The organism is Uliginosibacterium sp. sgz301328 (assembly GCF_041807905.1).
Classification (GTDB): Bacteria; Pseudomonadota; Gammaproteobacteria; order Burkholderiales; family Rhodocyclaceae; genus JBGVSA01.
Map to the genome: position 1 here is coordinate 1 of NZ_JBGVSA010000005.1, position 57,671 is coordinate 57,671.

48 protein-coding genes, 2 tRNA genes and 1 riboswitch (1 of these 51 running past the window's edge) are annotated in these 57,671 nt (G+C 64.8%); of the genes, 22 read left to right on the plus strand and 28 right to left on the minus strand.

What is annotated here, in order from left to right; genetic code table 11:
• On the plus strand, nt 1–509 hold a 509-nt coding region (locus tag ACDA63_RS05080; RefSeq protein WP_373662109.1), incomplete at its 5' end, for a hypothetical protein.
• A 522-nt stretch (nt 510–1,031) separates the two neighbouring features.
• On the opposite strand, the gene guaD is transcribed toward ACDA63_RS05080, so the two are convergent.
• The 6 genes from guaD to ACDA63_RS05110 form a co-directional block, all read right to left on the minus strand.
• Nucleotides 1,032–2,372: a guanine deaminase gene (gene guaD / locus ACDA63_RS05085; protein ID WP_373662110.1), complete on the minus strand. Its 1,341-nt coding sequence runs from the start codon at nt 2,370–2,372 to the stop codon at nt 1,032–1,034.
• A 201-nt stretch (nt 2,373–2,573) separates the two neighbouring features.
• Nucleotides 2,574–2,912 carry a copper-binding protein gene (locus ACDA63_RS05090; protein WP_373662111.1) on the minus strand — a complete coding sequence of 113 codons (339 nt, stop codon included), beginning with the start codon at nt 2,910–2,912 and terminating at the stop codon, nt 2,574–2,576.
• Nucleotides 2,909–6,067 carry an efflux RND transporter permease subunit gene (locus ACDA63_RS05095; RefSeq protein WP_373662112.1) on the minus strand — a complete coding sequence of 1,053 codons (3,159 nt, stop codon included), beginning with the start codon at nt 6,065–6,067 and terminating at the stop codon, nt 2,909–2,911. Before ACDA63_RS05095 ends, ACDA63_RS05090 begins: the two co-directional genes overlap by 4 nt.
• Entirely contained in the window at nt 6,064–7,527 is a 1,464-nt protein-coding gene (locus tag ACDA63_RS05100; RefSeq protein ID WP_373662113.1) for an efflux RND transporter periplasmic adaptor subunit, read from the minus strand. Before ACDA63_RS05100 ends, ACDA63_RS05095 begins: the two co-directional genes overlap by 4 nt.
• Nucleotides 7,527–8,738 carry a TolC family protein gene (locus ACDA63_RS05105; RefSeq protein ID WP_373662114.1) on the minus strand — a complete coding sequence of 404 codons (1,212 nt, stop codon included), beginning with the start codon at nt 8,736–8,738 and terminating at the stop codon, nt 7,527–7,529. Before ACDA63_RS05105 ends, ACDA63_RS05100 begins: the two co-directional genes overlap by 1 nt.
• 106 nt (nt 8,739–8,844) lie before the next feature.
• Nucleotides 8,845–9,255 carry a hypothetical protein gene (locus ACDA63_RS05110; protein ID WP_373662115.1) on the minus strand — a complete coding sequence of 137 codons (411 nt, stop codon included), beginning with the start codon at nt 9,253–9,255 and terminating at the stop codon, nt 8,845–8,847.
• A 317-nt stretch (nt 9,256–9,572) separates the two neighbouring features.
• Here ACDA63_RS05110 and ACDA63_RS05115 point away from each other — a divergent pair, with 317 nt between their 5' ends.
• A complete protein-coding gene (locus ACDA63_RS05115; protein WP_373662116.1) occupies nt 9,573–10,214 on the plus strand; it encodes an RpiB/LacA/LacB family sugar-phosphate isomerase in 642 nt (213 codons plus the stop codon).
• 70 nt (nt 10,215–10,284) lie between these two features.
• Here ACDA63_RS05115 and ACDA63_RS05120 read toward each other — a convergent pair whose 3' ends face one another.
• The 3 genes from ACDA63_RS05120 to ACDA63_RS05130 form a co-directional block, all read right to left on the minus strand.
• Nucleotides 10,285–10,758, minus strand: coding sequence for a nucleoside deaminase (locus tag ACDA63_RS05120; RefSeq protein ID WP_373662117.1), 474 nt, complete (start codon nt 10,756–10,758; stop codon nt 10,285–10,287).
• 77 nt (nt 10,759–10,835) lie between these two features.
• Nucleotides 10,836–11,717, minus strand: a complete 882-nt coding sequence (locus ACDA63_RS05125) for a LysR substrate-binding domain-containing protein (protein ID WP_373662118.1) — start codon at nt 11,715–11,717, stop codon at nt 10,836–10,838.
• 87 nt (nt 11,718–11,804) lie between these two features.
• Entirely contained in the window at nt 11,805–14,072 is a 2,268-nt protein-coding gene (locus ACDA63_RS05130; RefSeq protein ID WP_373662119.1) for a glycoside hydrolase family 3 N-terminal domain-containing protein, read from the minus strand.
• 781 nt (nt 14,073–14,853) lie between these two features.
• Between ACDA63_RS05130 and ACDA63_RS05135 the strand changes: the two genes are divergently transcribed.
• The 6 genes from ACDA63_RS05135 to ACDA63_RS05160 all read left to right on the plus strand — a co-directional run bounded on the left by ACDA63_RS05135 (nt 14,854) and on the right by ACDA63_RS05160 (nt 21,656).
• A complete protein-coding gene (locus tag ACDA63_RS05135) occupies nt 14,854–17,580 on the plus strand; it encodes an InlB B-repeat-containing protein (RefSeq protein ID WP_373662120.1) in 2,727 nt (908 codons plus the stop codon).
• 287 nt (nt 17,581–17,867) lie between these two features.
• Nucleotides 17,868–19,373: a lipopolysaccharide biosynthesis protein gene (locus tag ACDA63_RS05140; protein ID WP_373662121.1), complete on the plus strand. Its 1,506-nt coding sequence runs from the start codon at nt 17,868–17,870 to the stop codon at nt 19,371–19,373.
• Entirely contained in the window at nt 19,370–20,296 is a 927-nt protein-coding gene (locus ACDA63_RS05145) for a glycosyltransferase family 2 protein (protein ID WP_373662122.1), read from the plus strand. Before ACDA63_RS05140 ends, ACDA63_RS05145 begins: the two co-directional genes overlap by 4 nt.
• Before the next feature lie 2 nt (nt 20,297–20,298).
• Entirely contained in the window at nt 20,299–21,225 is a 927-nt protein-coding gene (locus ACDA63_RS05150) for a glycosyltransferase family 2 protein (RefSeq protein WP_373662123.1), read from the plus strand.
• A gap of 205 nt (nt 21,226–21,430) precedes the next feature.
• A tRNA-Lys gene (locus ACDA63_RS05155) sits at nt 21,431–21,506 on the plus strand.
• 74 nt (nt 21,507–21,580) lie between these two features.
• Nucleotides 21,581–21,656: transfer RNA gene (locus ACDA63_RS05160), tRNA-Lys, on the plus strand.
• 337 nt (nt 21,657–21,993) lie between these two features.
• Here the strand turns inward: ACDA63_RS05160 and metF are convergent.
• Nucleotides 21,994–22,833, minus strand: a complete 840-nt coding sequence (gene metF / locus ACDA63_RS05165; RefSeq protein ID WP_373662124.1) for a methylenetetrahydrofolate reductase [NAD(P)H] — start codon at nt 22,831–22,833, stop codon at nt 21,994–21,996.
• 48 nt (nt 22,834–22,881) lie between these two features.
• On the minus strand, nt 22,882–24,291 hold the full coding sequence (ahcY, locus tag ACDA63_RS05170; RefSeq protein WP_373662125.1) for an adenosylhomocysteinase: 1,410 nt from the start codon (nt 24,289–24,291) through the stop codon (nt 22,882–22,884).
• A 76-nt stretch (nt 24,292–24,367) separates the two neighbouring features.
• Nucleotides 24,368–24,453: riboswitch (S-adenosyl-L-homocysteine riboswitch) on the minus strand.
• A gap of 129 nt (nt 24,454–24,582) precedes the next feature.
• Here ahcY and ACDA63_RS05175 point away from each other — a divergent pair.
• Nucleotides 24,583–26,235 (plus strand): isovaleryl-CoA dehydrogenase, encoded by a 1,653-nt coding sequence (locus tag ACDA63_RS05175; protein ID WP_373662126.1) that lies wholly within the window; start codon nt 24,583–24,585, stop codon nt 26,233–26,235.
• A 70-nt stretch (nt 26,236–26,305) separates the two neighbouring features.
• Here the strand turns inward: ACDA63_RS05175 and metK are convergent, their stop codons facing one another.
• Complete coding sequence (gene metK / locus ACDA63_RS05180) at nt 26,306–27,472, minus strand: methionine adenosyltransferase (protein WP_373662127.1); 1,167 nt, start codon at nt 27,470–27,472, stop codon at nt 26,306–26,308.
• Nucleotides 27,473–27,719: 247 nt separating this feature from the next.
• On the opposite strand from metK, the gene ACDA63_RS05185 reads away from it, so the two are divergent.
• The 3 genes from ACDA63_RS05185 to ACDA63_RS05195 all read left to right on the plus strand — a co-directional run bounded on the left by ACDA63_RS05185 (nt 27,720) and on the right by ACDA63_RS05195 (nt 29,952).
• Nucleotides 27,720–28,583: a lysophospholipid acyltransferase family protein gene (locus ACDA63_RS05185; RefSeq protein WP_373662128.1), complete on the plus strand. Its 864-nt coding sequence runs from the start codon at nt 27,720–27,722 to the stop codon at nt 28,581–28,583.
• A complete protein-coding gene (locus ACDA63_RS05190) occupies nt 28,580–29,455 on the plus strand; it encodes a lysophospholipid acyltransferase family protein (protein WP_373662129.1) in 876 nt (291 codons plus the stop codon). Before ACDA63_RS05185 ends, ACDA63_RS05190 begins: the two co-directional genes overlap by 4 nt.
• Nucleotides 29,456–29,535: 80 nt before the next feature.
• Nucleotides 29,536–29,952 (plus strand): CoA-binding protein, encoded by a 417-nt coding sequence (locus tag ACDA63_RS05195; RefSeq protein ID WP_373662130.1) that lies wholly within the window; start codon nt 29,536–29,538, stop codon nt 29,950–29,952.
• Between the two features lie 5 nt (nt 29,953–29,957).
• On the opposite strand, the gene xerC is transcribed toward ACDA63_RS05195, so the two are convergent.
• From xerC to ACDA63_RS05215, 4 genes are read right to left on the minus strand one after another with little or no spacing between them, the layout of a single operon-like run.
• Nucleotides 29,958–30,878 carry a tyrosine recombinase XerC gene (xerC, locus tag ACDA63_RS05200; protein ID WP_373662131.1) on the minus strand — a complete coding sequence of 307 codons (921 nt, stop codon included), beginning with the start codon at nt 30,876–30,878 and terminating at the stop codon, nt 29,958–29,960.
• A 5-nt stretch (nt 30,879–30,883) separates the two neighbouring features.
• A complete protein-coding gene (locus tag ACDA63_RS05205; RefSeq protein ID WP_373662132.1) occupies nt 30,884–31,552 on the minus strand; it encodes a DUF484 family protein in 669 nt (222 codons plus the stop codon).
• 3 nt (nt 31,553–31,555) lie between these two features.
• Entirely contained in the window at nt 31,556–32,386 is an 831-nt protein-coding gene (gene dapF / locus ACDA63_RS05210) for a diaminopimelate epimerase (RefSeq protein WP_373662133.1), read from the minus strand.
• Between the two features lie 46 nt (nt 32,387–32,432).
• Nucleotides 32,433–32,948, minus strand: coding sequence for a hypothetical protein (locus tag ACDA63_RS05215; RefSeq protein ID WP_373662134.1), 516 nt, complete (start codon nt 32,946–32,948; stop codon nt 32,433–32,435).
• A 158-nt stretch (nt 32,949–33,106) separates the two neighbouring features.
• Between ACDA63_RS05215 and ACDA63_RS05220 the strand changes: the two genes are divergently transcribed.
• Nucleotides 33,107–34,294 carry a class I SAM-dependent rRNA methyltransferase gene (locus tag ACDA63_RS05220; protein ID WP_373662135.1) on the plus strand — a complete coding sequence of 396 codons (1,188 nt, stop codon included), beginning with the start codon at nt 33,107–33,109 and terminating at the stop codon, nt 34,292–34,294.
• A 73-nt stretch (nt 34,295–34,367) separates the two neighbouring features.
• Here ACDA63_RS05220 and aspS read toward each other — a convergent pair whose 3' ends face one another.
• The 7 genes from aspS to ACDA63_RS05255 all read right to left on the minus strand — a co-directional run bounded on the left by aspS (nt 34,368) and on the right by ACDA63_RS05255 (nt 42,313).
• Nucleotides 34,368–36,155 carry an aspartate--tRNA ligase gene (aspS, locus tag ACDA63_RS05225; protein WP_373662136.1) on the minus strand — a complete coding sequence of 596 codons (1,788 nt, stop codon included), beginning with the start codon at nt 36,153–36,155 and terminating at the stop codon, nt 34,368–34,370.
• Nucleotides 36,156–36,395: 240 nt separating this feature from the next.
• Entirely contained in the window at nt 36,396–37,022 is a 627-nt protein-coding gene (locus tag ACDA63_RS05230) for a DUF502 domain-containing protein (RefSeq protein WP_373662137.1), read from the minus strand.
• A gap of 112 nt (nt 37,023–37,134) precedes the next feature.
• Nucleotides 37,135–37,395: an FmdB family zinc ribbon protein gene (locus tag ACDA63_RS05235; protein WP_373662138.1), complete on the minus strand. Its 261-nt coding sequence runs from the start codon at nt 37,393–37,395 to the stop codon at nt 37,135–37,137.
• Between the two features lie 147 nt (nt 37,396–37,542).
• The gene (locus ACDA63_RS05240) at nt 37,543–38,391 is read right to left on the minus strand and encodes an A24 family peptidase (protein WP_373662139.1); all 849 of its coding nucleotides are present in this window, start codon (nt 38,389–38,391) and stop codon (nt 37,543–37,545) included.
• 73 nt (nt 38,392–38,464) lie between these two features.
• Complete coding sequence (locus ACDA63_RS05245; protein WP_373662141.1) at nt 38,465–39,697, minus strand: type II secretion system F family protein; 1,233 nt, start codon at nt 39,695–39,697, stop codon at nt 38,465–38,467.
• Between the two features lie 17 nt (nt 39,698–39,714).
• Nucleotides 39,715–41,430, minus strand: coding sequence for a type IV-A pilus assembly ATPase PilB (gene pilB, locus ACDA63_RS05250; RefSeq protein WP_373662142.1), 1,716 nt, complete (start codon nt 41,428–41,430; stop codon nt 39,715–39,717).
• Nucleotides 41,431–41,809: 379 nt separating this feature from the next.
• A complete protein-coding gene (locus ACDA63_RS05255) occupies nt 41,810–42,313 on the minus strand; it encodes an adenylyltransferase/cytidyltransferase family protein (protein WP_373662143.1) in 504 nt (167 codons plus the stop codon).
• A gap of 389 nt (nt 42,314–42,702) precedes the next feature.
• Between ACDA63_RS05255 and ACDA63_RS05260 the strand changes: the two genes are divergently transcribed.
• The gene (locus ACDA63_RS05260) at nt 42,703–43,353 is read left to right on the plus strand and encodes a response regulator transcription factor (protein ID WP_373662144.1); all 651 of its coding nucleotides are present in this window, start codon (nt 42,703–42,705) and stop codon (nt 43,351–43,353) included.
• A complete protein-coding gene (locus tag ACDA63_RS05265; protein ID WP_373662145.1) occupies nt 43,346–44,257 on the plus strand; it encodes a sensor histidine kinase in 912 nt (303 codons plus the stop codon). The genes ACDA63_RS05260 and ACDA63_RS05265 overlap by 8 nt, the downstream gene beginning before the upstream one ends.
• A 10-nt stretch (nt 44,258–44,267) precedes the next feature.
• On the opposite strand, the gene ACDA63_RS05270 is transcribed toward ACDA63_RS05265, so the two are convergent.
• The 5 genes from ACDA63_RS05270 to ACDA63_RS05290 form a co-directional block, all read right to left on the minus strand.
• Nucleotides 44,268–45,059, minus strand: a complete 792-nt coding sequence (locus tag ACDA63_RS05270) for a PEP-CTERM/exosortase system-associated acyltransferase (RefSeq protein WP_373662146.1) — start codon at nt 45,057–45,059, stop codon at nt 44,268–44,270.
• A gap of 67 nt (nt 45,060–45,126) precedes the next feature.
• Nucleotides 45,127–46,338: an ABC transporter permease gene (locus ACDA63_RS05275; RefSeq protein WP_373662148.1), complete on the minus strand. Its 1,212-nt coding sequence runs from the start codon at nt 46,336–46,338 to the stop codon at nt 45,127–45,129.
• Nucleotides 46,335–47,561: an ABC transporter permease gene (locus tag ACDA63_RS05280; RefSeq protein ID WP_373662149.1), complete on the minus strand. Its 1,227-nt coding sequence runs from the start codon at nt 47,559–47,561 to the stop codon at nt 46,335–46,337. The genes ACDA63_RS05275 and ACDA63_RS05280 overlap by 4 nt, the downstream gene beginning before the upstream one ends.
• Nucleotides 47,558–49,207: an FAD-binding oxidoreductase gene (locus ACDA63_RS05285; RefSeq protein ID WP_373662150.1), complete on the minus strand. Its 1,650-nt coding sequence runs from the start codon at nt 49,205–49,207 to the stop codon at nt 47,558–47,560. Before ACDA63_RS05285 ends, ACDA63_RS05280 begins: the two co-directional genes overlap by 4 nt.
• 75 nt (nt 49,208–49,282) lie before the next feature.
• Complete coding sequence (locus tag ACDA63_RS05290; protein WP_373662151.1) at nt 49,283–50,251, minus strand: EDSAP-1 family PEP-CTERM protein; 969 nt, start codon at nt 50,249–50,251, stop codon at nt 49,283–49,285.
• 392 nt (nt 50,252–50,643) lie between these two features.
• On the opposite strand from ACDA63_RS05290, the gene ACDA63_RS05295 reads away from it, so the two are divergent.
• The 7 genes from ACDA63_RS05295 to ACDA63_RS05325 form a co-directional block, all read left to right on the plus strand.
• Complete coding sequence (locus ACDA63_RS05295) at nt 50,644–51,222, plus strand: XrtA/PEP-CTERM system exopolysaccharide export protein (protein WP_373662152.1); 579 nt, start codon at nt 50,644–50,646, stop codon at nt 51,220–51,222.
• A 100-nt stretch (nt 51,223–51,322) separates the two neighbouring features.
• Nucleotides 51,323–52,861, plus strand: a complete 1,539-nt coding sequence (locus tag ACDA63_RS05300) for an XrtA system polysaccharide chain length determinant (protein ID WP_373662153.1) — start codon at nt 51,323–51,325, stop codon at nt 52,859–52,861.
• A 14-nt stretch (nt 52,862–52,875) separates the two neighbouring features.
• Nucleotides 52,876–53,820: an XrtA-associated tyrosine autokinase gene (locus ACDA63_RS05305; protein WP_373662154.1), complete on the plus strand. Its 945-nt coding sequence runs from the start codon at nt 52,876–52,878 to the stop codon at nt 53,818–53,820.
• Nucleotides 53,821–53,824: 4 nt separating this feature from the next.
• Entirely contained in the window at nt 53,825–55,363 is a 1,539-nt protein-coding gene (locus ACDA63_RS05310) for a TIGR03016 family PEP-CTERM system-associated outer membrane protein (protein ID WP_373662155.1), read from the plus strand.
• Nucleotides 55,364–55,377: 14 nt separating this feature from the next.
• The gene (locus ACDA63_RS05315; RefSeq protein ID WP_373662156.1) at nt 55,378–56,472 is read left to right on the plus strand and encodes an XrtA/PEP-CTERM system-associated ATPase; all 1,095 of its coding nucleotides are present in this window, start codon (nt 55,378–55,380) and stop codon (nt 56,470–56,472) included.
• A 113-nt stretch (nt 56,473–56,585) separates the two neighbouring features.
• Entirely contained in the window at nt 56,586–57,425 is an 840-nt protein-coding gene (locus tag ACDA63_RS05320) for an XrtA system polysaccharide deacetylase (protein ID WP_373662157.1), read from the plus strand.
• 11 nt (nt 57,426–57,436) lie between these two features.
• Nucleotides 57,437–57,671, plus strand: the 5' end (the start) of a protein-coding gene (locus ACDA63_RS05325) for a FemAB family XrtA/PEP-CTERM system-associated protein (protein WP_373662158.1). It continues 812 nt past the right edge of the window; only the first 235 of its 1,047 coding nucleotides appear in the window; the start codon lies at nt 57,437–57,439; the stop codon falls past the right edge of the window.

Sequence of the window (57,671 nt, forward strand, 5' to 3'; positions counted from 1 at the left end):
GGAGTTCGCCCCGGCGGGCGAGTCACTTTCTTGTTTTCGACAAGAAAGTAACCAAAGAAGCGACCCCACAGCGTCGTTGGCCTGCGGCCGATCCCCTGCGCTGCGCGGTCGAGAAGGCGGCTGCGGAACTCGTCGCTACGCTCCTCAAACAGTCCTCGCCGACGGCTACGCCGCGACCTTCTCGCCCTGTGCTGCTCGGCGACGCTGAATGGGGTGCCCACATCACGCAGCATGGTTGTTCAGACGAACAGCAAAAGCCCCTGTTTCTGAATGCTTGTGTTTCCGCTGGCGCTCTCGCCAATCAAACGTCGTTGCTGATCGAACGACGCCAGTCGTTTCGGAACGGCGGATGTCGCTTCGCTTTTCCGGCCTACGCACTACCCGCGACATCTGAAACTTCGCTGCGCGTGTTGCATGCGCTTTGCGGTACACGCACAACACGTCACGCGCAATGTAGAGGCCTTTGTTCCACGCATATCGAGGTGTTTGCTATGGCCGGCCCCTTTTGAGCCGCCGAGCAACGCAGGCAAGTCAGGTTGCCCGCGTAGCGGGTCGGCGAGGACTGTCTGAGGAGCGTTAGCGACGAGTTCCGCAGCCGCCTGACTTGACGAGTAGCGCAGGGGACCAGCCGCAGGCTGGCGGCGATGTAGGGGTCGCTTTCTTGGTGACTTCTTTGTCGATAACAAAGAAGTTACTCGCCCGCCGGGGCGAACTCCCGGCCAACGCACCCAAGCAGTCGTAATCACGGTTGATAGATGAAAGCCCAAGCAAGAAAGGGCAGTCCTTCCCTTGTCGCATCACGACCGACATTTGCCCGTAGGGACGAACTCCCGGCCGTCGAGCATCAGCAGTCGAGACTACCGTTGTCAGACCGAAACCCTCGCAGGAATGTAGTTGTCCAGCAGGCCAGCAAGGTGCCGCATTTTTCGCGGGAAAAGAACTCCGCCCAACGTGATCAAGCAATCGAGACCAAGCTCGAACAATCCTCAAGCAAGAAAGGGCTTCTTACTCAACCACCCGCACCCCACGCATTACGCGGCGTACGAGAACTTATCGCCCGTCATCTCGCGGTCATACACCCGCTCCCCCGCAACATACGTCGCCCGCACCGCACGGTCGTCGCCAAGAATCATCATCACGAACAACTGCTCGACGATGTCCTGGACGACGCCGCTGCGGAATGCCATGAGCGGCGTGGCCCTTTTGTCGAGCACCACGAGGTCTGCCTCGAATCCCTTGGCGACGGTGCCGATCCGGTCGTCCAGGTACAGCGCCTCCGCGCTGCCGCGCGTGGCGAGGTAGAAGGCCTGGATGGCGTTGAGTCTGGTCGCGTTCATCTGCGCGACCTTGTAGGCCTCGTTCAGCGTCTGCAATTGACTGAAACTGGTGCCGGCGCCGACGTCCGTGCCCAGGCCCACGCGCACCGGCCGCACCGGTTTCTTGGCGTCGAAAATGCGGAACAGGCCGCTGCCGAGAAAGAGGTTCGAAGTCGGACAGTGCGCCAGCGCGGCGCCCGTCTGATGGCAGGTGCAGAAATCGTCTTCGGTCAGATGCACGCCGTGCCCGTATACAGAGCGCGGGCGAACGATGCCGACGTTGGCGTATACGTCGAGGTAGCTCTTGCGATCGGGGAACAGTTCCTTCACCCAGGCGATTTCCGCCAGGTTCTCGCACAGGTGGGTCTGCACGAAAACGTCGTCATGCTCGCGCACCAGCGTGCCGCAGGCATCCAGTTGCGCCTGCGTGCTTGTCGGGGCGAAGCGCGGCGTGACGCAGTAGTGCTGACGACCCTTGCCGTGCCAGCGCGCGATGAGCGCCTTGCTCTCGTCGTAGCCGCGCTGGGCCGTGTCGAGTAGCGCGTCGGGCGCGTTGCGGTCCATGAGCACCTTGCCGGCGATCATGCGCGTATTGAAGCGATTCGATTCCTCGAAGAACGCGTCGACCGATTGCGGATGCACGGTGCAGTAGACGACCGCCGTCGTCGTGCCCGCGCGCAGCAGTTCGCGCAGGAACACACCGGCGACCTTGTCGGCGTGGCCTTTGTCGATGAACTTCTGTTCGGCGACGAAGGTGTATTTGTGCAGCCATTCCAGCAGTTGCTCGCCAAAGGCGGCGATCATTTCCGTCTGCGGGTAGTGGATGTGCGTGTCGATGAAGCCGGCCGAGATGATCGAGTCCGGATAGTGTTCGGGCGTGACGCCCGCCGGCAGTCGCTTGCTGACTTCCGATGCGGGGCCGAGGTCCGTGATCGCGCCATTGTCGATGACGACGATCGCGTCGGGGATGTAGACAAGGCAGTCCTCGGGCTTGCTGAGAAACGGGTCGCCCTTGAACGTGACGACGTCTGCGCGCAGCGCCTTGCTGTGGGCCATGGTGCATTCCTTTGCGGGAGTCCGGAGAGCGGGCGTGGGCCCGCATCGAGCGGCAGAACGACCAGCCTCGCAAGGCTGCGTGGTGAAGCGCGCCCGTGACGACGCGCATCGGATCTGCTGCGTATTCTGCCATCGGCAGGGGGCCGTCCGGCAAGCCCCCTTTTTGTGATAGTGCCGACGGAGGAATGCGCGGCGCGGGCGTCAGCGCTTGACGATGGACGTAATCACGCCTTCGCTGCCATTCATGCGCAACTGGAAGCTGACGTTGTCACCGACCTTCAGGTCCTTCGGCAGCACACCGGGCAACACGTTGAAGGGCATCGTCATGCCCGGCCAGTCGAGACTGGAGATCGGGCCGTGCGCGAGCGTCACGCGATTGTTCGCGGCATCGATGTTGCGGACCACGCCCTGGCCCTGGTGCACCTGCGCCGCTGGGGCCGGCGCGCCGTGGCCGGCGTGCGGGTCCGCCGCGGAGGCGGGCAGGGTGGTACCCAATAGGGCGACAGCGAACAGGGGGACGATTGCGTTGCGGTAGTTCATGCGGATTCTCCTTGGTTGATCCATGAAGTGGCGTGCCGACGCGGGCGGCGCATCAGCAGGTAAGCAGCGGGAATGACGAACATCGAAAGCAGCGGCGCGGTGATCATGCCGCCCACCATGGGCGCGGCGATGCGGCTCATGACTTCCGAGCCCGCACCGCTGCCCCACATGATCGGCAGGAGGCCGACGAGGATCGTCGCGACCGTCATGACCTTGGGGCGCACGCGTTGCACGGCACCTTCGCGCAGTGCATCGAGCACCATTGCAAGCGTGGGCGCCTGACCTTGCGGTGTGCGTGCTTCGAGCGCGTGCTTGAGGTATAGCAGCATGATCACGCCGAACTCGGCGGAGACCCCGCCCAGCGCGATGAAGCCCACGCCGGTGGCGACCGACATGTGGTAGCCGAGCAGGTACAGGAACCACACGCCGCCGATCAGCGCGAAGGGCAATGTGGCCATGATCAGCAGCGCTTCATCGAAGCGGCGGAAGGTCAGGTACAACAGCACGAAGATGATCAGCAGCATCGCCGGCACGACGAGCTTGAGGCGCGCATTGGCGCGCTCCAGGTACTCGAACTGGCCGGAGTAGCCGACGCTCACGCCGGCGGGCAGCACGACGTGCTCGCCGATGGCGGCCTGCAGGTCGTGGACGACGGCGGTGAGATCGCGCTCGCGCACATCGATGTAGATCCACGAGGCCAGTCGACCGTTTTCGCTCTTGAGCATCGGCGGCCCGTCGGCGATGTCGACCTTCGCCACCGTGCCGAGCGTGATCAACGCGCCGGCAGGTGTCACCACCGGCAACTCGCGCAATCGCTGCACCGAGTCGCGCAGTTCGCGCGGATAGCGCAGGTTGATCGGATAGCGGGCGGTGCCCTCGACGGTCTCTCCGATGTTCTCGCCGCCAATCAGGCGCGTGACGACGTTCTGCACGTCGGCCACGTTGAGCCCGTAGCGGCCGGCGGCTTCGCGGTCGATGATCACGTCCAGATAGCGCCCGCCTGTGAGCCGTTCCGCCAGGGCGGACGACACGCCGGGCACGCGCTTCGCCGCATGCTCGATGTCGAGCGCGGCGCGTTCGATGGCCGCCAGATCGCTTCCCGATACCTTGATGCCGATCGGGCTCTTGATGCCGGTGGCCAGCATGTCGATGCGATTGCGGATCGGCGGTACCCAGATGTTGGCGAGCCCCGGCACCTGCACCACGCGGTCGAGTTCTTCCACCAGTTTTTCCGGCGTCATGCCGCGGCGCCATTGGTCGCGTGGTTTGAACTGGATGGTGGTCTCGAACATCTCCATCGGCGCGTTGTCGGTCGCGCTGTCGGCGCGGCCGGCCTTGCCGAAGACGGTGGCGACTTCGGGCACCGTCTTGATCAGGCGGTCAGTCTGCTGGAGCAATTCTGCCGCTTTCGCGGCGGACAGCCCGGGTAAGGCCGATGGCATGTAGAGCAGGTCGCCTTCGTCCATCTTCGGCAGGAACTCGCCGCCCAGATGCAAGGTGGGCCAGATCGAGGTCGCCAGCGCGACAGCCGCGATCGCGAGTGTTGTGCGTGGACGCCGCAGCACCCATTCCAGCAGAGGGCGATAGGCGGCGATCAGGATGCGGCTCAGCGGATTGCGCGACTCGGGCGGGATGCGCCCGCGAATCCACAAGCCCATCAGAACGGGTACCAGCGTGACCGACAAGCCTGCGGCCGCTGCCATGGCGTAGGTCTTGGTGAACGCCAGCGGACCGAAGAGGCGCCCCTCCTGCGCTTCGAGCGTGAAGATGGGCACGAACGATAGCGTGATGATGAGCAGGCTGAAGAACAGCGCCGGGCCGACTTCCGCCGCCGCCTCGCCTATGACGCGCCAGCGCTCGTCACCCGTGAGTTCGCCGCCCGGATGCGCGTGTTGCCATGCCTCGATGCGCTTGTGGGCGTTCTCGATCATCACCACGGCCGCGTCGACCATGGCACCGATGGCAATGGCGATACCGCCCAGTGACATGATGTTCGCATTCACGCCCTGGTATCGCATGATGATGAACGCGCACAGTACGCCGAGCGGCAGCGAGATGATCGCGACCAAGGCGCTGCGCAGGTGCCACAGGAAGACCAGGCACACCACGGCCACGACGATGAACTCTTCGAGCAACTTGTGGCTGAGATTCTCCACGGCATGATCGATGAGCTGGCTGCGATCGTAAGTGGTGACGACTTCTACGCCTGTCGGCAGGCTGTGCTTGAGTGACTCGAGCTTTGCCTTGACCGCTTCGATGGTTTCGCGTGCGTTCTTGCCTGAACGCAGGATCACCACGCCGCCGACCACTTCGCCCTGACCGTCCAGTTCCGCGATGCCGCGACGCATCTCCGGCCCGGTCTGCACGCGCGCCACATCGCCCAGTCGCACGACGGTGCCGCGTTCGGTCCGCAGGGGAATCGCACGGAAGTCGTCGAGCGACTTCAAGTAGCCCGTGGCGCGCACCATGTACTCGGCCTCGGCCAGTTCCACGACGGAACCGCCGGCCTCCTGGTTGGCCTTCTGTACGGCGTCCGCCACCATGTCGGCGCTGATGCCGTAGGCGGCCAGACGTGCAGGGTCGAGCACGATCTGATACTGCTTGACCATGCCGCCGATGGCGGCCACTTCGGCGACGTTGGGCAGCGTCTTGAGTTCGTACTTGAGGAACCAGTCCTGCAGGCTGCGCAGATCGGCGAGGCTGCGCTGCCCGGTCTTGTCGACCAGCGCGTACTCGTAGATCCAGCCTACGCCGGTGGCGTCCGGTCCGAGTGATGGACGTGCGCTTTGTGGCAGACGCCCCTGTACCTGGTTCAGGTACTCGAGCACGCGCGAACGGGCCCAATACAAATCCGTGTGGTCGTCGAACAGCACGTATACGTAGGAGTCGCCAAAGAACGAATACCCGCGCACGGTCTTCACGCCCGGCACCGACAGCATGGTGGTGGTCAGCGGATAGGTGACCTGGTCTTCGACGATGCGCGGAGCCTGTCCGGGGTAGGGCGTGCGGATGATGACCTGCACGTCGGACAGATCGGGCAGGGCGTCGACCGGCATCGTGCGGGCCGCCCATAGCCCCCATGCCGTCAGCATGAATGCGGCGAGCAGCACCATGAAGCGGTTGCCGATCGACCAGTGGATGAGGCGGGCAATCATCGTGTGCCTCCATCTTTGGTGATGTCGGTCACGACGGCGCCGTTCTCGTCGTTGCGGAAGGTAAAGCGCACTGTGTCGCCGGGTTTGATGCGCGCGGCCAGCGCCGAGTCGCTCAACCCAAATGGCATGGTCATGGCAGGCCATTGCAGCGCGGGCACCGGTTCGTGTTCCAGCGTAACGCTGTGACCGTCGATCGCTTTGACCACGCCGCGCGCCGTTGCCACTTGCGCTGTCGCAGCAGGCGCCGATGCCGATGCCATGCGTGCCAGCACGCCTCGCAGGCTGGCTTCCGAATCGATCATGAACTGGCCCGACACCACCACGCGCTGGCCTTCGGCGAGGCCCTCGAGGATTTCGCTCTGGCCGTCGCGCTCGCGTCCGACGCGGACTTCGGCTGGCGCGAATTTGCCAGCGTCCTCGGCGACGATCACGACGTGGCGCGTACCGGTGGCGATGACGGCGTCGCTCGGCACCAGCAACGCAGCCTGCGGTGCATTGCCGGCAAGTTCGATGCGTGCATACATGCCTGGACGCAGTGCACCATTGCGATTGGGAATCTGGGCGCGCACGCGCACCGTGCGCGTCGTGGCGTTGAGTTCCGGCACCACCGATTCGATGCGCCCTGCGATGGCGTCGTCGGGCGCTGCGGCCACGCGCACGCGCACAGGCGTTCCGGGCTTGAGCGCGCTGGATTGCGTTTCCGGCACGTCGGCCTCGATCCATACGGACGACAGACCGTTGATGCGCGCCAGCGTCTGGCCGGCGCCGACGATCATGCCTTCGCGCACGGACCATTCGGCCAGCATACCGCCGCGCGGCGCGGAGACGGTGAGTACGGCCTGCGGCGTGCCGGAGCGTTCCAGCGTGGCGATCTGCGTGTTCGTCATGCCCAGTTGCAGCAGGCGCGATCGTGCCGCGGCGGCCAGTTCGGGGTCACTGCGTACGGCGAGGAATTCGCGTTGCGCGGCGAGCCATTCCGGCACGCGGATGTCGGCGATCGGCGCGCCCGCAGCAATGACGTCCCCCACTGCGCGAGCGTAGGCGCGCTCGACGATCCCGCCGGTACGCGCCTGCACGATGGCGACATCGCGGTCGTTGAAGACAACTGTGCCGGTGACATCGAGCGCGCTGGCAAGCTGGCCGCGCGTGACGGTGGCGAATTTGACCCCCGTGTTCTGCGCCAGCGTGGGGTCGATGCGCACGGCGGCCGTTTCGGCGGCTTCGTCCGCGTAGCGCGGCACGAGGTCCATGTCCATGAAAGGCGATTTGCCCGGTTTGTCGAAGTGCTGGTCGGGCTTCATCGGGTCGTACCAGTAGAGCACGGCGCGTGATGAGGCCGCAGCCGCAGCGTCGGCATGCGAAGCGTGTGAAGTTGCGAGACGCGCGTTGAGCATCCAGCCGGCGCCCGCGCCGACGACGAGCGCGGCAGCCACGGCCGCGCAGAGAGTGGTCTTGTTCATCAGCGTTCTCCGGTCAGGAAGTACAGGCGCGTGTTGGCCGCGGCCAGCCGGCTTTCGATATCGATGCGGCGCAGTTGGGCGGCCAGCCGCGCGCGGCGTGCTTCGATCACTGCGGTGGTGTCGCCGCGGGCCCCCGCGACTGAGGCCAGCGCAAGCTGGATCTGGCGATCGATGAGCGGCAGCGTGTCGTTGTCGATGCGGTCGAGCTGGCGCTGCAGCGCGTCGCGTTCGGCGTGCAGCGCGGCGTATTCGCTGCGGGCCTCCGCCAGTCGCGCATCGCGCTCGGCCTGGCTGCGATCGATCTCGGCCTGCGCGGCGGCGATGCGCGGCTCCTGGCGCGTGTTCTGGAAGATGGGCAGATCGACGCTGAACTTGACCATCGCCATGCCCTTGTCCATGGCGTCCACACCGAGACCCAGCTCCACGCCCCAATTGGGATGCGTGGCGGCACGTGCGAGTGCCAGTTCGGCCGATGCGGCTTCGTGCTGGAGCGAGGCGGTACGGATGTCGGGCTGCTGTTCGAGTGCGGAGTCATCCACTTGCGGACGGCTGACCCAGCCCGGCAATTCGCCGTCGGCGGTGTTCGCCGACGTGCCGATCCAGCGGGCCAGACGCGCGACGGCCTGTGCGCGCTGGGCCCGCAGATCGTCGTGGGCATCCTGCAGATCGAGCGCATCGGTACGCGCACCGAAGGCCGTGGCGGGGCTTGCGCCGCCAGCGATGCTGGCAAGGTCGCGCTGGCGCCATTGCTGGTTGAGCGCGTCCTGCGCGTCGAGGACCGCTGCGCGCCGGTCGACGTAATACAGGCCCAGCCACGCGAGCGCGGCTTCGCGCCGCACGTTGAGGCGAGCAAAGCGTTCGCGCGCCTGCGCCGTGCGCACCTCCGTTTCGGCGAGCCGTTGTTCGGCTTCGCGCCGTGCGCTGCTGGGCAGCTCCTGCATGATGCTGACGACGCGCTTGGCGCCGCCCGGACGGAAGCGGTCCGGGCCGCTGGTGGGCAGGTCGTCCACCCAGGCGGACAGTTTCGGGTCCGGCAGGGCGCCGGCCGAAACGCTGAGCGATTGCGCCGCACGGCTGGCGGCCGTGGCGGCAAGGATGTCGGGCGCACGCTCGGACGCAGCCTGCATGGCTTGGTCCAGGCTCATTGCGTGCGCCGACAGGCTGGCAGCGCCATACAGGCAGGCCGCCAGGCCGAGTCGAAATGGGGACATGAGTCTCTCCGCTCGATACGTTCAGGAATGAGCGGCGCTGGCGCGACATGCCAGGGGCATGCCTTGCGCGCGCGGCGGCGCTCGTGACGGACGTCAGCGGAGAGGGCTAATTACGGAAAACCTGGTACTGCAATCGCAGCGGCGGCGATGCAGCGATGAGCGTGGGCGGCTCGGGACGGGCAACGGGGGCGGTTTCGGCGATGGCGTCGAACAACGCGGGAGCCACGAACAGCGCGAACAGCACCGGAGGCGGCAGATTGGGCACGCGCGCGTCGGAGGACTGCGAGTCGCGCTCGCAGTGCACCTTGCAGGCCACCGGCTGTTCCTTCTGCGTCATTTCGCAGTCGGTCATGCCTGCCATCGCGCCATGTCCCATGCTGGCGGCCATCGGCGTCGGCGTGGGCGAATGTCCGGCGGCGTTCTCGACGCAGGCGTAGGCGGCCGTCACCAACTGGCTGAACACCAGCATGAGGGCGAGAAACCACGCCAGACGAGGGACGCGCAGAGGGCGAAACATGTCGGCGAGTATAAGGAAATAAGTGACACAAGGTGTCGCGAATGCTGAGGGTGCTAGCTTGAGATGGATCAATAACGCCCGGCAACGCACGTCCAGGCGTGCTCTATGCCATCGATTTCCCTTCGTAGTGAGCCCGCGCCACGCAATGTTGCGGCGTAACGCTTTGCGTTTAATCCGGCCACGGTTTACCCTTACGGATTGCCATGCGCTCGCAGGAAGCCGTCTCTCGGCTCCCGCCAGGTCTCCCGGACAGTGGGCGCGCAGTGTTTTTCGCAACTGACGCCTCGCGTCACCTTCAAGAAATAAAGGGAACTCTCATGAAGATCGCTCTCATCAACGAGAACAGCCAGGCTGCCAAGAACGAAGTCATCTTCAACGCGCTCAAGACGGTTGCCGAGCCCCTGGGCCACACCGTGTTCAACTACGGCATGTATTCGGCCGACGACAAGGCGCAGCTCACCTACGTGATGAACGGCCTGCTGGCTGGCATCCTGCTGAACTCCAAGGCTGCCGACTTCGTCGTCACCGGCTGCGGCACGGGCATGGGCGCCATGCTGGCCTGCAACGCGATGCCGGGCGTGTTCTGCGGCCTGGTGATCGATCCGACCGACGCTTTCCTGTTCGGCCAGATCAACGACGGCAACGCCATCTCGATGCCCTACGCCAAGGGTTTCGGCTGGGCTGCTGAACTGAACCTGCAAGACGTCTACCGCAAGCTGTTCGACGGCGAGCGTGGTCTGGGCTACCCGAAGGAGCGCGCTGCCATCATGGCGAAGAACCGCGGCATCCTGAAGGAAGTGAAGGCCGCTGCAAACAAGGACATGCTGACCGTTCTGAAGAGCGTCGATCCGACGCTGGTGAAGGCTGCTGTGGCTGGCGAGAAGTTCCAGGAGTACTTCTTCGCCAACAGCCAGGACGCAGAAATGTCGGCCTACCTGAAGCAAGTGCTGGCTGCCTGATTTCCGGCCCAGCCTCGCTCAAAAAAGACCCGCCTCATGGCGGGTTTTTTTTCGCCCACCGTCGCGTCGATCATGCGGAAGGCGTCTGGCGATGCTTCCATTCGGCATAAAGATCCGTGCTGTCTTCCAGTCGGGCGGGGACGTGCCGCATCTTGAGCGACTGCTCGGCGAGCGGTCTTGCCAGCTCGGTGTAGATCGCCGCCGTCGATAGTCCATACGGCGCACCGTCTTCGTTGCTGTAGGCGTAGGCGATATCGCTGACGCCCGCCATGCGCATCGCTGCAAGACACATGGGGCAGGGATGGCCGCTGGCGTAGACGCGGCAACCTGCCAGACTGGGCGATCCGATCTTCTTGCTCGCCGCACGGATTGCGTTTAGTTCGGCATGCGAGGTTGGATCGCACGTTGCGAGAATCTGATTCACTCCGGTGGCGATGATCTCGTCGTCCTTCACGACCACTGCGCCGAAGGGACGGCCGCCGTGGGCGCTGTTGTCGCGCGCCAGGCGGATGGCCTCGCGCAGGAAGTGTTCGTCGGTTTTCATCCGCGTGTCCTTGGTATTGAGGTGGGGGAGGATGCCACGCGCAGCCGCAGGGCGCGATATGCCCTGACACTTTGCCGTCAGTCGCGTCGCTCGCGATGCTCCCGTACCGCCTGCAGCAGATCGGCCAGCATCGGATGCGTTTCGTTGCGGCGATAGGCGCAGTGCGTGAGAAACGACAGATCGTCGTCGTGCTCGATTGGCCGGTACACGACGTTCGGGAGTTGCATGTCGACGGTTGTGGCGGGGACGAGCGTTGCGCCATATCCGCCCGACACCATCAGCACGGCGGTGATGATGTCCCACGTGCGATGACGCACGTTGGGCACGAAACCGTGCTGCTGACACAGCAGCGAGAGCCGCTCGATCGACTTGTTGGCGACTTCGATGAACGTCGTGTCGGCGAGGTCGCGAAGGGCGATGCGTTCGCACTGTGCGAGCGGATCGTCGCGATGCACCGCCAGCATGCCGGGTTCGCGGTCGACGAGTTCGACGGCGATGTCGGGCGACTCGGACAGGTAACGATCGAAGAAGACGAGAATGCGTCCCTCGCGCAGCGCCTCCGTCAGCAACGCCTTCGGCTCGCTCTGCAGGACGAGTTCCACGTGCGGATGGCGTGCTGAGAGGCGCTCCAGCACGCGCGGCACGACGCTCACCATCGCGGTGCCGTGTACGCCGACATCGATGCGATCGAACTGGTCTGCCGCGACCCGGCGGGCCTGGCGCGTTGCGATTTCGATCTGGGCCCGGATGGCGCGTGCGTGCTCGAGCAGCGATCGGCCCGCTGCGGTCAGTTCGACGCCCCACGTCGTCCGCTGCAGCAATTGCACGCCGACGCTTTCTTCCAGCGCCTGGATGTGGCGCGTCAGCGAGGGCTGCGTCATGTTGAGCAGGGTGGCTGCGCGGCTGATCCGGCCTTCTTCGGCCACGACGATGAAGTAGGTGAGTTGTCGGATGTCCATGGATGTCCGGTTCTTGTTGAGGTGGGCCCGCATGAATGAAAACGGGCCGCAGTTTTCGCTGCGGCCCGTTGCGCTGTGCGCCGACGATCAGTACGTCAGACCGTAGCCGAACGGGTACAGCGTGTCCTTTTCAGGATAGCCGGGGACGTCCGGTTCGTTGTCGATGACCGCCTGCAGGTTGTTGGCCAGTGCGAACGGCATCTTGCCTTGCGGCTTGAACTTGCCGCTGAGCACTTCCATCAGCGCCGTGTCGCTCACACCGAAGGTGGCGACGATGGCGCCGGCGTTCTTCGCGCCGCTGGCGTCGTCCAGCACGTACGGTGCGCGGAAGTACACGCTCAGCACAACCTTCTTCGCATCGCCGATTTCGGCCATCACTGCCTTGATATCGGCCAGCGAGGGCGTCATCGTGCGTGACTTCGCCTGGGCGATGGTCGTCAGCGAGAGCATGTTGTTCTCCCACGGCAGCGCGCCGCCGAAGAGCAACCCGGTGTCCGCACAGGTCGGATTGATCTGCGGGAAGAGCACGCACGGGTCTTCGCTGCCCCAGGTCTTGCCGGTGAGCGGATTGAGGTAGGCGGGGTTGGCGCCCGTCGCCGCATCCTTGCTCGAGTACGCCGAACCCGCGTCCTTGATCAACACGCGGATGACGGCATAGTCGGCGCCGGCCGCGCTCTTGCGCGTTTCACCCTTGGTGGCGTCGTAGTTGCCGTCGATGGCGGTGTAGCCGTATTTCTCGACATCCGCCTTGCCCATGCCGATGGTGTAGACCGTGGCGCCGCTCTTCATCGGCAGGGTGCGCGTGCCGCTGCCCATGTCCTGGTTCTGCAGCAGGACGACAGACTTCTTCTGCATTTCCAGACCCTTGGCGCGGTGGTCGTCCGAACCAATCACGCCGGCTGCGCGGGTGGCGTCGATGTACGGGTTCTCGAACAGGCCGAGTCTGAACTGTTCGAGCAGCAGGCGCCTGACGGCTTCATCCACACGGGCCTGCGTGATCAGGCCGGCCTTTACCAGATCGGTGATGGTCTTGTTGGTGTGATAGCCCGACAGCGTATCGGTGCCGCCGTTGACGGCGGCCGCGACGCGTTCGGGAATGGTCTTGTCTTCCAGCCCCCATGCGCGCGCGTCGATGATGCCGGTGTCCGAATTCACGTAGCCCTTGAATCCGAGCTTGCCGCGCAGCAGATCGGTGACGATCTGCTTGGAGAACGCCATGCCGACCTGGTCGTACTTGACGCCTTCGTAGGTGACGTTAATCGGTACGCCGTAATACGGCATGATCGATGAGACGCCCGCGTTGATGGCCGCCATGAAGGGCTTGAGGTGGTAGCCGAAGTTGTTGCCCGGATAGATCTGGTTCTTACCGAATGAGTAGTGCGGATCGAGCCCCAGTTCTTGCGGGCCGCCGCCGGGGAAGTGCTTCATCGTCATCGCCACGGCCGTCTTGGCATTCACCGGACCGCCCTGCAGGCCTTCGACCAGCGTCTTCATGATGTTGGCGTTGAGGTCGGCGTTTTCGGTGAAGGTCTCGTGCACGCGATACCAGCGCGGCTCGGTCGCGAGGTCGGCCATGTAGCCGTACATGCCGCGCAGGCCGACGGCGTTGTATTCCTGCCCCATGACTTCGGTGAAGGTGCGGATCACCGACATGTCGCCGGTGGTGGGGGCCTTGCCGGTCTTGAGCGATTCCTCGCCGAGCGCGGCGGCCGCCAGGCCGGCTTCCTTGGGGAATTCGGTGAAGGCGCCGGCGCCGGCCGAAATGCCGAAGCGCGGATCGGTTTCGTAGTGGTTGCGCGCGTTGTCCTTGAACACGACCGGGATGCCCAGCGGTGCGCGTTCGGCCATCTCCTGGATACGGTTGGAGAACTCCGCCAGTTGCTGCGGCGTGACCACGTATCCGCTGCGCGCATTGGCGGCGGTCGTGCCGCACGCCTCGCCCGTAGACTTGGCCACCGAACGCAGGATGAAGCGCGTCATCTTCTGCGTGCCGATGTAGTCGGTGGCGGTCGCGTCGGCGGTGCCTTCGCAACCCGAGTTCAGCGTGTCGATCATCATCATGCCGGCCTTCTCCTCCAGCGACATGCGGGTGACGAGATCGTCGGCGCGTTGTTCTGCGGTCAAACGCCAGTCTTCATACGGGTCGAGCTTGCCATTGGCATTCAGGTCCTTGAACTGCTTGTTGTCGACCGTGATGACGCTCTTGGCGCGCGCACTCAATGTCGGCTGTGTCGAGGCGTCGCTGTCATTGGCGGAATCGTCCGATCCGCACGCTGCCAACATCGCGACGCAACTGGCGATGATCGACAGCCGCAAGGCATGGCCGCGCATGGCGGGGGAATGGGTGGGATGCATTTCGTCTCCTTGTGTTCATGTATACAAGTGGCGCCGCTCATTACCGCCGGTGGCGCGCGACGAAATCATCCAACACTCGCAAACCGCTGACTAATGCTCATTTTGGCGGGGGGTATGCAACGCTTGCATACCGCGCCCGGACTGGGTTTCAAGAAGGGCGGCTGGGCGCCATGGAGCCGCTGCGAACCCGCAATGGCGCGCAAGTCGTTCACGTTTAGCCAAAACAAGTGTTGATGTGGACTAGGAGATTTCCGAGTTGACGTCAGACTGCATTGTTAAAAGTCAGGCAACAACTGTAAAGATTTGATAACGTTCACACCGCTTCGCAGGCCGTGTCGTGGCCGGATTGCGCGCTGCGCCGTGACCCGGCCGCCGCATGAGCTCGTTGACCGTCCGGTGCCGAAGGTAAGCAAGTTCCTTGCTGCTCCTCGGCCGGATGCGCGGCTGTGAGCAGGGAATCGATTGCGTCGTGCCATTGCTGTCGCGACTGGCGGCCGGTTCGGACAAATCCACATAAGAACAGGAGACCTTCATGAAGTACCGCAACCCGTCTTTCCGGCCTCCGCCGCACGGATAGAGATCGACCGCACCCAGGGCGCAAGACGCGCGAGCGCTCCGGGGACATCCGCTGTCGCGTGTCCGTCGAGCCAACCTCCGCCACGCCTCGATGATTTCCGGTTTGCACACAACGGAAGTCTGAATCGATGCAGCGTGCGCCGACGTTGATCGGCTCACCGTTGAGTCCCACAGGCTGCTGTTGCCTGAAGAAAGGCCAAGACACATGAGTACCGCAAAGACATACGCGAGGGGGACTCCTCTCGTGACACTGGCGATGGCGTTCCTGCTATCGCTTCTCACGGCTTGTGGATCGGATGACGATTCCAGCGACACGAGCCCGCCACCGACCCCGGTCACCCACGCCGTTTCTTATGACGTGGATGGCGCCGTCACCAAGGTCCAGGTTGCTGACGGTGCGCAACTGACCGCCCCCACCCGACCCGATAAAGGCAAGAACGCTTACTTCGTCGGCTGGTTCATCCAGGACGCCGGTGCAGGCCACATGTGGGACTTCACTCACGAGAAGGTCGCATCCGATCTCGTGCTGAAGGCCAAGTTCGTCGAGCTGTCGGCCAGCAACGTCGTCGTCGATGCGTATCTGGATGAAGCCCGTCGCGGCGCCTACACCTTCAAGACGCTGCAGGAATTGAAGGCCGCCAACGTTGCCGACGGCACGACGGTCAACTTCACCCCCGGCGTGTATTGGACCGATGACTACAAGGACCCGGCCATCGCCAATACGCCCGACCATCCAGGGCTGATCGGGATCTCGTTCCCGCAGGCGAGCCTGACCTTCAAGGGGCTGACGTCCAATGCGGATGACGTACGCATTGCCGGCAATCGCGGCCAGACGATGGGTTCGAATGGCAACTGGAACGTCATCGGCATCGGGACGAGCTTCTCGGCCTACAACCTGACGATCGCCAACTACACGTCGGTCGATCTCGTCTTCCCGCGCGACCCGTCGCAGAACCTGGCCCGCCGCACCGACGCGCGCGTGCAGGCCCAGACGATCACCGCCGCGGAGGGCCTGAAGGACCCGCTGGACAAGCTGTACTTCGAGAACGTGCGCTTCGTCAGCTTCCTGAACCTGATCGCCGCCAGTCCGACGCGTGCGTACTTCAAGAACTCGTACTTCCAGCTGACCGACGATTCGATCGCAGGCGGCGCGACCAACGTGTTCGAGAACTGCACGTTCGATTTCTATGGCAGCCATCCGTCATACGGCGGCTCGACGACGATCGCCGCTTTCCTGCACTCGACGTTCAACTTCATCAACGACAGCCCGACCTTCTGGTTCTCGAAGAGCGGCGGCAACTGGGTGCTGATCGACAACGTCTTCAAGGGGCCGAAGGAAGAAATCCGGTGGGAGAACACACAGCGTCCGGACGTCACGCAGTACGTGTACAACAACACGTATGAAGACGGCACGCCCGTGGTGTTCGACCCGAAGAACCCGCTGGTCACTGAAACGCTGGACTCGAATTCGCTGCAGATCTTCAAGGTCGGCACGGAGTACAACGTCTACAACCTGCTCAAGGGAACGGACGGCTGGAATCCTTCGGGTCAGCAACAGAAGAACGACACGGCGTTCAAGTTCGTGATGGCGGCCAACGCCACCACCATCCAGTCGGACAACGCGTTGAACGAGACGATCATCACGCCGACTTTCACGCCGGCCAACGCCTACGCCTACGCATCCATCAGCTTCAGCTACGACACGTCGTTGTTCGACGTGCTGGACAACGCGGGCGACGGCAAGCTGCACCTGCGCGCGAAGCTGAATTCGACCGGCAAGATCATCGATACGGTGGTCAAGGCGTCGGCACCGAACGGGCTCAAGGCGCACGTGACGCTGCACATCAATCCGCAGACTGTCGCCGCTCCCGTGGTGACGGGCACGCCCTCGATCACGATCGGCCAGAACACGGCTGCGCTGCAGATCACGTATGACCATCCGGAGTTCACCGACGCGTCGCCGATCACCTGGTTCCGCGGCAGCGCGCCAGGCGACAAGGCCGTCCAGGTCGCGGTCACCACGCTCGACAATCCGTACAAGAACTACCAGCTGACCGCGGGCGATATCGGCCAGTACCTCACCGCCGTCGTGACGCCGAAGTATGAGTTCAGCCCGGCGGCCGCCAGCACGGTGGAGGTGTCGACCAGCCGCGCCATCGCATCGAGCGACGTGACCAACCCGCTCAAGATCGCGACCAACTTCGCGAACATCACGTGGGCGGGCCACACGCTCAACCAGCCCAACGTCTGGTACGCCGACACGATCAAGCCGAGCGACGTCAATCAGGCGTGGGTGCCGGCCACCACCACGCCGTGGACGTACGTGATGGGCGATCGCGATGGTGCGCTGGGCGTTCCCGGCCTGAGAACCGCCACGCAAGGCGCACGCCTGCTGTATCAGCCGCAAGGTTCGTTCTCCGACATGTCGCTTTCGATGAGCTTTACGCCGGAGAAGATCGCCGGCCAGGGCTTTGGCAGCGCGACGGATCAGTACCTGGAGGTCTACATCAAGTGGGATCCGGTGACGCAGACCGGCTACGCGCTGCGCTTCCAGCGCCTGTCGGCCGACCCGCTCGACAACAACAAGCCGATCCCGTCGTCGGGCAACTCGACTCGTGTGTCGATGATCCAGTACGTCAATGGCGTGCGGACCATCCTGCCGAATTGCTACGTCGAAAGCTCGGTCTACATGCCGGGCGCGCATCTCGTGTTCAAGCTCGTCGGCAACGTGCTGACGGCGGACGTCACGACCGAGTCGCCGCAGACCAACACGCAACTGGGCTACAGCCTGCCGAGCGAAATCCACTTCAGTGCGACGCTGCCCAGCGTCACCAGCACCGTGGGCGGCTTTGGTGTGCAGTTCACCGGCACCATCTCCGCGGGCAACCGGACAGAGCTCGAAGACATGGAAGTCACGCTGAAGTCCCTGTAATACGCGGTCAGTAACACGACCAAGCCCTCAGGCATCGCCTGGGGGCTTTTTCTTGCGCAGCCGCTTCGCCCGCACGTATCTGCGGCCGCGCGGGGCGAGGGCGGCGCTGGGGTACAATCGCCCGACCCTAGCGATCGCGCTGTGGCTTTGGCTGCGGCGCTCCACCACTTGATGCCGTTTTTCCCCTCTGTGTATTCCGTCCGCACCATGCTCCGTCGTCGTGACGCCGTGGGCGCGTTCGGCAATGGCGCGGGTGCAGACGTCCGCCTCTCGGCAGGGCGGATGCGATGAGATCATTGCGCCGGGGTGTGGCCGCCAATATGGCGGGCCAGATCTACAGTGTCGGCATCAATGTGCTCATGGTGCCGGCATACATCCACTTCATGGGCATGGAAGCCTACGGACTGGTCGGCTTCTTCGTCGCACTGCAAACCTGGTTTGCGCTGCTTGACGCCGGTGTGTCGCCGACGTTGATCCGTGAATTGTCCCGCTACCGCGCTGGCGAACTGACGACCGATGCGGTCTGGCGCTTCATTCGCAGCGCCGAATGTCTGTTCGCGGTGCTGGGCATTGTGTGCGGTGGTCTCGTCGTGATCCTGCGTGGCACGGTCGTCAGCGACTGGCTGCAACTGGAAACGATCGAACCACGCAGCGCCGCCTGGTGCGTGGCCATGATGGGACTGATGCTGGGGTTGCGCTGGCTGAGCGGGCTCTATCGCAGCGGTCTCATCGGCATGGAGCGCTTCGCACTGCTCAACGCGTGCCAGGTCGGACTGAGTACGGTGCGTTCGGTCGTGGTGCTGGCCGTGCTGGCCTTTGTGTCGAACGCAGTGACGAGCTTCTTCACTTACCAGGCCTGCCTTGCCGTGGCCGAACTGCTGCTGCTCCGGCTGCTGTTCACGCGCACCTTGCCCGGCGGCGGCGCGATCGGCCCGAGCATGGCGGCCTTTCGTCCCGTGCTGCGATTCGCCGGCGCGATGGCGGCCTTGAGCATCATCTGGGGCGTGCTGGCGCAGACCGACCGCCTCATTCTGTCGCATGTCATCAGCATGTCGGCGTTCGGTGAGTACTCGCTCGCCACGGTGGCCGCTGGCGCAGTCGCGATCCTTGCCACGCCGTTCACCCAAGCTCTGCAACCGCGGCTGGTCTATCTGGCTGCTTCGCGAGCGAACGCCGATCTGGCCGACCTGTATCGGCGGGGCACGCAAGTACTGTCGTGGATTCTCGGCGTCGTTGCCGGCGCGGCCATCTTCCTGGGCGAGCAAGTGTTGTTTGCATGGACCGGTGCGCCGGAGGTCGCAGAACGCATCGCCGGACTGCTCGCCCTGTACGCCGCAGGCAATGTCTTCTGGGCCTTATCGAGCCTCGTCTTTCAACTGCAGTACGCGAGCGGCAACGTGCGCCGGCACGTGGTGGGTTCGCTTGCGTTGGCGGTGCTATGGGGGCCGCTGATCGTCATCATGGCCATGCATTACGGTGCGCAGGGCGCGGCCTGGACGTGGCTGGCGGGCAATGCGGTGTTCTTCTTTGCATGGATGCTCGGCACGCAGCGCGCCATGATGCCCGGGCTGACCGCGAACTGGTTGCTGCGCGACGTGGTCGCCGTGCTGCTCGGTTGCTTCGCAGCCTATGCCTTGATCGCCTGGCGCGTGCCGTCGCTGGGGCGTTGGGGCACGCTGCTGATGCTGGCGGGCGCGGCGCTTGCCGCGGGCGCGGTCGGCGGTCTGTGCGGAAGTCACCTGCGGCCGATGGCTGCAGCGGCATGGCGTCGGATGATGCGAGGGAATGCATGACCGCGCGTATCGACATCCTGCTGGCAACCTACAACGGCGGCCGCTACCTGTCCGGACAACTGGCCTCCCTCGAAGCGCAGACGCACCGCGACTGGCATCTGTTCGCGCGCGACGACGGTTCTTCCGACGATACGAGCGCCATCCTGCAGGCCTTTGCGCATCGGTTCCCCCTGCGCGTGACGATACTGCCGACCGAGGCTCGCCTCGGCGCACGTGGCTCGTTCGCCGCCTTGATGGCGCAGGCGCAGGCAGACTACATCGCCTTTTGCGACCAGGATGACATCTGGCTGCCGCACAAGCTTGAACACCTGTTCTCGGCCATGCGCAATCTCGAAGGCGAGGCTGGCGCCGTGCCGGCGCTCGTCCACTGCGATCTCGAACTCGTCGACGACGCGCTCTCGCCGATCGCGCCAAGTTTCTGGCGCTACCAGGGCATCGACCCGGCGCGCAATGACCTCGCCCGACTGCTGATGGAGAACACCGTCACGGGCTGTGCCACGTTGATCAACCGCGCACTGCTCGAACTTGCCTTACCCATGCCCGACGCTGCGCAGATGCATGATCATTGGCTGGCGCTCATCGCAGCTGCCACAGGGCGCATTGCGTATGTAGATGCCGCGCTCGTGCGCTATCGCCAGCATGGGAAGAACGTGGTCGGCGCAAGTCGCCCCGGCGGCATGGGGGCGGCACTCAAGGCCGACTCCAGCGTTCGCCGGGGACTCGATCTGCGCCCATCGTGCCGACGCGCAGAGGCGCTGGTCGAAGCGATCGGCGCTCACGTCGATCCCGCGCGCCTGGCGCCGGCCCGCGCGCTGGCGCAGCTCTACGATGAGGGCTGGCTTGGCCGGCGCTTGTTGCTGTGGCGCCATGGCATGTGGCCGTATCGTTGGCGCCGACGCGTGCTCTTGTTGTGTAGGATCTGAAGATGAGTGCCTCTGCATCCCCGTCCCCGTGCGTATGCGGTGTGATCGTCACCTACAAGCCCGATCACGTCACCTTGGGTCGACTGCTCGACGCGCTTGCCGAACAGCTCGATGCTATTGTCATCGTTGACAACGGGTCGGGCGATGCGCTCGCCAACTGGATCGCAGCGCGAGGCCAGTCACGCGAGATCTTTGTCGCCCTTGGCGACAATCTCGGCATCGCCGCTGCTCAGAATCGAGGCATTGCGCGCGCGCGGCAGCTTGGTGCCAGCCACGTGGCGCTGTTCGATCACGACAGCGAACCGGCGCCCGACATGGTCTCGCGACTGCTGCAATGCCTGCTGAGACTGGAATCCGAAGGCCGGCGCCCGGCTTCGGTCGGGCCGCGCTATATGGATTCCCGCCAGGACAATCCACCGCCTTTCATCCGCGTCCGCGGCTTGTCGCTCGCACGCTGCATGCAGGCCGAAGAGGGGGACGCCGTCGAAGTCGACTACCTCATCGCATCGGGCTGCCTCATGCCGATGACAGCCATCGACGTCGTGGGCGACATGGATGAGGCGCTTTTCATCGACTACGTGGACATCGAATGGGGGCAGCGCGCGCGCAGCAAGGGGTTCCATAACTTCGGCTGTTTCTCGGCAGCCATGGCCCATTCGCTGGGCGACGAGCCGATCCGCTTTTGCGGAACGGCTTATCCGGCGCGCAGCCCGCTGCGGCATTACTACATGTTCCGCAATGCAGTGCTGCTGTATCGCATGCCCCACATCCCACGCGACTGGAAGCTCGCGGATGGCCTGCGCGCGGTGCTGCGCTTCGGCTTCTATGCTCTCCTGGCACGCCCACGTCATCAGCACGCAACGATGATGCTCCGCGGCATCGCCGACGGCCTGCGCGGCCGTGGCGGCAAACTGGAACAAAAGCAATAACGGGGTGCCGGTTCGGAGCCTGTAGTTCGCTGTCCGCGACGGAAGCTGGATGCTGGCTTATCTGGCGTTAGCGCGTCATGCCGAAGGCCGCAAGGAGCTTCCCGAGCCGGGTACGGCCAGTGGATAGGCCTCGAGTCGATCTGCTCGAATCCTTCTTGACGAGCTAAAAAACGCCACCTATAATTCGGCCTCTCTGCTGCACAGGGGGTCGTTAGCTCAGTTGGTAGAGCAGCGGACTTTTAATCCGTTGGTCGCAGGTTCAAGTCCTGCACGACCCACCAAACGGATAAAAGTCGGAAGTCATCAAGACTTTCTATACCGTTCAAAAGTGCAGTAGAATGCGCCACTCGCGTTCGGGGGTATAGCTCAGTTGGTAGAGCAGCGGACTCTTAATCCGTAGGTCCAAGGTTCAAGTCCTTGTGCCCCCACCAGATTCAAAAAAGCCCAGTCTTCGGACTGGGCTTTTTGTTTTCTGGCGCTGCCCCAGACGGACTGAAGTCGTTTCGAACGTCGTGGCATTTGCTGCTGGTTCAGCGCCGTCGCGGTCCGGTTTCGCTCCTATTGATCGTCTTGTCGCCGTGATTGGTGGACGCCAGCGGAAGGCCTGGAACGTACGGAAGCCAACTTCGCAGTGAATGTCGCTTCCGTCGTCCGAAGTTCTTTCGAGTGGAGATGGCAACCAGGCTCATCGAGCCTCGCGGTGCAAGACTTGTACGCTGCCCGGCCTGTCCGCGCGGGTTGCGGCGCGACAGGCGCGGGAGGCGCTTCTTACGCCAAACCGAGTCGCTTGCAGATGGTGCTGGTGAGCCCGGCTTGGTTGAGTGTGTAAAAGTGCAGGCCCGGCGCGCCGCCGTCGAGCAGTCGCTGACACATGGCGGTCACGACATCCAGCCCGAATGCGCGGACGCTCTCGGCGTCGTCGCCGTAGCTTTCGAACTTGCGACGCATCCATTGCGGAATTTCCGCGCCACACGTTTCTGAGAAGCGCGCCAGCTTGCTGTAGCTGGCGATCGGCATGATGCCCGGCATGATGGGGATGTCGATACCTTGGCGACGGACTTCGTCGACGAAGTAGAAGTAGGCATCCGGGTTGTAGAAGTACTGCGTGATCGCGGAATCCGCGCCTGCCCGGACCTTGCGTACGAAGTTGGCCAGATCGGTCTGCGCATTGCGGGCCTGCGGGTGCACTTCCGGGTACGCGGCGACTTCGAGACGGAACGCGTCGCCTGCCTCCTGCCGGATGAATGCGACCAGCTCGTTGGCGTAGCGGAATTCGCCCGGATCGGCCATGCCGGAGGGCAGGTCGCCGCGCAGCGCAACGATGCGTTGCACACCGATATCGCGGAATTCGGCGAGGTGGTCGCGGATGCTCTGCTGCGTTGCGCCGATGCACGAAAGGTGCGGCGCCGCATCTTGTCCCTCGGCCATGAGTCCGCGAACGATGGCGAGCGTGCGATCGCGCGTGGAGCCGCCCGCGCCGTAGGTCACCGAGAAGAACTCGGGGCCGAGCGCGGCCAGTTGTTGGGCAACGTTGCGCAGCTTTTCGGTTCCTTCAGGCGTGGCCGGCGGAAAGAACTCAACGCTGAAACGAGATTTCTTGTCTGTCATGTCGGTCCTTGCGATGCGACCCTCAAAAGGGCCGCACCGGTCAGATCATCAGTAGCGGTAGTGGTCCGGCTTGTACGGACCTTCCTTGGCAACGCCGATGTAGGCGGCTTGCTGGTCGGTCAGTTCGGTCAGTTGCGCATTGAGCTTCTTCAGTTGCAGGCGCGCGACCTTTTCGTCCAGATGTTTGGGCAGCGTGTAGACGCCCACCGGGTACTTTTCGGTGTATGCGTACAGTTCGATCTGCGCGATGGTCTGGTTGGCGAACGACGACGACATGACGTAGCTCGGGTGCCCGGTGGCGCAGCCGAGGTTCACCAGGCGGCCCTTGGCGAGGATGATGATTCGCTTGCCGTCCGGGAAGATCACGTGATCGACCTGCGGCTTGATCTCTTCCCACTGGTATTGCTCGACCGAGGCGATGTCGATTTCGTTGTCGAAGTGTCCGATGTTGCAGACGATGGCCTGGTCCTTCATGCGGGCCATGTGGTCATGGGTGATGACGTGATAGTTGCCGGTACACGTCACGAAGATGTCGCCATGCGCGGCGGCGTATTCCATGGTCACCACGCGGTAGCCTTCCATGGCGGCCTGCAGGGCGCAGATCGGGTCGATTTCGGTGACCCACACTTGCGCCGACAGTGCGCGCAGCGCCTGTGCCGAACCCTTGCCCACGTCGCCGTAGCCGCACACCACGGCGATCTTGCCGGCGACCATCACATCGGTGGCGCGCTTGATGCCGTCGACCAGCGATTCACGGCAGCCGTACAGGTTGTCGAACTTGCTCTTGGTGACCGAATCGTTGACGTTGATCGCGGGGATCTTCAGTTCGCCCTTTTCGTGCATCTGGTACAGGCGGTGGACGCCGGTGGTGGTCTCTTCCGTCACGCCCTTGATCTGTGCCAGGCGCACCGAATACCAGGTCGGGTCCTTGTCCAGCTTGGCGCGGATGGCGGCGAACAGGATGCGCTCTTCTTCGCTGCTCGGATTGGACAGCAGGGACGGGTTCTTCTCGGCACGCGCGCCCAGGTGCAGCAGCAGCGTTGCGTCGCCGCCGTCATCCAGGATCATGTTCGAATAACCGCCGTCTGCCCATTCAAAAATACGGTGCGTGTATTCCCAGTAGTCTTCCAGCGATTCGCCCTTGACGGCGAACACGGGGATGCCTGCATCGGCGATGGCGGCGGCGGCGTGGTCCTGCGTCGAAAAGATGTTGCACGAAGCCCAGCGCACTTCGGCGCCGAGCGCAATCAGCGTTTCGATCAGCACGGCGGTCTGGATGGTCATGTGCAGCGAACCGGTGACGCGCGCGCCGCGCAGCGGGCGGGTAGCGGCGTACTCGTCGCGGATGGCCATCAGGCCCGGCATTTCGGTTTCGGCGATGCGGATTTCCTTGCGGCCCCAGTCGGCCAGCGAGAGATCGGCGATCACGTAATCTTTGAATTCAGCCACAGTGTTCATGCGTCGTCCTTGAACGTGTGGCCGGGTGGGGAAGGGGCGCTTGTGTCTCACCTTCGACCCGTGCCCGGCACGGTTTGTCAGGTGAGCGCCGTTGAAACGTTTTGACCGTGGCTGGCACGGCCTCCGAGCCTGGGGTCGAACCTCGCAGCGCTCCTCGGAGAGCCGCGCATTATACGCGAGGGAGGCCTTGCTGCGTAGCTTCGGCAACTCGGGGAATCCACGGCTGTGGCATGCCCCAATAGAAGCCCGATCGCCGGCGTGCGTTAAATGTGACCGCTATCGGAGGTCACCATGGCGACGATCACGCATCAAGTCTTCAACCAGGTTCCACCCCTGCTGGACGACAACCTTTTCGACTCGGACCTCGTGCTTCGCGAGGCGCTGGTGCGCGACGGTGCCGGCGCGGACACGGCGGCGCTCTCGGCGCTCGGCGCCCGGTTGGGGGGCGGGGAAGTCCGCGCGATGGGGATGTTGGCCAATCGCGAGGCGCCGCGTCTGCGCGCCTTCGACGCCAACGGTTACCGCATCGACAGTGTCGATTTTCATCCTGCCTGGCATGCGCTCATCGCCCTGCTGCGCGAGCAGGGCGTGCATTGCTCGGCGTGGTCCGATCCTTCGCCGGGCGGACACGTTGCCCGAGCTGCTGCGTTCTTCCTCCACGGTCAGATCGAGGCAGGCTCGCTGTGTCCGACCACGATGACGTTCGCAGCGATTCCTGTGCTGCAGCGCGAGCCCGCACTCTTTGCGACGATCTCGCGCCAACTGTTCTCTCGTGAATACGACGCCGATGACCGTCCGCTGGATGCCAAGCGTTCGGCCATGATCGGCATGGGCATGACCGAAAAGCAGGGCGGCTCCGACGTGCGCAGCAACACCACTACCGCGCGCGCACTGGCGCGCCCGGGCAGGGGCGAACGGTATGCGCTGACCGGCCACAAGTGGTTCTTCTCTGCGCCGATGTGCGATGCGCATCTCGTCCTGGCGCGCACCGATGACGCGCTGTCATGCTTCTATGTGCCGCGCTGGCGCGAGGACGGCACGCGCAACGGCGTTCATCTGCAACGTCTCAAGGACAAGGTCGGGAACCGCTCCAACGCGTCATCCGAAGTCGAGTTCGACGATGCGGAAGGCATCCTGGTCGGCGATCCTGGGCGCGGCATCAATACCATCATCGAGATGGCCTCCTATACCCGGCTCGATTGCGTACTGGGGAGTGCTGCACTCATGCGGCAGGCGCTCGTGCAGGCGCTGCATCACGCATCGAATCGCCAAGCCTTTGGCAAACGTCTGATCGAGCAGCCGCTGATGACCAACGTCCTCGCCGACGTGGCGCTCGAAAGCGAGGCTGCCACCACGCTCGCGCTGCGTCTGGCGCGCGCCTGCGAACGGGCGCAGAGCGACCCGCTGGAGCGGGCGCTGTGGCGCATCATTACGCCGGCTGCCAAGTTCTGGGTGTGCAAGCGTGCCATCGACGTGACGGGCGAATGCATGGAAGTCCTCGGTGGCAACGGCTACGTGGAAGAAGGGCCGCTGGCGCGCCTGTATCGCGAGGCGCCCGTGAATTCCATCTGGGAGGGTTCGGGCAATGTCATGTGCCTGGACGTATTGCGCGCGCTCAGGCGCGAGCCCGATGCGGCGGAAGCGTTGTGGGCCTATCTGGGAGACGCCCACGCGGGCGACGGTTGCGCGATGAGCGCCATTGCACGCGCGCATCGTCTGACGGTGGCCGGCGACGAATTTGTCGCACGCGATCTGGCGCGTGTCCTGGTGTTGCTCGTGCAGTCGGCGTTGCTCAAATATTCCGCGCCGCTGTCAGTGGCCGAAGGATTCGTTGGCAGCCGCCTTCGCGATTCGGCGCACGGGCGCGACGCATTTGGCATGCTGGATAGTGCGATGCCCGTGGCATCGATCCTTCAGCGCGCGTGGCAGCCCCTGAGGCGATAGCCTTTTTGCGCCAGAAAAAAGGGCCAACCCGAAGGTTGGCCCTTTCCCTTTGTGCCGTAGCGTCTTGCGATTACAGACCGGCTTCGGCGCGCAGCGTGTCGGCCTTGTCGGTGACTTCCCAGGTGAATTCCGGTTCGTCGCGACCGAAGTGGCCGTAGGCGGCGGTCTTGGAGTAGATCGGACGCAGCAGGTCGAGCGAGGCAATGATGCCCTTCGGACGCAGATCGAAATGGCGCTCGATGAGCTGGACGATCTTGTCGTCGCTGATCTTGCCGGTGCCGAAGGTGTTGACCATCAGCGAAACCGGACGCGCCACGCCGATGGCGTACGCCACCTGCACTTCGCAACGGTCGGCCAGGCCGGCAGCCACGACGTTCTTGGCGACATAGCGGCCTGCGTAGGCGGCGGAGCGGTCGACCTTGGACGGATCCTTGCCCGAGAACGCACCGCCACCGTGGCGAGCAGCACCGCCGTAGGTGTCGACGATGATCTTTCGGCCGGTCAGGCCGCAGTCGCCGTGCGGGCCACCCACCACAAAGCGGCCGGTCGGGTTGATCAGGTAGCGCACGTTGCCTTCGAGCAGATGCTTGGGCAGCACCGGCTTGACGATTTCTTCGATGACGGCCTCGGACAGTTGCGCGTGCGACACGTCCGGGCTGTGCTGCGTCGACACCACGACGGTATCGATAGCGACCGGCTTGCCGTCGGCGTAGCGCACGGTGAGCTGGCTCTTCGCGTCCGGGCGCAGCCAGGGCAGGCGACCGTCCTTACGGACTTCGGCCTGGCGCTGCATGATGCGGTGCGCGTAGTAGATCGGCAGCGGCATCAATTGCGGGGTCTCGTTGCAGGCGTAGCCGAACATCAGCCCCTGGTCGCCCGCGCCTTGTTCGAGATCGAGGCCTTCGCCCTCATTGACGCCCTGCGCGATGTCCGGCGACTGGCGGTTGATGGCGGCGAGCACCGCACACGACTTGTAGTCAAAGCCGATTTCCGAGTCGTCGTAACCGATGCGCCGAACGGTGTTCTGCGCGATCTCGCGGTAGTTGATGTGCTCGGTCGTGGTGATTTCGCCCGAAATGACCACAAGGCCCGTCGACACCAGGGTTTCACAGGCCACGCGGCCGTGCGGATCGTTGGCGAGGATGGCGTCGAGGACCGCGTCGGAGATCTGGTCGGCGACCTTGTCGGGATGGCCTTCCGAGACCGATTCGGACGAGAAGAGATATTCTTGAACCATTACTTGCTGCTCCTTTGCTCGTCAAAAAGCAAAAACCCCGTCACTGGCGCGAGGCCAACTCCGGGGTTTCGAGCAGGCGACGCTTTAGCAGTATTTTCATGCGTTCTGTGCGCATGCCCGCCCTGCAAGTTGTCTGTTTAACTCGGCGGATGGGAGAATTATAACTTTTCTTGCCGCCTGCTGCGCAAGCACTGCCTGTCACCAAGCGTGACAGAGGGCATGCCGGCGCGCTACCGACGACAATTTCGTGAATCTTCTTTCCTTATTCCGATGGCTCGGCACCTGGTCGTTGCCCGCCCTGCAACGCGCCGGCAGCGTGGCCGGGCTGATCACGTACTTCAGTTCCGGTCCATACCGTCGTCGCCTGCGCGAGAACATGGCACGTGCCCTGGGCCGTACCCCGACGCGAGCCGAGGCGTGGGCCGCCGCACGGGAAACCGGCAAGCAGATCTTCGAGATGCCCTTCCTGTGGCAACGGCCTCTGGACGACATCAAACCGCTGGTCGTCGAATTCGTCGGCCAGGATCGCCTCAAGGCGCACCTGGACGCAGGCCGTCCCGTGCTGGCGGTGACACCGCACATGGGCTGCTTCGAGATCACCTCGATGTACGTCGGCCTGACCACGCCGCTGACCATCATGTACCGGCCGCCCAAGCAGCGCGAACTCGAACCGATCCTGCGCGCCGGGCGCGAGCGCGCCAACACCAGGCTGGTGGCCGCCGATCTTTCCGGCGTGCGCAGCCTCATCAAGGCGCTGCGCGGCGGTGGCATGGTCGGCATCCTGCCCGACCAGGTGCCGGGCGTGGGCGAGGGGATGTGGTCGCCATTCTTCGGGCGGCTTGCCTACACCATGACGCTCGCCGCGCGACTGACGGAAGTTCGCGACACGCAGGTCGTCCTGTTCTGGGGCGAGCGTCTGCCTGCCGGCCGCGGCTGGCGCATCCATGCCATCGAACCGGCCGAACCCATCGCGGGCACGCTCGAAGAGCGGGTCCACGCAATCAATCGTGAGATCGAACGCGTCATCATGCTGAATCCAAGCCAATACCTGTGGGGCTACAACCGCTACAAGGTGCCCGCCGGCGCGCCGCGCCCGGAGTCCGTGCAATGACGCGCGTATTGCTGGTGTTCCTGTGGCTGCTGCATTGGCTGCCTCTGCCGGTTCAGGCCGCGTTTGGCTGGTTGCTGGGGCACGTGCTGTATGTGCTCGTCGTTCCCCGCCGCCGCGTGGTGCACACCAATCTGCGCCTGTGCTTTCCTGAACTGTCGGACGGCGAACGCCGCAAGCTGGCGCGTGCCAATGTCGTGGCCGTAACGCGCTCGATGCTCGAACGCGGCGTCATCTGGTGGGCCAGCGAATCGCGTGTGCGCCGGCTGGTCGACCTGCAAGGCGTCGAGAAAGTCCGTGCCGCTCACGATGCCGGGCGCGCCGTCATCATGCTGGTGCCGCACTTCGTCGGCCTCGACATGGCTGGCTCTCGCATGGCGATGGAAATGGATTGCGTCAGCATGTATGCCGCGCAGAACGACAAGTTGCTCGAGAAAATGCTCCTGCACGGCCGCACCCGCTTTCGCGACCAGCAGTTGCTGTCGCGCCAGGAAGGCATTCGCGGCGCGGTGAAGGCCATGCGCCAGGGCCGGCCCTTCTATTACCTGCCCGATCTGGACTACGGCCCGAAGGAATCGATCTTCGTGCCTTTCTTCGGCGTGCAGACAGCGACCATTCCCGGCCTTTCGCGGCTGGCGCGTCTGGCAGACGCGGTCGTGATTCCGCTCATCGTGCGGATGAAGCCCGGCGGGCGTGGCTACGTCGGCGAGTTCGGAGATCCGTGGACGGATTTCCCATCTGACGACGTCACGGCCGACACCGCGCGCATGAACGCAGCCATCGAAGTCGAAGTGCGCAAGACGCCGGAGCAGTACTACTGGGTGCATAAACGCTTCAAGACGCGTCCGCCCGGCGAACCCAAGCTCTACCGCTGAATTGATCCTGTCGGCAAGGCTGGGCGAGTCCGGCACTAGGATGTCGCTTTTGCGCACGCCGCGCGTACAAGGAGCAAACCATGTTCACCAACCCTGATGCCAAGGCCATCGAGCAACTGCTGCGCGCGGTGAAGACCATCGCCATGGTCGGCGCCTCGCCAGACCCCGAGCGGCCAAGCCATCACGTGGCGACTTCGCTGCAATCGCTGGGCTATCGCATCGTGCCGGTGCGGCCTGGCCTGGACAGCCTGTTCGGCGAGAAAGCCTACGCGTCGCTGCGCGACATTCCTTTCCCCGTGGATATCGTGGACGTCTTTCGCGCGTCGGCGGCCGTCGGCCCGATCGTCGACGATGCCATCGCCATCGGGGCGCCTCGTCTGTGGCTGCAGGAAGGCGTGGTGAATGAGCCAGAGGCCCTGCGTGCGCAGGCGGCAGGCATGCAGGTGGTCATGGACCGGTGCATGTGGCGCGAGGCGCGTCGCCTTTTTGGCGTCTGAACGGCTCAGCCGTTCTTCTTGGCGCGCGGATGCGCGCTGTCGTAGATCTTCGCCAGATGCTGGAAATCCAGGTGCGTGTAGACCTGCGTCGTGCGGATGCTGGCGTGGCCGAGCAACTCCTGCACGGCGCGCAGGTCGCCGGACGACTGCAGCAGGTGCGAGGCAAAACTGTGGCGCAGCATGTGCGGATGCACGTGCATCGGCAGCCCGCGCCGCTGTGCGAATTCCGCCAGCCTCGCGCCGACGCTGCGGGCCGAAAGCCGCGCTCCGCGCTGACTGACGAAAAGCGCTTCTTCATCTGCCGCAGCAAAACCCCCGCGTACCGCAAGCCAGGCCTGCAAGGCCTGCAAGGCCATGCTGCCGACCGGTACGCGCCGCGTCTTGCCGCGCTTGCCGAATACCGTCACTTCACCCTCGCTGATGCTGTGCGCGCCAGCCAGGTCCAGCCCGACCAGCTCCGACAGGCGCAGGCCTGACGAATAGAATAGTTCGAACATCGCCTGATCGCGCACGCGCAGCGGATCGCCTTCGGCGCCGTCGAGCAGCGTGCTGGCCTGGTCGGGCGAGAGTGCCTTGGGCAAGGTCTTGGGGGCGCGAGGCGGGCGCACGCCCAGCACAGGATTGGTATCGACGCGACCCTGCCGCACCAGCCAGCGATACATGCCGCGCCATGACGACAGCGCGCGTGCCACCGACCGCGGGCCGAGACCGCCCGCGTGCAGACGGGCCGCGCAACGGCGTATGTCGTGTGCATTGATCGTGGTGGGCGGGCGATTGCTCGTCAGCGCCTGCAGGCGTTCCAGGTCGCGCCGGTAGTTGCTCAGTGTGTGTGGGCTGGCCCGCCGCTGCGTGGCGAGGTATTCGAGGTAATCCGCCGCCTCGGCGCTCAGTTCGACAGGCGAATCCGGGGCGGCATCTGCGCGCATGACCGTCAGACGCTGATCCGCTGCAGTGCCGTGACGACGAGTTCGCCGATGCGCTCGATGTAGAGCGTGCCCATCTCGCCGTAGAAGCGCTGCGGGTCTTCGCTGCCCAGCGCGAGCAGGCCCGGCGTGTGGTCCGCGCGCACCAGCGGAATGAGCGCCACGGAACGGATGTGAGGCGCCATTTCGCCGAACCAGTCGCTGTGTTCGGGCAGGTTTACCGGACCGCAATAGGGGCGCAGCAGGCCGGACGCAAAGGTGCGCAACTCTTCGCGCGGCGAGACGAATTCTTCGCCGCCGTCACCGGGGCCGAATCCCCAGGCCCGCAGCGCCACGTGCGGCACATCGAAGTCGTCGCGCAGATGCATGTACAGCATGCTGGTCAGTGCCGCGACGGTATTGGCCGCCACCACGGCAACGGCCAGCCGATGGAGCTTTTCGAGAATGGCGTCGTTCTCTTCGCCGAAACCGATCAACTCGCCCAGCTTGCCCTGTACCTGCGCCAGCTTTTCACGCAGGGCGATAAGCTGGCGCTCGGTCAGCGAAATGACGCTGCCATTGTTCGGGTGCGACAGCTTGAGCTCGGCCAGCAACTCGGCGTTGTCGTCGAAGAACTGCGGATGATCGAGCAGGTACTGGATGACGTCTTGTTCTTGCATGGCGTGATGGGCGGACATGGGTCAGATATCGATTTCGCCGTCGAAGACGGTCACTGCGGGGCCGGTCATCAGCACAGGCGTGCCCGGACCGTTCCAAGCGATCGACAGATCGCCGCCGCGGGTATGTACGGTGACGGGCGAGGCGATCAGCTCGCGGCTGATGCCGGTGACGACGGCGGCGCAAGCGCCCGTGCCGCAGGCCAGCGTTTCGCCCGAACCGCGCTCGAAGACGCGCAGGTTGATGGTGTGGTCGTTCACCACTTGCAGGAAGCCGGCATTCACGCGGGCGGGAAAGCGCGGGTGACGCTCGATGAGCGCGCCCTGTTCCTGTACCGGTGCGGTGTCGACGTCGGCCACCACCTGCACGGCATGCGGGTTGCCCATCGATACCGCGGTGATGGCGACCTTGTCGGACCCGACCTCAAGCATCTGCACGACGGCATCCGAATCGCTCACGAAAGGCACGCGCGCCGGCTCGAACACCGGCACGCCCATGTCGACGGTGACGAGTCCGTCGTCATTCAGTCGTGGCCCGATGATGCCCGACCTGGTTTCCACGCGGATTTCCTTCGATCGCGTGAGCCCTTTGTCGTGCACGAACCGCACGAAGCAGCGCGCGCCGTTGCCGCATTGCTCGACCTCGCCGCCATCGGCGTTGTAGATGCGGTAGCGGAAGTCGACGCCTGCCTGCGTGGGGCGTTCGACGATCAGGATCTGGTCGCAGCCGACGCCGAAGCGGCGGTCAGCCAGGTAGCGGGCTTGTTCAGGCGTGAGTTCGACCTGCTGGTTGATCGCGTCGATCACCACGAAGTCGTTGCCCAGGCCCTGCATTTTCGTGAAGCGGATTTTCATCCGCCGATTATCGCAGCCGGGCGGGCGCGACGCTACCGGCGCAGAATCAGGCCGCGTTGGGCAGGGATGCGTCGTGCAGCCGCCGCCACGTCGCCTGCAGCACGCGGGCGTCATTGCTGGCGCGGTGGCGCGACAGGCCAAGCTCGCGCTCGACTTCATTGCGCACGCCATTCCAGCGGCTGGCTTCGCCTTCGCCGAGCAGCCTGGCGAGGTGTTCGAGACGGAAGCTCGGCACGCGGTGCGCCGCATCGAACATCAGATTGAGCCATACGAAGTCGTAGGCCCAGCCATCGCTATAGACGGTCAGCCCGCGCAGGCGCTCGTTCATCAGCAAGACGATGTCTTCGACGGGGCGCCCATGCTGGAGCAGCATGTCGCGCGAAATGCCGTGCACGCGTTCGGCGGCGCGGTCCCAGGCCACCCATTCGGGTTCGGGGCGGATCAACGAACAGAAACTGTGGCCGTCGGGCAGAGTGAAACCCACCTCGATCGGATAGCTGCCCCGGCCAAACCCGGAGGCTTCGAAATCGATGATGGCAGGTGCGGCAGAGGTCGGGTTCATGGTCTGTCCGGAGTATTCGTGCTCAGTCAAGGTCGGACCGGACTGCGTACCGACGAGTTCAATCCCGCTTCGATCCAATCTAGCAAGAACGAAGCCAGTCGGGGCACCCGGGGTGCCCTGCGGTAGAATCCGCCGTTTGTATTTCAGGCAGTACGGTCATGGCCGAAATCATCATCAAGGCGGGCAAGGAGCGATCGCTCATGCGCCGCCACCCGTGGATCTTCGCCGGCTCGGTCGAGCGCGTGGCCGGCCGCACCAAACCGGGCGACACCGTTGACGTGATCAATCCGCGCGGGGAACTCATCGGGCGCGCAGCGTTTTCGCCAGCCTCGCAGATCCGTGCCCGCATGTGGACCTTCGATACCGAGCAATCCATCGACCATGCGTTCTTCAAGCGCAAGGCGGCCGAATCCGTGGCGCGCCGCGCCCGCCACCCGGCGCTGAGCGCACAGGACGGCGTGCGCTTGATCCACGGTGAGTCCGACGGGCTGCCCGGTGTCATCGCCGATCGCTACGGTAAGGTCGTCGTCCTGCAATTGACGAGCGCCGGCGCCGAAAAATGGCGCGATGCGATCGTCGCGGGGCTCGTGCAGGCGACCGGCTGCGACGCCGTCTACGAGCGTTCGGATTCGGACGTGCGGGGGCGAGAAGGGCTGGAGCCGCGCGTGGGCGTGTTGCATGGCGAGTTGCCCGCCGACCTGTCGATCGACGAGAACGGCATCCGCATGCTGGTGGATGTTGTCGGCGGCCACAAGACAGGCTTTTACCTCGACCAGCGCGACAATCGCCTGCTTACGCGTCAGCTCGCCAGCGCGCGCTCGGTGCTCAACTGCTTCTGCTATACCGGCGGCTTCAGCCTACAGGCCCTGGCTGGCGGCGCCACGTCGGTACTGTCGATCGATTCGTCCGCGCCCGCGCTGACCACGGCGCAGCGCAATGTCGAACTCAACCCGCAACTGGACGCGACACGTGCCCAATGGTGGGAGGCGGACGTCTTCGAGGCGCTGCGCACCTTGCGTACGGAAGGCCGCAAGTTCGACCTCATCGTGCTCGATCCGCCCAAGTTCGCGCCCTCGGCATCGCACGCCGACCGCGCCGCGCGCGCTTACAAGGACATCAACCTGCACGGTTTCCGCCTGCTCAATCCGGGCGGCATCCTGATGACGTATTCATGCTCGGGCGGCATCGGACAAGAGTTGTTCCAGAGCATCGTCGCGGGTGCCGCCGTCGATGCGGGCGTCGATGCGCGCATCATTCACCGCCTTGCCGCGGCCCCGGATCACCCCATTGGCCTGGCGGTGCCGGAAGGTGAATACCTCAAGGGGCTGGCCTGCCAGGTCGGCTGATCGGACGCGCATCCAGAACGAAAAAAAGCCACGGGCTCGCCCGTGGCTTTTTTGTCTGCGGCAGGTGCCGCGATCAGGCTTCTTCGGCCTTGATCGGGTTGCGCAGGCGGATGTGCAGCTCGCGCAGCTGCTTTTCGTCGACCGGGCTCGGGGCCTGCGTGAGCAGATCCTGTGCGCGTTGCGTCTTCGGGAAAGCGATCACGTCGCGGATCGACTCCGCACCCGTCATCATGGTGACGATGCGGTCCAGACCGAAGGCCACGCCACCGTGCGGCGGCGCGCCGTACTTGAGCGCGTCGAGCAGGAAGCCGAACTTGAGCTGCGCTTCTTCTTCGCCGATGCCCAGTGCGTTGAAGACCTTCTCCTGCACGTCGGCGCGGTTGATACGCACCGAGCCGCCACCGATTTCCCAACCGTTCAGCGCGCAGTCGTAGGCCTTGGCCAGGCACTTGCCCGGATCGGTTTCGAGGAACTCCAGGTGCTCGTCCTTCGGGCTGGTGAACGGATGGTGACAGGCGACCCAGCGCTTGTCTTCGTCGTCGTAGTCGAACATCGGGAAGTCCACGATCCACACCGGCGCCCACTTGCGGCCGTCGAGGTGATTCTTTTCGTGCCCGATCTTCACGCGCAGCGCGCCCAGGGCGTCGTTGACCACCTTGGCCCTGTCGGCACCGAAGAAGATCAGGTCGCCATTGGCCGCACCCGTGCGTTCGATGATGGTCTTGAGCGCGTCATCCGACAGGTTCTTGACGATCGGCGACTGCAGGCCATCGCGGCCGGCGGCCACGTCGTTGACCTTGATGTAGGCCAGCCCCTTGGCGCCGTAGATCGCCACGAACTGCGTGTAGGCGTCGATTTCGCCGCGCGACAGTTCAGCGCCGCCCGGGATGCGCAGGCCCGCCACGCGGCCGCCTTCGCTGTTGGCCACGGCGTTGAACACCTTGAAGTCGACGTTCTTCATGACGTCGGTCAGCTCGGTGAATTCCAGTGTCACGCGCAGGTCCGGCTTGTCCGAGCCGAAGCGCGCCATGGCTTCGCTATAGGCCATGCGCGGGAACGGGTTCGGCAGGTCGGCGTCGATCGCCTCCTTGAACACCGTGCGGATCATTTCTTCCATCAGCGAGATGATCTCGCCTTCGGTCAGGAACGACGTTTCGATATCGACCTGGGTGAATTCCGGCTGGCGGTCGGCGCGCAGGTCTTCGTCGCGGAAGCACTTGGTGATCTGGTAGTAACGGTCGAAGCCCGACACCATCAGCAACTGCTTGAAGAGCTGCGGCGACTGCGGCAGCGCGAAGAACTGGCCGTCATGCACGCGCGAGGGCACGAGATAGTCGCGCGCGCCTTCGGGCGTGCTCTTGGTGAGCATCGGGGTTTCGATGTCGATGAAGCCGGCGTCGTCCAGGAAGCGGCGGAACGCGCGGGCCGTCTTGTAGCGCAGCATCATGTTGCGCTGCATGGGCGCGCGGCGCAGGTCGAGCACACGGTGCGTCAGGCGCACGGTCTCGGACAGGTTTTCGTCGTCGAGCTGGAACGGGGGCGTCACCGAGGGGTTGAGCACCTCGAGCTCATGACACAGCACTTCCACCTCGCCAGAGACCAGGTTGCTGTTGATCGTGCCTTCCGGGCGACGGCGCACCTTGCCGACGATCTTCAGGCAGAACTCGTTGCGCACGCCTTCGGCGATCTTGAAGGTCTCGGCGCGATCCGGGTCGCACACGATCTGCACGAGGCCTTCGCGGTCGCGCAGATCGATGAAGATCACACCGCCGTGGTCGCGACGACGGTGGGCCCAGCCGTACAGCGTGACGATCTGGTCGAGGTAAGCGGCGTTTACGAGGCCGCTATAGGTGGTGCGCATGGTGTTCTCCGAAGAATTCCGTGGATCTCTTGAATCTGATTGCGAAACCGCATCGCCCGGATGCCGTCGCAGGCCAGGGGCCGGACCGGTTCCGTCGTGTATCTGAGGCGCTGAGTCGTACGGGCGTCGTACGTTCGAGGGCTGAGCGCGTGCCAGGCGTTCAGCCCGCAGGATTTCGCGGCAAGCCGGAATGGGCGAGGTGGATATTTTTCATGGGGCGTAAGTTTGCCCGATTTTGCGTCACATATCACTTACGGCCGGCAAATGCGCCTGTTTGTGGTGCTCGGGTACGACGACACCCATCGAAATGATGTACTTCAGGGCCGCATCGACCGACATGTCGAGCTCGATGACCTGGTCGCGCCGCATCATCAGGAAGAAGCCCGAAGTCGGATTGGGCGTGGTCGGCACATAGACACTGATCAGATTGTGGCCCAAGGCGTCGGCGACTTCCCCGCCCGGCGCCCCTGTCTGGAAGGCGATGGTCCAACTGCCTTCGCGCGGATACTGGACCAGCAACGCCTTGCGGAAAGCCTGTCCGCCCGGGCCCAGCAGCGTGTCCGAAACCTGCTTGACGCTGGAGTAGATCGACTTGACGACAGGAATGCGCGACAGCAGCGCTTCCCAGAACTGCACCAGTCGCTGGCCGAGCAGGTTGGACGCGACCACGCCGGTCAGCATCACGATCGCCAGCGAAATGAGCGTACCCATTCCCCAGACCTGGAAGCCGAGCCACCGTGACGGCCGAAGTTCGATCGGCAGCAGCAGGAGCGTGCTGTCCAGCGTGCTGATCACCAGCTGCAGGACCCACACCGTGATTGCCAGGGGAACCCAAACCAGCAGTCCGGTAATGAGATATTTCTTCATAGTCACCGCAATGGTCGCAGGCCGCCTCGTCGGGCCGGCCGTTGCGCCCGGTCTGTCCGCCTGTTCAGATCAGCAGGGGGACCAAGTGAGCGGGCCATGCGCCCGCAAAGAATCAGTGGCAGGCGCAGCCGCTGCCGCAAGACGGCGCCGGGGCGCTCTCGGGTGCCGACGATTTGGCCGCAGAGCTGCCGCCGCCCTTGAAATCGGTGGCGTACCAGCCACTGCCCTTGAGCTGGAAACCCGCCGCCGAAACCTGCTTGGCGTAGTTCGACGATCCGCAGGACGGGCAGGCCGCGATGGGCGCGTCCGACATCTTTTGCAGGTGGTCTTTTTCGAAGCTGCAGTCATTGCAGCGATAGGCATAGATCGGCATGGAGCCTCCGACAGAAACAAAAGCGCCTTTCCATTGTGCGCCGCGCAAGGAAAGGCTGCGCAAGTCTAACTCATTGCCGCAGAAGCACAAAAGGCAGCACGAATGGCGCGCGCGGCAAGCCGCAGATAGGGCTTGCCGCGCGGAATTTCAAGCGGGGATGAAGAGGCGGGCCAGGGACGACCCGAAGAACAGCGCCAGCACGCCCGCGGCCGCCAGGTAGGGACCGAAAGGGATCGGCACTTCGCGGCCGTGCTTGCGGAAGACGATCAGGCTGATGCCGACCACCGCGCCGACCACCGACGACAGCAGGATCACCACCGGCAGCGTCTGCCAGCCGAGCCAGGCGCCAATGGCGCCGAGCAGCTTGAAGTCGCCGTAGCCCATGCCTTCCTTGCCGGTGACGATCTTGAACAGCCAGTAGATCGACCACAGCGACAGATAGCCGGCCATGGCGCCGATCACGGCCGTCTGCAGCGGAACGAAGGTGTCCCAGAGGTTCAGCAGCAGACCGAGCCAGAGCAGCGGCAGGGTGATGTTGTCCGGCAGCAGGAACGTGTCCAGGTCGATGAAGGTCAGCGCCACCATCGCCCAGACAAAGACAATCCCGCCCGCTGCCGCCCATCCGTAGCCGAAGTGCCACGCCACGGCGGCCGACAGCAGGCCGGTGACAAGCTCCACGATCGGGTAGCGCGGGCTGATGCGCGCCTTGCAGTGGCTGCACTTGCCGCCCAGCGCGATGTAGCTCACCAGCGGAATGTTTTCGAGCGACGTGATCACATGCCCGCAATGCGGGCAGCGCGAGCGCGGCGTCGCCAGGTTGAAGCGCGGCGCCGCTGGAGGCTCTTCTCCCCGCATCTCGGCGGCCTCGGCCTGCCATTGGGCTTCGAGCATCTTGGGCAGGCGGTGGATCACCACGTTGAGGAAGCTGCCGACGCACAGGCCGACAAGGCCGCAGACGACGGTAAAGACAATGGGGTCGTGCAGGTATTCGATCATGGTGTGATGGGCTGCGCGTGACAAAACAACGGCGCCCGCAGGCGCCGTTGTGCGAAAGATGCCGGATTGTGACTCAAACCACCGAACCGAGTTTGAAGATCGGCAGATACATGGCAACCACCAGGCCGCCGATGATGACGCCAAGGAACACGATGATCAGCGGCTCGATCAGTTGGGTCAGGCCCGCGACCATGTCATCGACCTCGCGTTCGAAGAAGTCGGCCACCTTGCCCGACATGCCGTCGAGCTGACCGGATTCCTCGCCGATGGAGATCATCTGCACCACCATGGGCGGAAACACGTTGGCGCCCTGCATGGCGACCGTCAGGCTCGTACCCGTGGCGACTTCGTTCTGGATCGCGCGCGTGGCCACCTTGTAGACATTGTTGCCCGCGGCACCGCCGACCGAGTCGAGCGCTTCGACCAGCGGCACGCCGGCGGCGAACATGGTCGACAGCGTGCGCGTCCAGCGGGCGATGGTGGCCTTGCGGATGATGTCGCCGATCACGGGAACCTGCAGGATCATCCTGTCGAGCGTCGCCTGCATCGCCGGAGAACGCTTGTACGCGTAGAACAGGCCGGCCACGATCGCGCCCAGGGCGCCAAAGATCAGCAACGCATGTTCGACGAAGAAGTCGGACATGGCGATCACCAGCAGCGTCGGGGCGGGGAGGTCGGCGCCGAAACTGGTGAACACCTTTTTGAATTCGGGGATGACGAACAGCATCATCACCGACACGACGGCCATGGCCACCACGATCACCGAGATCGGGTAGAACATGGCCGACTTGATCTTGCTCTTGATGGCGAGGATTTTTTCCTTGTACGTCGCCAGTCGGTCGAGCAGGTTTTCCAGCGCGCCCGACTGTTCGCCGGCCGCCACGAGGTTGGCATAGAGCGCATCGAAGTACTTCGGATGCTTGCGCAGCGCGCCCGACAGGCTTGTACCGGTCTCAACATCGGTACGAATATCGTTGAGCAGACGACCCAGCGCCGGATTGCCCGCGCCCTTGATGGCGATGTCGAATGACTGCAGCAAGGGCACGCCCGCGCGCATCATCGTCGCCAGTTGGCGCGTGAAGATCGCCACGTCCTTGTCCTTGACCTTGGCGCCGCGCCCGAACGAGCGCTTCTTCACCTTGGTCACCGAGATGCCCTGTCGGCGCAACGTCGCCTGGACGACGTTTTCGGTCTGAGCCCGCATTTCACCCCGGGCAATCTTGCCGGACTTGTCCTTGCCCTCCCAGGTAAAGAGGATTTCCTTTTGCTCCGCCGATCGGCGGACGTTGCGGGCTGCTGTGGCCATTGCTGGATCCGTGTTTCTTACTCGTTAGTGGTGGCCAGGACTTCGGTCAGCGAAGTCACACCTTGCTTGACCTTCAAGAGGCCCGACTGGCGCAGATCCTTCACGCCCTCGAGCTGGGCTTGCGCGGCAACGTCCATGGAGTTGCCGCCAGTCATGATGATGCGCTGGATTTCTTCCGTGATGGGCATCACCTGATAGATGCCCACCCGGCCCTTATAGCCGGTCCCCTTGCAGCGGTCGCAGCCGTTGGGGCCATAGGGCAACCACGAGCCGTCCAGATCGCTTTCGGCGAATCCGGCGTCGAGCAGAGCCTCGACGGGAATGTCCACCGGCTTCTTGCAGGAGCACAGCCTCCGCGCCAGACGCTGGGCGGTGATCAGGATCACGCTCGACGCAATGTTGAAGGGTGCCACGCCCATGTTGCGCAGGCGCTCCAGCGTGGTCGGCGCGTCGTTGGTGTGCAGCGTCGACAGCACGAGGTGGCCCGTCTGCGCCGCCTTGATCGAGATTTCGGCGGTTTCAAGGTCGCGGATTTCACCGACCATGATCACGTCCGGGTCCTGCCGCAGGAAGGACTTCAGCGCGGTCGAAAAATTCAGGCCGGCCTTGTCGTTCATCGTGACCTGGTTGATGCCCGGCAGGTTGATTTCCGCAGGGTCCTCGGCCGTGGAGATATTCACGCCGCCCTTGTTGAGAATGTTCAGGCAGGTATAGAGCGACACCGTCTTGCCCGAGCCGGTCGGGCCGGTGACCAGCACCATGCCGTACGGGCGCTCCACCGCGTCGAGCAGTGCGCGGCGCTGGTCCGGCTCGTAACCCAGGGCGTCGATCCCCAGCATGGCCGAGCTGGGGTCGAGAATACGCATCACGATTTTTTCGCCGTGCAGCGTCGGCAGTGTCGATACGCGGAAGTCGATGGCCTTGGTCTTGGACAGCACCAGCTTCATCCGGCCGTCCTGCGGGACGCGCTTTTCCGAAATGTCCAGGCGCGAGATGACCTTGATCCGCGCCGAGATCTTTTCCTTCAGCGCCAGTGGCGGCTGAGCCACTTCGCGCAGGATGCCGTCGGTACGGTAGCGAATCCGGTAGTACTTTTCGTAGGGCTCGAAGTGGATGTCCGAGGCGCCTTCATTGATCGCGTCGACCAGCACCTTCTGGATGAAGCGCACGACCGGCGCGTCGTCGATGTCCAGTTGCGCGTCGGCCGACTGCTCTTCGGCTTCGACGCCGTCGGCCACGCCTTCAAGGTCGAAATCGTCGCCCGCACTCAGATTGTTGAGCGCGGTGTTGGTCGACTCGGTCAGCTTGCCGAGCAGGGACGCGAGCTTGTCGACCTCCACCACGATCGGGTCGACGGCCAATCCCGTCTGGAAGCGGATCTCGTCGAGCGCGCGAAGGTTGGTCGGATCGGCCAGCGCCACGATGAGGCGGTTGTTGCGCTTGCCCAGCGCGAGCACCTGGTGCTTGAGCGCCAGCTTGTTGTCGATGGCGTCGCGCGGCACCTGCGAATCGTCCAGCGCCGCCAGGTCCAGCATCGGGAAGCCGAACGTCTCCGCGCCGAACATGGCCACTTCGACGGCGCGCATCAGTCCCTTCTGGACCAATTCACCGACAAAACCGCCGGGATTGCTGGTCGGGCCCGAGCATGCGGCAGCATCGGCTTCCTTGAGCCGACCATGCTGCACGAGCGCGCGTGCGAGGCCTGACAGGGCGAGTTGTGGGTTGGCCGCCATGACGTTTATATAAAATCAGACACTTGGGCTGGATACTTGATGTTGCCTGCGAATCGACCGGCGTGGCAACGCATTCGGCTCTCGTCGCAGACCGACGGTCGCATCGGAGCCCGTTCCGCGCCAAGGCGAGACAAGCCCATTATCGGTTTCGATGCCACTGCATCGGCACGGCGCAGCCGTCCTTGAACGCCAAATGCCCTTTCGGGCAGTAGGTGTTCACCCTTGCCCGTACACAGGGTGCGCCCCTGCAGGAACTGTAGCCGGGAAAGGGCCGGCGTGCGGACGGCAATGAAAGCCGCAATGATCAGCATTTCACGCTATGGCGCATGACGGCCCCGTCGTCCGGGCAGCACGCCCCGAGGCTCCGGGCGGGAGCGGTTCAATTCGCCCGGATGCGTCCCAGCAGCGCCGTCGTCGAGCGCTGGTGCTCGAAGGGAATCGAATGCACGCTACCGCCCCAACCCCGCACCTCGGTGTATCCGACGATCTTCTCCACCGGCCAGTCGCCCCCCTTGACCAGGATGTCCGGGCGGCAGGCGAGGATGCGTTCGATCGGCGTGTCCTCGTCGAACCACGTCACCAGATCGACGCAGTCGAGTGCCGCGGCAACCGCCGCGCGATCCGCCAGCGTATTGATGGGGCGGTCGTCGCCCTTGCCCAGGCGTCTGACCGACGCGTCGGTGTTCAGCGCCAGCACCATCGCGGCGCCCAACGCGCGCGCCTGGGCCAGATACGTTACATGGCCGCGATGCAGGATGTCGAACACGCCATTGGTAAACACCAGCGGGCGGCGGCCCAGCGTGGCGACACGCTGCGCCAGGTCCTCGGGCGGGCAGATCTTGGCTTCGAAAGCGGGGCGAGCGTAGGAGTGCGAATCGGACATGATCGAGTGGCCGGGCGACCACGAATAAGGACATGGAAGCCGACAAGTGTAGCGCAGGCGCCACAGGGCGACTTGTCTGGCATAACGGCGCAGTTAAACGTTTGATGTGGCCTGTCGCCACGTCCCGACGGGCAGTGGCGGCCATTCCACGGCCTTTGACGGCAATATCGCAGCCCCGCAATCCGGGCGGACGGGTCCGAATATGCCGGTGCACTGGTGCATCAAGGCAAGACGGATGTCAGAATGTGGGAGCTTGCTGATACACATATCGGCATATCGCCACCGCTCGGGGGAAAAGTCGTGGGTGGCGAGCCTCAGGGGCTCGGCGCACAAGGCCTGGCCTGGCGCTTGCGCGCATACCCAAATCGAAAAGGACTGGCGTCGCCGCAATGAATCCATTCGTCCGCAATATTCTGCTCGTCGATGACCACGCGATCCTGCAGCACGCGCTGTCGTCCATGCTCGAACCCCTGTTGTCCGGGGGCCAGATACACCATGCCGCATCCGCGCAGGAGGCCGTTTCGGCGTTGCGTGGCGGTACGGCGTTCCATTTGGTCCTGCTCGACCTGAAACTGCCCGACAGCGACGGCCTGCGCCTCCTCGGCGTGGTGCGCAAGGAAGCGCCGGGCGTGCCGGTTGCCGTGTTTTCCGGGCAGGACGCGCCCATTTACCGGCAATTGGCGCGCGAAGCGGACGTCGAAGGCTTCATCAGCAAGTCGATGGCGCCGGCCGCGCTCGTCGACGGCGTACGCACCCTGCTGGCCGGCCGCCGCTTCTTCGATGACAACGGCGAGCGCCACCGTACGCCCGGCAGCGAGCCCCGCCCGCGCCCACGCCTGTCGCCCAAGCAGGAGCGCGTGCTGTGCTGCCTGATGGAAGGCCTGTCGAACAAGGAAATCGCCAAGAAGCTGGATTTGTCCGAGCGAACGGTCAAGATGCACCTGACATCCGTCTACCACGTACTCGGCGTATCGACCCGTTCGCAGGCCATCCTCGTCGGGCAGACGCTTAACCTCTCGATGCCCGCAGAAGATGCCTGATGCATTGCCGCGCGGCAGCGTCGCAATGGCGCTGGCCGCCGCGGCCGGTGTCGCGCTGGCTGCCGCCGAGCCCCTGACATGGTGGGGCTGGCTGTGCGTCATCGTGATCTGGGTTGCCGTGGCGTGGCTGTTTGCCGCCGCGCGGCATGGGCAGGCCGCCGACGCCGTTGAAGCCGACGCGCGCACGGCATCCGCGCCCGCAGCGGCGGGGCCTGCGCTGCCCGACGAAGAGGCCGACGAGCGCATGCGTTTCATCGCCGCCGCCGGACACGACCTGCGCCAGCCCTTGCAGGCGATCTCCCTGTTTGCCGCCACACTCAATACGCATGACCTGCCGCCGCCGGCACGCCAGATCGGCCACAACCTCGAAGCTTCCGCCGAGGCCCTGTCGACACTGTTCGAGGAAGTCATGGCACTGGCGCGGCTGAGTGCCGACCGCGAGTACTTTGCCGAACGCCCTGTCTCCCTGCGGGCGCTATTGTCGGCAGCCGTCGCCAATCACCTGGACGATGCCCACGACCACGGCCTTCACCTGCGTCATGTCGACACGCGCCTGCGCGTGCTCGCCGATGAGCCACAGCTGGCGCGCGCGCTCGACCGGCTGATCGCGCACGCCGTAGCCGTATCCGAAGGGGGCGGCGTGCTGGTCGGCTGTCGGGCGCGCGAAGGACGTGTGCTGATCCAGGTGTGGGATACGGGCGAGGGCATTCCCGAGTCGCAGCTCGCGCATTTGTTCGAGCCGTTTTCGCCCTACGGCAAGCGCTTCGACGATCGTGCGCTGGGCCTCGTCATGGCTTTCCGCATCGCCCGCCGCATGGGAGGCGAGCTGACCGTGCGCTCGGTGCCCGGCAAGGGCAGCGTGTTCTCGTTGTCGCTGCCGCGCGTGGCGCGCGCCTCGCAATAGGGGCAACGGCCTACCCGGTCTGCCCAACGCGCGTTTCGTCCTGGTACTGTCGGTAGCCCATGTCGATCTGCCGCGTGACAGCCTGCCACATCGGCTGAATCGACGGCCGGATCTGCTGGATGATCTCGGGCACGTGCATGACCGATGGAATGCGTATGCCGCGATGTTCCACCGGCCCGCCAATTGGCGCGATGTTCACCCCCAGCCGGCCAAAGTGTTGCGCGAGGCGCGGCTCGGTCAGCGTGAAGATGTACTCCACCCCGCAACGCGCGGCCATCGATACCGCCGCCAGATACAACCCCACCGGAATGAACGGAAAGCGCGGATGGCTCGTCGAGCCGAAGTCGCTGGCCTTGATGCTGACGTCCCGCGCCTCCTCGCCGCGCCGTCGGCGGAACTCATGCATGATCGCCAGCCTCGACACCTCGGCGATGCGATCACGTGGCAGGCGCGCCGGATCGATCGTGTTGCCGCGCCACAGCGTGTTGCGGCAGGCCAGTTCAAAAGGCAGGGGACGATCACGGTCTTCGGGCGAGGTCAGCACCACGCGCGCGCAGCCGACGAGGCGATGGCCGGTGTCGGCGGTCGTGCGCATGAGGCAGTGCACCGCTTGCCTGTCGTACTGATCGCACTCCCGGCAGTCCGGCCGGGTGGGTTCAAACCCCAGTTCGCGGCAATAGACGTCGTGACGGATGAAGTAGACCTCATCGCGCGTGCGCTCTGCCAACGCCGGCACGATCTCGAAGCGGCTGGCAAACCCATCGCCGAGCCGTGTGCCTTGCGGACTGTTTTCCGGAAGCATCGTGCGTGCTCCTTCTGTGTTGTCCCGGCGGCGCGGAGGATGCGCCGCCACGTCGATTGCCTGTCTCTCAAATGGCCCGTCGCAGCGCGTCGGTGATGGGCAGGCGCGCGCAGCGCACCGCAGGCGGAATGCCCGCCAGAACCGTTGCCACAAGACCGATGGCCGCCGCGCTGGCGACATCGGTGAACGCGGGGCTGATATGCGCGATATAGCCGACGTCCGACCCCGGCGCAGGGGGCATCGGTATGCCGACGAATGAAACCAGCCGTGCAAGCCCCATGCCGGCAATCGCACCGAGCACTGCGCCCACCAGCCCCAATACCAGCGTTTCAGTGAGGATGAGCGTGCGCAGCGCGCCGTTGCGCGTGCCCAATGCGCGCAGCGTGCCGAACTCGGGAATGCGCTCGAAGGCGCTCATGTTCACGCTGTTGGCCACGCTCAGCAGCACCATGGCCAGCACGATCAACTGCAGCACGCCGAACTGCCGGCGATACAGCGCCACGGTCTTCTCATAGAAATCGGACAACGTATGCCACTCGCGCACCGCCAGACGCGGGCCAAGTTGCTGGCGCAGTCGCTGCGCGATGAGGTCGGTCTGCGCGGTCTCGTCCAGCCGCAGCACCAGCACGTTGACGCCGTCGGTGTCGAGCAGCGTCTGTGCCGCGCGGAGCGGCAAGCGCAGCGCGCGCGCATCGAAGTCCTTCGAAAAACTGCGGAAGGTGCCGACCACTTCGACGTCGATGGTGTTCATCGCACCGTCCGGCGTACTGGCCAGCAGCGTCAGCGGCTCACCGGGCCCGACGCCCAACGCGGTGGCGAGCCCCTCTCCGAGCAGCGCTCCGAATTCGTCCGTCGCCGTCAGGTCGCGCCCGGCCACGATGTGCAGGCCCGTTCCGAGGCGCGACTCGGCCGCGGGTTCGACGCCGAAGCCGAGGATCGAATAGTCGCGGCGTCCGTTGTTGAGCACGCCCGAGAACGACAGCCGGCCCATCACGTCCGCCACGCCGGGGACCGCGCTCGCAGCCTTGCGCAAAGCGGGGGCGTCATGCAGCAGCACCTCGCCCGTGGCGCGATTGGCGCTGGCAAAGTACTGCGGCACGGCGATCTGGATGTGGCCCGTCTGCGAACTGATGAAGGCCTCGCCCAACTGCGCGACGATATCGCGCACGAAGCCCGCCGACAGGATCAGGCTGGCGACGCCGACGACGATGGCGAACAGCGTCGTCAGCGAGCGCGCAGGCTGGCGCAGCAGGTTGCGCAGGGCCAGCGTCCAGGTCATCGCCCGGTCCTCAGCGCGTCGACGATATTCATGCGCGAGGCGCGCCACGCCGGCAGCACGCTGGCCACCAGCGTCGTCAGCATCGCCAGCAGCAGCGCATCCAGCGCTACGCCCCACGAAAACCGAATCTCTCCGGTGAAGCCGTGCGCCATGCCGGGCGGCGGCGGCATCGGAATGCCGATCCGCGACAGCAGCGCCGCCAGCGCGGCCGCCAGCGCGATGCCGACGATCCCGCCGACGACGCCGAGCAACACGCCCTCGACGAGGAACAGGCGCAGCACGTCGCGGCGACGGGTGCCGACCGCCAGCGTGGTGCCAATCTCCGAGGTGCGCTCGGCAACACTCATCGACAGGGTGTTGGCGATCGACAGCAGGATGATCAGCGCGATGATCACGCGGATCACCGCCAACTGCCGCGAAAAGAGCGCCACCGTCTTGGTGTAGAAATCGGCCTGCGCATGCCACGGCGTGATCGTCAGGCCGGCGTCCTTCAGCGGCGTGCGCAACGCCGCGACAACATCGTCGGTCGCGTCGGTGTCATTGAGCAGCCCGACGTAGCTCGTTGCCCCCTGCGTGCGAACCAGTTGCTGCGCAACGGCAAGCGGCAGGCGCAGGTAAGCATCGTCGTAGGCCTTGGTCGACGTCGAGAAAATGCCCGCCACGGTGCACTCGACGGCGTTCTGGCTGCCGTTCGCGGTATGCGCCAGCAGCACCACGCGCTGGCCCACGCGCGCACCGATGGCGGCTGCGAGCCCTTCGCCGACGATCACGGCGAACTCGTTCGGCTGTGTCAGCCGCCGCCCCTGCACCATGTTCAGTTCGCGCCCGATTGCCGCTTCGCGCTGCGGATCGATGCCCTCGCCGAGAAAACCCGCCGAGTGTTCGCCGACCGAAATCAACCCGCTGACGGCAAGGCGCGGGGCGAGCGTTTCCAGGCCGGGTTGCCGACGCACTCCGTCCAGGGCCTTGTCGTTCGGCGCGATGAGGTACCGGTACGGGTCGGCCAGGCCCTTTTCGAGATATGCGCCGCGCGTGATCTGGAAGTGGCCGAGGTTGGAATAGATCACGCTGTCGCGCATGGCGACGAAGATCCAGTCGATGAAGCCCACCGCCAGCACGTACGCAGCGATGCCGCACACGATGGTGACGGCGGCCAGCGAAGTGCGCCCGGGGCTGCGCGTGAGGTTGCGCGCGGCCAGTTGCATGTCGTGCGCGAGGCTCATGGCCGATCCTCGCGCAGCACACGGTTGTAGCGCCCGGGAGCGATGATGTCGCGCGGGTCGAACACCCGCTTGAGGTCCGCCACGTGCTGCCAGAAGGCTTGCGAATGGCCGCGCGTGTCGGCCGCGATGTACGACATCATGTCGGCGCGGGCACGGTATACCGACAGGCCCTGCGCTTCGATGTCGGCCAGCAGCGCATCGGCGCATTCCTGCGCGCGTGCCGTGTCGGCAGCGTCGCCGCGGTCGAACAGCAGGTTGATCACAGCGACCAGTGTCAGATCGGTTTCGATGTTCAGTGTCGTGTACAGCGTGTGCCCGAAGCGCTCCGCCACGCCTTGCAGCCTGTGCAGTGCCCCGACCGATGCCATGCCGCGCAAGGGCAGCACGGGGCAGATGTACATCAGTCCGCAACGCGAAGTGTCCAGTTCGCCGACGGGCGCGTCCGCAGCGCTGCCGAACTTCAGCATCAGGTTGCGTACGGCAATGCTCGACGGCACGCCGGTGGCCAATCCATGCAGCGGCTTGGTCGCCACCGCGGCAGCCACCAGGGGGCGCAACGGTCCGATACGGCCCAGCACACCACGCAGGCTGATGGCGGTGTCGAGCAACCGGTCCGTCACGACGCGCAGTTGCGCTCTTCGGCCCAGCGCCGCGCGTATGGCGCGTATGGCCGCGCGCACCTGGGCGCGCGTGCCGGCGATGCCCGCCAGGCCGGTCCACGGGTGCGGCGCCACGCGCCGCAATACGTCGTCCGCTTCGGCCGGCGCGTTGCCCGGCGCCACACCGCATTCATCCACGAGAAAACGCACCACGCTCTCATGCAGCGTCGCATGCGTGCGCGCGCGATTGCCGATGTGCGTGACGGCGGGCAGCGCGCCGCCGCGCTTGAGATGAGCCAGCGTGTCGATCACGCCCGGCAGATCGTCTTCGCGCGGGATGCCGATCGACACCGCCACGTGGCACGCCTGCCGGGGACGCAGGCGCAGGCAGGCGCTCGTGACGATGCCGTAGTTGCCCTGGAAGAACAGACCGTCGAGCTGCGGCCCGAGTCCGTACGGGTGACAGGTGGCGATCGGCGAATCCTCGCCGAGCCGGCGCAGGCCGGTGTAGAGCAATTCCGCCGTGCCCGTCACGATCTCCAGGCCGAAGACGTCGTCGCGGCGCGGCCCGAAGTAGCCCACGCCCCGGTCCAGCGAGGCGCCCAGCACGCTGGTCTCGCGCGCCGATCCGGTGACGTTGAAATACACCGACGGCACGTGCTCGGCGAGATAGTCGGCCAATTGCCCCTGCGTGACGCCCGGCTCGATGATCGCCACCGGATTGTCCGGTCCGATATCGTCTGCGTTGCGGATGGCCCGCATGGCTGACAGATCGACCAGCACGCAACCGGCCGTCGCCGGCGAGCGCGACCCGTATCCCCAGTTCAGACCCGTGGAGACTGGATAGAGCGGGACGTTGGTATCGAAAGCGGCGAGAACCACCGCGCGCACCTCGTCAACCGTGCGGGGGGTGACGCGACCGGCGAGCGGCTGTTCGCGGGTGGTGATGTTCTGCGTGGCGCGGGCCAGTCGATCGGGGTCCGCATCGATGGGAATGCCGGCATTGGCGAGCCGGGTGAAGAAAGCTTCAGGCGCGCGCAGTGGCATAGGGAGCGAAAAAGAAGGCTGCCACCTTGCGGTGGCAGCCTTCCGATTGCCTTGCGGAGGCCGGGTCGGCCGGCATCAAGCGTTGTGCTTGCGGCGGCGGACGAGGCACAGGGCGCCCAGGCCCAGGCCCATCAGCGCGAGGCTGGCCGGTTCGGGAATGAACACTGCGTCGGCCGACACCTTCTGGCTGATGTCGAGTTGGTACAGGCCGGCGGCCAGCAGGTTGCTTTCCAGCTCGAAGTAGCCGCCCGCCAGATGGTTCACCGTGAAGTTCTCGCCCGGGAACGCGGTGGCCAGTGTCTGGTTCAGCGAGAACGGGTCGGCGTATTCCGTGCCGCCAATCACCGACGTCGCGTTGCCGTCCGGCGACCACGTGAAGACCTGGGTCAGCACGCCGGTGTTCGGGTCGATGCGCGACAGGGTCACCTGGAACACGATCTGGTTGTTCTGGGCCACGGCCAGGCCGCTGCCGCCCAGGGCGTCGACCTGGTTGCGCTGGAAGGCGCGGGCGTTGAACGACACTTGCAGGCGGATCGGGCTCTGCACGTCGAGGATGGCGCGGGCCACCACGCCGATGTTGCCTTGCGCGCTGCCTTCGCCGGTGCTGCCCAGGCCGACGGTGGCATCCGTCCAGCCATTGGCGCCCGACGAGAAGTCCAGCGAGTTGCCGCTTAGGATGGCGTGGTTGCTGGCAAAACCCTGCCCCGGAGAGACGACGTTCGGCGGGGCGGCAGTGATCGGCGAGAAAGCCGTATAAGGCGAGCCTTGATGCGCATTGATATTGAAGCCGCTGGTGTCGGTCACCAGGGCGCCCTGCGTCGAGGACACGCCATTGAGGTTAGCCAGCACGTCGCCCGAGTTGGCCACGCGTTGGACCAGCACCGTGGTCGACGTATCCAGCTGGGTGCCGCCGCCCAGTGCGCCATCACCTTGCGAGAGCTTGAAGCCATCGATGAATAGAATGCTCTGGGCCAATACTCCCGCCTGCGAGATCGCAGGCAGGGCGGCCAGGGCTGCCACCGCTACAAGAGTCTTGAGTTTCATTTGTCAGGGTCTCCACAGGAACTGCAATCGGTGCCGACATAAAGCAGTCTGCATGCCAGTTTGAAAAATGTCGGTAAAACAATGGCTTGTCTGGCCGTTTGCGGGGTGGGGAACGTCATGTGTAAAGCAGGGCGACAGTGCGCCGGCGGGGCCGTCGTCCTGTGGGGCAGGGGGCTTGCGCGCTCGCCGGGCATTCCTATACAAGCAGCCCCAAACGATGAATTGCCCGTCAGGGCGATGCAGCCCCGAGCGTGTGATTTTTCGCGCGGCCGGTTTTCTCATGCGGGTAACATGCGCGATCGAATCGGACGGTCCGAACTACCAAATTCTGGAGGTGTGAGATGTCGTTTGCGTCGTTGAATGGGTATGTCAAAGCCTGGCGGATGGCGATCATGGCCCTGGCTGCCATCGTGCTGTCGGCCTGCGCCCAGACCTATCCGGCTGCGCCGGCCACGGCTTCGTCGCCGGAATACAACTACATCATCGGCCCGGGCGATCAGGTCAGCATCGCCGTGTGGCGCAACCCCGAACTGTCGACGTCGGTGCCGGTGCGCCCCGACGGCAAGATCACCACGCCGCTGGTCGAGGACCTGCCCGCCGCGGGCAAGGACGCCAGCGCGCTGGCGCGCGACATCGAAAAGTCGCTCTCCAAGTACATTCGCGAGCCGGTGGTGACCGTCATCGTGACCAGCTTCGTCGGCCCGTACAGCGAACAGATCCGCGTGGTGGGCGAAGCCACCAAACCGCAGGTGCTGGCCTATCGCCAGAAGATGTCGCTGCTCGACGTGATGATCGCCGTCGGCGGCATGACCGATTTCGCCGACGGCAACCACGCCACCATCCTGCGCACCTCCGAAGGCAACAAGCAGTACAGCGTGCGGCTGACCGATCTGCTGCGCAACGGCGATGTCTCGGCCAACGTCGAGGTCAAGCCGGGCGACGTGCTGGTGATCCCGCAAAGCTGGTTCTGACCGCACATATCTGTGAAGCGTGCCGCCGCACGGATGCGGCGGTGACCGGAGCGCAGGGCCGAGCGCCTGCCGCATCCCTTCTCGATGCAGGTGAAACGACATGGACGAGTTGTTGCGGCAATTGTGGGGATACGTGCGGGGCGCCTGGGCGTACCGCTGGTGGGGCATGGCGCTGGCATGGATCGTCGGCCTGGTGGGCGCGGTGGTCGTCTATACGTTGCCGCCCAAGTACGAGGCCAGCGCGCGCATCTTCGTCGACACGCAGTCGGTGCTCGCACCGCTCATGGCCGGGCTGGCGATCCCGCAGGACGTCAACCAGCAGGTGGCGATCCTGTCGCGCACCTTGATCTCGCGTCCCAACATCGAAAAACTCATCCGCATGGCGGACCTCGATCTGGCGACCAATACCCGCCGCCAGCGCGACGAGCTGATCGAGGACGTCACCTCGCGCGTACGCATCATGAGTACCGGGCGCGACAACCTCTATACGCTGGCCTACATGGACACCAACCCGGAGCGCGCCAAGCGCGTCGTGCAGTCGCTGGTGTCGATCTTCGTCGAATCCGGCCTGGGCGATAAGCGCAAGGACACCGATTCGGCCCGCCGCTTCATCGACGAGCAGATCAAGAACTACGCGCAGAAGCTCGACGAAGCCGAATCGCGCCTGAAGGACTTCAAGCTCAAGAACCTGTCGCTGCTCGGCGAAGGGGGCAAGGACGCGCTCGGCCAGATCGGCGACACCATGGCGAAGCTGCGCTCCTCCGAACTCGAGCTGCGCGAAGCCGAGAACTCGCGGGACGCCATCAAGCGCCAGCTCGCCGGCGAAGAAACCGTGCTGCTGCCGGACAGCCCGAGCGCGTCCGGCGTGTCGATCCCCGAGATCGACACGCGTATCGAAGCGCTCAAGAAAAACCTCGACGACCTGCTGCGCGTCTATACCGAAGCGCACCCGGACGTCGTCGGCACCCGCCGCGTGATCGCTCAGCTCGAAGCGCAGCGCGCCGAAGAGATCAAGGCACGCCGCAAGGCCGGCACGCAGATCGGCAACGTCAACGGCAACCCGGTCTACCAGCAACTCAAGGTCTCGCTCAACGAATCGGAAGCCAGCGTCGCGGCGCTGCGCACGCGGGTGGCCGAATACCAGGCACGGGTGGGCCAGTTGCGCGACTTCATGAAGCTCGGCCCGCAGGTCGAGCAGGAATACGCTCAGCTCAACCGCGACTACGACATCAACAAGCGCAACTACGACACGCTGGTGTCGCGGCGCGAATCGGCGGCGATCTCGGTGGATATGGAAGCGACCACCGGCGTGGCCGACTTCCGGCTGATCGATCCGCCCTCGGTGCCGACCAAGCCGGCCGCGCCCAACCGCTCGCTGCTGATGCCGCTGGTGGGCCTGCTGGCCATCGGCGTGGGGATCGCCTTTGCGTTGCTCGTCTCGCAGTTGCGGCCCACCTTCTTCGATACCCGCGCGCTGCGCGAATTCACCGGCCTGCCGATCCTCGGATCGGTATCGCTGACGCCCAATCCCGAACGCATCAGTCGCGAACGCAGAGGCTACTTTGCCTTTGCTGGCGCATTCGGATCATTGGTGGCGGCCTTCGGCGCGCTGACGATCGTCATCGCCGTGCTGGGTTGATGGAAGGAGATGACGTGAGCATCATCGAAAAAGCAGTCGAGCGCCTGGACCAGCTCAAGCGCGCGGGCGTCACCGTAGACACGCCCGAAGCCGCCGCCGCGCCGGTGCCCACGCCACCACTGGCCGAACCGGTCGCCGTGGCGGCGCCGGTAGCCGCACCCGCGGCCGCGCCCGCAGAAAGCGACGACGAGCCGCTTGCCACCACGCTGCCGGGTAGCCGCCGCATCGAAATCAACCTCGAGCGCCTCAGCTCAATGGGCATGATCTCGCCGCTCAACCCGCGCAGCATGCTGGCCGAGGAGTACCGCGTCATCAAGCGCCCGCTCCTGCGCAACGTGGCCGGGCGTGGCGGCGCCATGCGCAACCCCAACCTCATCATGGTGTCCAGTTCGGTGCCGGGCGAAGGCAAGAGCTTCACCTCCATCAACCTGGCGCTGTCCATCGCCATGGAGCTGGACCACACCGTGCTGCTCGTCGACGCCGACGTCTCGCGCCCCTCGGTGCTCAACCTGCTCGGTCTGCCGCCCGCGCCGGGGCTCATGGACGTACTGCTCTCGCCGCAGGTCGAACTGCCGGACGTGCTGTTGCGCACCAACATCGAAAAGCTCGCCATCCTGCCGGCCGGCATGCCGCACCAGCGAGCCACCGAGCTGCTGGCGTCAGACGCCATGGCGCGCCTGCTCGAAGAGATGGCCATCCGGTACCCGGATCGCATCATCGTATTCGACTCGCCCCCGCTGCTGGTCACCACCGAAGCACGCGTGCTGGCGACGCACATGGGGCAGATAGTCATGGTCGTCGAAGCCGGGCGCACCACGCATTCGATGGTCAAGCAGGCGCTGTCCACCATCGAATCCTGCCCGGTGAAGATGATGCTCATGAACAAAACGCGTGAGCCGGGCCCCGGGGGCTACTACGGCTACTACGCACCCTATGGATATGCGCAGAGCGGCCGCTGACACGATGACGCATCCACCTTGCGCACCACGGCGCATAGCGCTGGCCATCTCGGTCGCGTTCGTGGTGACTCCGGCCCTGGCCGTCGAAAACTGGCATGGCGAAGCCTCACTGCGTGTCGGCGAGACCTGGACCGACAACGTCAACCTCGCGCCCGACGCCCGCTCCGACTGGATCACCGAGATCACGCCCGGCGTGCGCTTCTACGGCAAGGGCGCGCGCACCGACGCCGACGTCTGGGCCTCGTGGCAGAACTACCTTCACGCCGACAGCGAGCAGGACAACAACTCTTCGCTGTTGCTCAATGCGCGGGGCCGCATCGAAGCCATCGAAAAGCGCGTGTGGGTCGAAGCCAACGCCGGCATGACGCAGCAGAACACATCGATGTTCGGGGCGCAGAACACGCGCGGCTACAACAGCGACAACAATCGCAGCAACGTGCGAACGTTCTCGGTCAGCCCCTACGGCACCTGGCACCTCGGACGCGATATCGACGTGCAGGCGCGCTACCGCTACGAGTATTCGGACTCGGACTCCGAGGCGCTGTCCACGCAGACCACCCAGAGCTATGACGCCTCCATCGCCAACAGCACGGCATGGGGCAAGACGGGCTGGGGCGCGTCGATCAATGGCGAATACAGCAGCGACACCAACGACGCCACGCAGGACGTGAGCAACAACAGCTACCGCGTGTGGCTCTCGCACATGTTGAGCAACACCGCCACCGCGCAGGTCTTCGCGGGGCAGGAGCGCAACAACTACCAGGGCGCCGATTCGGTCACGACCACCAACTACGGCATGGGGCTGGACTGGGCCATCAGCCCGACGATGTCGTTCTCGGGTGACGTGTCGCACCGGTTCTTCGGCACGGGCTACCACCTGAGACTGTCGAAGCGCTGGCGCATGTCGTCGCTGGAGGCCGGCGCGTCGCGCGAGGTGAACAACTGGTCGTCGTCGAGCACTGTCAACGGTTACAACTTTTCGCCGGATTTTCTCGCGCTGGATTCTGCGCTGCGTGCGAGCATTCCCGATGCCACCGAACGCTCGGCCGAAGTGCTGCGCCAGCTCGCGGCGCGCGGCATCACGCCGTACGACCTCATGCAATTGTCGTATCTGTCGAGCCAGTACTCGCTCGAGCGGCGCGAATATATCTCTGGCGTACTGAGCGGCGTGCGCAACAAGATCACGCTCACCGTGTCGCACACCAACCGTCGCCGGCTCGACGAGAGCGGCGTGGTCAGCGGCGGCGGCGACCTGGCGTTCTTCGAGTCCACCGACGAGACCAGCTACAACGCCACGTGGTCCAGCCGCGTGACGCCGGTCTCGACGCTGTTTGCCTCGATCAACTACTCACGCGCACGCGGCGAGGGCGGCACGGGTGACGTCGACACCGCCTCGCGCCGCACCACCAGCACGGCGCTGACGCTCGATCGCAAGCTCAGCCCGCAGACCGACGTGCTGCTCAGCTACCGCTACACGCGGCAGACCGGAACGGGCGCCTACACCGAGAACGTGGTGGCTGCCACCCTGTTCCATCGCTTCTGAGATCCGAGGCCACCATGTACGAGTCGTACTACGGATTCTCCGCCAAGCCCTTCCAGCTCAACCCGGACCCGAGCTTCTACTACGGCAGCCGGGGGCACCGCCGTGCCATGGCCTACCTGGAATACGGACTGCATCAGAACGAAGGCTTCATCGTCATCACCGGCGAGATCGGCGCGGGCAAGACCACGCTGGTGCGCAGCCTGCTGCAGAAGCTCGAAGAATCCAAGGTCGTCGCGGCTCATCTGGTGAGCACGCAGATCGACGCCGACGACATTCTGCGGCTGGTGGCCGCCGCCTTCGGCATTCCCTCCAAGGGCATCGAAAAAGCCGACCTGCTGCTGGCGCTCGAAGCTTTCCTGGTGGCCGTGACGGCATCGGGCAAACGCGCCCTGCTCATCGTCGACGAAGCGCAGAACCTGACCCCGCGCGCGGTGGAAGAACTGCGCATGCTGTCGAACTTCCAGCTCGAAGACCACGCGCTGCTGCAGAGCTTTCTCGTCGGTCAGCCGGAATTCCGCGAGACCATGCAGAGCCCGCACATGCAGCAACTGCGGCAACGCGTGATCGCCTCGTACCACCTGGGCCCGATGGATGCGGAAGAGACGCGCGCCTACATTGAACATCGTCTGCGCCATGTCGGCTGGCGGGGCGATCCGCGCCTGGAACCGAGCGCGCATGCGGCCATATTCGGCTTCACCAGCGGCGTGCCGCGCCGCATCAACACGCTGTGCGACCGCATCCTGCTGGCCAGCTTTCTCTCCGAGCAGCACACGCTGACCGACGCGATGGTTGACGAGGTGATCCGCGAGATCCGCGAAGAGCAGCCCGCCGTGCTCGCGCCTGTCGGTACGGTCACGGCGCTGGCGCCCGCACGCAACGATCTGCCGGAAATCACCATCGACGGTCTCGACCTCGATGCGCTGTTCCACGACGAAGACACCGTGCGCAGGCTCGGCGACGTGGCCGCCGGCTTTCAGGCATCGCGGCTGGAAGAGCGCGTGGCGCGACTGGAATCGACGCTGGCCGCGCTCATGGGGCTGCTGTACGAGACTGGAGCGGCGCGCGAGCCGGATGCCGGCGCCGACAAGAAAAGCGCCAACGGCGCCTGAATCGTTCCCGGCGCCGCGGCCGGCGCCAGCATTGCACTGAAGGCGCCACAGAAGCGCCCGCCTACACTAGTACGACGCGTGCTGTTCGCGCCCGTCGAAAGGACGGCCCCGATATGAACCCCAGAATCAACGCCCTCACGATCGACGTCGAAGACTACTTTCAGGTGTCCGCGCTGGCGCCGCATTTTCCGCGCGCGCAGTGGGACGACCAGGAGTGCCGCGTCGAACGCAACGTCGATCGCATCCTCGCACTGCTGCACGAATACGGGGCCAAGTCGACCTTCTTCACGCTGGGCTGGGTGGCCGAGCGCTACCCCAAGCTGGTCCGGCTGATCGTCATGGAAGGCCATGAACTGGCCAGCCACGGATACGGCCACGAGCGCGCATCCGACCAGACGCGCGAAGCCTTCCTGGCAGACGTGCAGCTTGCCAAGATGGTGCTCGAAGACCTTTCCGGCGTGGAAGTGCGCGGCTATCGTGCGCCGAGCTTCTCGTTTTCGGCCCGCAACCCGTGGGCGCACGACTGCCTGCGCGAAGCGGGCTATCGCTACAGTTCCAGCGTGTACCCGGTGCGGCACGACCACTACGGCCAGCCCGACGCGCCGCGCTTTCCGTTCGTGCACGACAGCGGCCTGGTCGAGATCCCCATCAGCACCGTGCGCGCCTTTGGCCGCAACTGGCCCGCGGGCGGCGGCGGATACTTCCGCCTGCTGCCCTACGCGATGTCGCGCTGGTGCATCCAGCGTGTCAACGAGGGCGATGACCGCCCCGCGATCTTCTACTTCCATCCGTGGGAGATCGATCCCGAGCAGCCGCGTGTGACAGATGCCGACGCGCGTTCGAAATTTCGCCACTACATTAACCTCGACAAGACCGAGGCGCGGCTGTCGCGCCTGCTGAGCGACTTCCAGTGGGGGCGCATCGACGAGGTCTTCATCGAAGCGGCACACTGAATCCATCCGACATGCAAGCAACCACTACCGAAGTGCGGGTACGTCCGCTCGACGACAGCGACAACGCGCGTTGGGATGCCTACGTGCGCGGCAATGCGCAAGCGACGTTCTTCCATCTGTCGGCGTGGCGCAGCCTCATCGCCACGGTCTTCAGGCACCCGGTTCACCACGTCTATGCCGAGCGCGGCGGGCGCATCGTCGGCGTGCTGCCGCTGGTGGAGGTGAAGAGCCGCCTCTTTGGCCATG

Coding starts and splice junctions, on each gene's coding strand:
- ACDA63_RS05130 (WP_373662119.1), bottom strand. CDS start 14,072: ATGCATCCCACCCATTCCCCCGCCATGCGCGGCCATGCCTTGCGGCTG.
- ACDA63_RS05095 (WP_373662112.1), bottom strand. CDS start 6,067: ATGATTGCCCGCCTCATCCACTGGTCGATCGGCAACCGCTTCATGGTG.
- dapF (WP_373662133.1), bottom strand. CDS start 32,386: ATGAAAATCCGCTTCACGAAAATGCAGGGCCTGGGCAACGACTTCGTG.
- ACDA63_RS05140 (WP_373662121.1), top strand. CDS start 17,868: ATGAGATCATTGCGCCGGGGTGTGGCCGCCAATATGGCGGGCCAGATC.
- ACDA63_RS05275 (WP_373662148.1), bottom strand. CDS start 46,338: ATGACCTGGACGCTGGCCCTGCGCAACCTGCTGCGCCAGCCTGCGCGC.
- ACDA63_RS05255 (WP_373662143.1), bottom strand. CDS start 42,313: ATGTCCGATTCGCACTCCTACGCTCGCCCCGCTTTCGAAGCCAAGATC.
- ACDA63_RS05235 (WP_373662138.1), bottom strand. CDS start 37,395: ATGCCGATCTATGCCTATCGCTGCAATGACTGCAGCTTCGAAAAAGAC.
- ACDA63_RS05280 (WP_373662149.1), bottom strand. CDS start 47,561: ATGAGCCTCGCGCACGACATGCAACTGGCCGCGCGCAACCTCACGCGC.
- ACDA63_RS05230 (WP_373662137.1), bottom strand. CDS start 37,022: ATGAAGAAATATCTCATTACCGGACTGCTGGTTTGGGTTCCCCTGGCA.
- ahcY (WP_373662125.1), bottom strand. CDS start 24,291: ATGAACACTGTGGCTGAATTCAAAGATTACGTGATCGCCGATCTCTCG.
- metK (WP_373662127.1), bottom strand. CDS start 27,472: ATGGTTCAAGAATATCTCTTCTCGTCCGAATCGGTCTCGGAAGGCCAT.
- ACDA63_RS05145 (WP_373662122.1), top strand. CDS start 19,370: ATGACCGCGCGTATCGACATCCTGCTGGCAACCTACAACGGCGGCCGC.
- ACDA63_RS05125 (WP_373662118.1), bottom strand. CDS start 11,717: ATGGACATCCGACAACTCACCTACTTCATCGTCGTGGCCGAAGAAGGC.
- ACDA63_RS05115 (WP_373662116.1), top strand. CDS start 9,573: ATGAAGATCGCTCTCATCAACGAGAACAGCCAGGCTGCCAAGAACGAA.
- ACDA63_RS05300 (WP_373662153.1), top strand. CDS start 51,323: ATGGACGAGTTGTTGCGGCAATTGTGGGGATACGTGCGGGGCGCCTGG.
- ACDA63_RS05100 (WP_373662113.1), bottom strand. CDS start 7,527: ATGAACAAGACCACTCTCTGCGCGGCCGTGGCTGCCGCGCTCGTCGTC.
- ACDA63_RS05090 (WP_373662111.1), bottom strand. CDS start 2,912: ATGAACTACCGCAACGCAATCGTCCCCCTGTTCGCTGTCGCCCTATTG.
- ACDA63_RS05285 (WP_373662150.1), bottom strand. CDS start 49,207: ATGCCACTGCGCGCGCCTGAAGCTTTCTTCACCCGGCTCGCCAATGCC.
- ACDA63_RS05110 (WP_373662115.1), bottom strand. CDS start 9,255: ATGTTTCGCCCTCTGCGCGTCCCTCGTCTGGCGTGGTTTCTCGCCCTC.
- metF (WP_373662124.1), bottom strand. CDS start 22,833: ATGACAGACAAGAAATCTCGTTTCAGCGTTGAGTTCTTTCCGCCGGCC.
- ACDA63_RS05245 (WP_373662141.1), bottom strand. CDS start 39,697: ATGGCCACAGCAGCCCGCAACGTCCGCCGATCGGCGGAGCAAAAGGAA.
- ACDA63_RS05290 (WP_373662151.1), bottom strand. CDS start 50,251: ATGAAACTCAAGACTCTTGTAGCGGTGGCAGCCCTGGCCGCCCTGCCT.
- ACDA63_RS05205 (WP_373662132.1), bottom strand. CDS start 31,552: ATGTCCGCCCATCACGCCATGCAAGAACAAGACGTCATCCAGTACCTG.
- ACDA63_RS05105 (WP_373662114.1), bottom strand. CDS start 8,738: ATGTCCCCATTTCGACTCGGCCTGGCGGCCTGCCTGTATGGCGCTGCC.
- ACDA63_RS05310 (WP_373662155.1), top strand. CDS start 53,825: ATGACGCATCCACCTTGCGCACCACGGCGCATAGCGCTGGCCATCTCG.
- ACDA63_RS05220 (WP_373662135.1), top strand. CDS start 33,107: ATGGCCGAAATCATCATCAAGGCGGGCAAGGAGCGATCGCTCATGCGC.
- ACDA63_RS05190 (WP_373662129.1), top strand. CDS start 28,580: ATGACGCGCGTATTGCTGGTGTTCCTGTGGCTGCTGCATTGGCTGCCT.
- pilB (WP_373662142.1), bottom strand. CDS start 41,430: ATGGCGGCCAACCCACAACTCGCCCTGTCAGGCCTCGCACGCGCGCTC.
- ACDA63_RS05195 (WP_373662130.1), top strand. CDS start 29,536: ATGTTCACCAACCCTGATGCCAAGGCCATCGAGCAACTGCTGCGCGCG.
- ACDA63_RS05295 (WP_373662152.1), top strand. CDS start 50,644: ATGGCCCTGGCTGCCATCGTGCTGTCGGCCTGCGCCCAGACCTATCCG.
- ACDA63_RS05265 (WP_373662145.1), top strand. CDS start 43,346: ATGCCTGATGCATTGCCGCGCGGCAGCGTCGCAATGGCGCTGGCCGCC.
- ACDA63_RS05150 (WP_373662123.1), top strand. CDS start 20,299: ATGAGTGCCTCTGCATCCCCGTCCCCGTGCGTATGCGGTGTGATCGTC.
- ACDA63_RS05215 (WP_373662134.1), bottom strand. CDS start 32,948: ATGAACCCGACCTCTGCCGCACCTGCCATCATCGATTTCGAAGCCTCC.
- ACDA63_RS05120 (WP_373662117.1), bottom strand. CDS start 10,758: ATGAAAACCGACGAACACTTCCTGCGCGAGGCCATCCGCCTGGCGCGC.
- ACDA63_RS05175 (WP_373662126.1), top strand. CDS start 24,583: ATGGCGACGATCACGCATCAAGTCTTCAACCAGGTTCCACCCCTGCTG.
- aspS (WP_373662136.1), bottom strand. CDS start 36,155: ATGCGCACCACCTATAGCGGCCTCGTAAACGCCGCTTACCTCGACCAG.
- ACDA63_RS05240 (WP_373662139.1), bottom strand. CDS start 38,391: ATGATCGAATACCTGCACGACCCCATTGTCTTTACCGTCGTCTGCGGC.
- ACDA63_RS05320 (WP_373662157.1), top strand. CDS start 56,586: ATGAACCCCAGAATCAACGCCCTCACGATCGACGTCGAAGACTACTTT.
- xerC (WP_373662131.1), bottom strand. CDS start 30,878: ATGCGCGCAGATGCCGCCCCGGATTCGCCTGTCGAACTGAGCGCCGAG.
- ACDA63_RS05315 (WP_373662156.1), top strand. CDS start 55,378: ATGTACGAGTCGTACTACGGATTCTCCGCCAAGCCCTTCCAGCTCAAC.
- ACDA63_RS05135 (WP_373662120.1), top strand. CDS start 14,854: ATGAGTACCGCAAAGACATACGCGAGGGGGACTCCTCTCGTGACACTG.
- ACDA63_RS05260 (WP_373662144.1), top strand. CDS start 42,703: ATGAATCCATTCGTCCGCAATATTCTGCTCGTCGATGACCACGCGATC.
- ACDA63_RS05270 (WP_373662146.1), bottom strand. CDS start 45,059: ATGCTTCCGGAAAACAGTCCGCAAGGCACACGGCTCGGCGATGGGTTT.
- guaD (WP_373662110.1), bottom strand. CDS start 2,372: ATGGCCCACAGCAAGGCGCTGCGCGCAGACGTCGTCACGTTCAAGGGC.